This window comes from Klebsiella sp. CSG-1, from assembly GCF_056521145.1.
This window is the reverse complement of record NZ_JBWNLD010000002.1, coordinates 574841-631904: the sequence shown is the minus strand read 5'-3', so window position 1 is coordinate 631904 and position 57064 is coordinate 574841. Positions and strand designations below refer to the sequence as shown.

Below are 57064 nucleotides of genomic sequence, written 5' to 3'. Positions count from 1 at the left end.
CGGAAAAACTACTCACCACGTTGAGCGTTTTCGCCATCGCACCCTGCGTTGCGAGGCCTAGCGCCAGCGCCAGAATGACTGCGGTACGTTTCATCATATTTCCTTACCCCATTAATTTACGCCAGCTGACGACCAGTCGGCTGCGCGTGCCAAAGAACACCGAAATAAAAAAGAGCCCGCTGGCGGTCAACACGATGGACGGCCCGGCCGGTAAATTCGCCGTCCACGACAGGCTTAACCCCATCCAGGCGCAAAAGCCGCCCATCAGCGCCGCCAGCAGCAAGGTACCGGGCAAGGTTCGCGCCCAGCAGCACGCCGCTACCGCCGGCAGCATCATCACGCCAACCGCCATCAGCGTCCCCAGCACCTGGAATCCAGCGACCAGATTGAGCACCAGCAGCGCCAGGAACAGACCGTGCAGCAGGGCCGGGAGCCGCGGATGGTTCACCTGCAGCCAGGCGCTATCAAAGGCTTCGCTAACCAACCCACGATAAAGCAGCGCGATGCAGAGCAGCGTCAGGCTGGCGACCCCGCTGACAAACAGCGCCGCGTCGTTATCCACCGCCAGAATCGAGCCAAACAGCAGATGCAGCAGATCAACGCTGGAGCCGCGAAGCGACACCAGCGTCACTCCCAGCGCCAGCGACCCGAGGTAAAACCCGGCAAAGCTGGCATCCTCTTTCAGCGGCGTGCGTCGGCTGACCCAGCCCGCCACCAGCGCCACGGCAATTCCGGCGATAAAACCGCCGATAGTCATGGCCAGCAGCGACATGCCGCTCACCAGGTAGCCCACCGCCACGCCGGGTAAAATGGCGTGCGACAGCGCATCGCCCATCAGACTCATGCGTCGCAGCAGTAAGAAGACGCCAAGCATGGTCGTGCTCAGAGAGAGCGCGAGGCACACCAGCAGCGCGCGGCGCATAAAGCCGAATTCAATGAAGGGCTGGAAAAAGGTATGCCAGATCATGCCAGCCTCGCAGAGCCGAAAGCGGGCAGCACGTCGTCCGTATTACCCCAGCGGGCGCGCTGCGGTTCCAGCAGCAGCGTTTCCGGGAAGTATTCAGCGACGCGCTGGTTATCATGCAACACCGCCAGTACCGTCTGCCCCTGCTGATGCATCTCAAGGATCAGCCCCATCAGCTCGCGGCTGGTAGCTTCATCAATGCCGGTAAAGGGTTCATCCAGCATAACCAGCGGCGCCTGTTGCACGATGACTCTGGCAAACAGCATTCGCTGGAACTGCCCGCCGGAGAGCGCCTCAATCGGCGTTTTCGCCATCGATGTCAGCCCCACGCGCTCCAGCGCGGCGCCGATACGCCGCCGGAACTCGCTACGGATCCCCCCCAGCAAAGAGACATGCGGCCAGGCGCCCTGACTCACCACGTCCTGTACCGTCAGCGGAAACTGCGATTCGAGGGCATGGCGCTGCGCCAGCCAGCCAATCACCGGACGCGATACCGTCCAGCGCAACCTGCCGCTGACCGGAGGAATAAAGCCGGCCAGCGTTTTCAACAGCGTTGATTTACCGCAGCCGTTCAGGCCGACAATGGCCGTCATACTGCCTGTCGCTATTACGCCGCTGAGGGCCGGCGTAATAGCCAGCTCTTCGTAACCGGCTACCAGATGATCGAGTTCAATCATGGCAGGGTTACCGCCCACCAGGTCGCCAGCCACAGGAGCGCCAGCAGCACACAGGCGATTCCTGCGCGTACCGCTGCGGATGTCATAAAAAGAGAAGTCACAGTCTTACCCAATCAATATGTTATAACGTAACAATATTAGATTGACGGAAAAATGTAAATCAGCGTCAACGGCGGGAAATGCTGCAAAATGTAACGGAACTCCCCTCATGACGAGGGGAGTATCGGGGAAAAGTTACTGTCCGCGGGCCTGAGAAACGGCCAGACCGAGCTGCCAGACGGCCATCGCGTAGTGGGTACTGTGGTTATAGCGGGTAATGGTGTAGAAGTTCGGCAGACCATACCAGTACTGGTAACCGGTACCGATATCCAGACGCAGCAGGCTGGCCTGCTGATGGTTGCCCAGCGGTTGCGTCGGCGTCAAGCCTGCCGCCGTAAGCTGCGAAATGCTGTAGTTGGTTTTGAAGCCATTCTCCAGGCCCGGCGCCTGACCCAGCGCCTGTACCGCAACCTGATCGCCGCTCACCCAGCCGTGCTGTTTGAAATAGTTCGCCACGCTGCCGATCGCGTCCACCGGATCCCACAGGTTAATGTGCCCGTCGCCATTGAAGTCCACCGCATACTGTTTATAAGAAGATGGCATAAACTGACCGTAGCCCATTGCTCCGGCGAAAGAACCTTTCAGGTTTAACGGATCATCTTGCTCGCTGCGCGCCATCAGCAGGAAGGTTTCCAGCTCACCAGAAAAATAGTCGGCGCGACGCGGGTAGCTAAACGACAGCGTCGCCAGGGCGTCGAGAATGCGGGTTTTGCCCATCACGCGACCCCAGCGGGTTTCTACGCCAATAATCCCGACGATAATTTCCGGCGGCACGCCGTACACCTGCCAGGCGCGGTTCAGCGCATCCTGATACTGGTTCCAGAATACGACACCGTTCTGCACGTTATCCGGAGTAATAAACTGTTTTTTGTAACGCAGCCAGGCGCCGTTAGGCCCTGACGGCGGCAGTCCGCTCGGCGCCTGGCGGTCCATCAGGCGCAGGACGTAATCCAGGCGTTTCGCCTGCGAGAGGATCTCATGCAGCTGCTGTCTGTCGAAGCCATGCTTGCTCACCATTTTATCGATGAACTGCTCCGCCGCCGGGTTGTTAGCGAAATCGCCCCCCATCTCCATCACATTATGCTGCGGCTCCAGCAAAAAACCGCCGCCTCCCGCCGTCTGGGGTTCTGCGGTGGTTTTAGGTTTGCTGCTACAGGCAGCGAGGAGAACACACAGGGGAAGTAAAGCCAGATAGCGACGCTTCAACATGGGACATCCGTTTAACAAATTTGGCAAAGGATAATTATGGTAAAGCATGCGGCCGTCAACAAGGAAGCGGCAATGTATTTGCGGACAAAATAGTCCCGACAGCACCGCCCTTTCCGGTTCATTATCCGTCCGTTCATCTTCCCCTGGCCTCGGCTAACCTCCCTCTGAGCACGCATAAACTTTCAAAATAAAATATTTACCTTTCATTTTGCGATCAATTTAACACTTTTAAACCTTTCAAAGTGATTAAAATGAGCTGCCAGTTAGCAAGAAAAATAACACTCTGAAGGAGAGAACAATGATTGAAGTCATTACCCACGGCGCCGAATGGTTTATCGGCCTGTTTCAGAAGGGAGGCGAGGTGTTTACCGGTATGGTCACCGGGATCCTGCCCCTGCTGATCAGTCTGCTGGTGATCATGAACGCGCTGATCAACTTTATCGGTCAGCAGCGGATCGAAAAGCTGGCGCAACGCTGCGCCGGCAATCCGATCTCACGCTATCTGCTGCTGCCCTGCATCGGCACCTTTGTGTTCTGTAACCCCATGACCCTGAGCCTCGGGCGCTTTATGCCCGAGAAGTACAAGCCCAGCTACTACGCGGCAGCCTCTTACAGCTGTCACTCTATGAATGGCCTGTTTCCCCATATCAACCCCGGCGAGCTGTTTGTCTATCTCGGGATTGCCAGCGGCCTGACCACGCTTGGCCTGCCGTTAGGTCCGCTGGCAGTGAGCTATCTGCTGGTGGGCCTGGTCACCAACTTCTTCCGCGGTTGGATCACCGATCTGACCACCTCGATTTTTGAGAAAAAAATGGGCATCCAGCTTGAGCAAAAAGTCCATCTTTCCGGAGCAACCTCATGACCCGTATTCGTATTGAAAAAGGCGCCAGCGGCTGGGGCGGCCCTCTTGAGCTGGACGCCGTTGCCGGTAAAAAGATCGTCTACATTACCGCCGGTACCCGCCCGGCAATCGTCGACAAGATCGCCAGTCTGACCGGCTGGCAGGCCGTCGACGGGTTTAAAGAAGGCGAGCCGCCGGAAGAGGAGATCGGCGTTGCCATTATCGACTGCGGCGGCACCTTACGCTGCGGCCTTTACCCGAAACGTCGTATCCCGACCGTCAATATCCACGCCACCGGCAAATCCGGCCCGCTGGCGCAATATATCGTCGAAGATATTTACGTCTCCGGGGTGAAAGAAGAGAACATTCGCCTGTTGACCCGCGACGGCACAGCGGCGCCAGAAGCGAAGCCGGGCCAGTCAGCCCCGCGGGATTACGATACCAGCAAAAAAATTACCGAGCAGAGCGATGGCCTGCTGGCGAAGGTCGGCATGGGAATGGGCTCCGTGGTGGCCGTGCTGTTCCAGTCCGGGCGCGACACCATCGACACGGTACTGAAAACCATCCTGCCGTTTATGGCTTTCGTCTCGGCGCTGATCGGCATCATCATGGCCTCCGGCATCGGTGACTGGATTGCCCACGGTCTGGCCCCGCTCGCCAGCCATCCTCTTGGCCTGGTCACGCTGGCCCTGATCTGCTCCTTCCCGCTGCTGTCGCCGTTCCTCGGCCCAGGTGCGGTTATCGCTCAGGTCATTGGCGTGCTGATCGGCGTGCAGATTGGCCTCGGCAATATTCCCCCGCACCTTGCGCTCCCCGCGCTGTTCGCCATTAACGCCCAGGCCGCCTGCGATTTTATTCCGGTTGGCCTGTCGCTTGCCGAAGCCCGTCAGGACACGGTACGCGTCGGCGTTCCTTCGGTGCTGGTGGGACGTTTTCTGACCGGTGCGCCAACGGTGCTGATCGCCTGGTTTGTGTCCGGATTTATTTACCAATAAGAGGTTCCTGAAGATGACCGTGATTTACCAGACCACGATTACGCGCATCGGCGCCAGCGCTACGCTGGCACTGGATGAGGAGATGCTGATTACCTTTCGCGAAGGCGCGCCGGCGGATATCGAGGAATATTGCTTTATTCACAATCACGGCGAGCTGTCCGGCACGCTGATGCCGGGCGCGGAGCTTCAGCTTGGCGAACAACGCTATCCGGTGACCGCCGTCGGCGATGTCGCCGAACAGAATCTGCGTGAGCTTGGCCATATCACGCTGCGCTTTGATGGCCATAGCGAAGCAGAGTTTCCGGGGACGGTCCACGTGTCTGGCCCCGTGCCGGACGCGATCGCACCCGGCTGTATATTGAAATTTGTTGCATGAGTTGTCAGGAGAAGACTATGAATCAGGTTGCTGTTGTCATCGGCGGTGGACAAACCTTAGGCGAGTTTCTGAGCCGGGGCCTTGCCGCTCAGGGGTATCGGGTTGCCGTTGTGGATATCCAAAGCGATAAAGCCACGCGCGTCGCGCAGGCTATCAACGACGAATATGGAGAAGGAATGGCATACGGCTTTGGCGCCGATGCCACCAGCGAGGCCAGCGTGATGGCCCTCGCCCGCGGCGTGGATGAAATATTCGCGCGGGTGGATCTGTTGGTGTATAGCGCCGGAATCGCCAAAGCGGCCTTTATCAGCGATTTCGCGCTCGGTGATTTTGACCGCTCGCTGCAGGTGAATCTGGTGGGCTACTTCCTCTGCGCTCGCGAATTTTCACGGCTGATGATTCGCGATGGGATCAAGGGGCGTATTATTCAGATCAACTCCAAATCCGGCAAAGTCGGCAGCAAGCATAATTCCGGCTATAGCGCAGCGAAGTTTGGCGGCGTCGGGCTGACCCAGTCGCTGGCGCTGGATCTGGCGGAATACGGCATTACCGTTCATGCATTGATGCTGGGCAACCTGCTGAAATCGCCGATGTTCCAGTCGCTGCTGCCGCAATATGCCAGCAAACTGGGTATTGCCGAGGACGAAGTCGAGCAGTATTACATCGACAAGGTGCCGCTGAAACGCGGCTGCGACTATCAGGATGTCCTGAACGTACTGATGTTTTATGCCAGCCCGCAGGCGTCTTACTGCACCGGACAGTCGATTAACATCACCGGCGGTCAGGTCATGTTTTAAACCCGGCGCGACCGGACCGGATGCCGTTTGTTCCCCGGTAGCGCTGCGCTGACCGGGCTACACGCCCGCAGAGATCTGCAGGTCCGTAGCCCGGACAGGCGCAACGCGCCGCCTCCGGGAGAATTGACCCGAACCGCCCCCCCCCCTCAGGAGACTTTTATGGTTAGTGCACTGATTACCGTCGCCGCGATCGCCTGGCTGGCACAACTGGCGCTTGGCGGCTGGCAGATTCGCCAGTTTAATCGCGCCTTTGACCGACTTTGCCAGCAGGGGCGGGTCGGCGTCGGGCGTTCATCGGGCCGCTTCAAACCGCGCGCGATCGTCGCCATCGCCTTTGACGACCACGATCGCGTCAGCGATACGCTGCTGATGCGAGGAGTGACCGTCTTCGCCCGCCCGCAAAAAATCCCCGCGATAAAGGGGCAATATCGTGAGGAATTGCGACCAGATATGATCTTTCCCCAGGATCCGCTCTGTCAGAATGCACTATCATTAGCGCTTAAACCGAAACATGTATAATTTCGTTGTAAAAGTAAATATCTTGCGAAATTATCACTTCGAAACTTAACGCAGGATAGGATACTACCGCTATGAAACCACGTCAGCGCCAGGCAGCCATTGTTGAGCACCTGCAAGCGCAGGGTAAATGCTCGGTTGAAGAGCTGGCGCAACACTTCGACACCACCGGCACCACCATACGCAAGGATCTGGTGATCCTCGAAAATGCCGGCACCGTTATTCGCACCTACGGTGGCGTGGTCCTCAACAAAGATGAGCCCGACCCACCCATCGATCATAAGACGCTCATTAACACCCATAAAAAAGCGCTGATCGCCGAAACAGCGGTGCACTACATCCACGATGGCGATTCGATCATCCTCGATGCCGGCAGCACGGTGCTGCAGATGGTGCCGCTGCTCAGCCGCTTCAATAACATCACGGTCATGACCAACAGCCTGCATATCGTCAACGCCCTCTCCGAACTGGATAATGAACAAACGATCCTGATGCCCGGCGGCACCTTCCGTAAAAAATCGGCCTCCTTTCACGGACAGCTGGCGGAAAACGCCTTCGAGCAGTTCAGCTTCGACAAACTGTTTATGGGTACCGACGGCATCGACCTGAACGCCGGCGTGACGACCTTCAACGAGGTTTATACCGTCAGTAAAGCGATGTGCAATGCCGCCAGAGAAGTGATCCTGATGGCCGACTCATCAAAGTTTGGCCGTAAGAGCCCGAACATCGTCTGCGGCCTCGAGCGCGTGGATAAGCTGATTACCGATGCCGGTATTGACCCGACATTCCAGCGGGCGCTGGAAAAGAAAGGCATCGAAGTGATTATTACTGGAGAAGAACATGAGTAACTTTCTGTTAGAAGCCGGACGCCAGACCCTGATGCTGGAGCTACAGGAGGCCAGCCGCCTGCCAGAACGCCTGGGCGACGACTTCATCCGCGCGGCGGAAACCATCATCCACTGCGAAGGGAAACTGGTGGTCTCCGGTATCGGTAAATCAGGCCATATTGGCAAAAAACTGGCGGCCACTTTCGCCAGTACCGGCACCCCGGCCTTTTTCGTCCATCCGGCGGAAGCGCTGCACGGCGATCTCGGGATGCTTGATGGTCGTGACGTGATGCTATTTATCTCTTACTCCGGCAGCGCCAAAGAGCTGGATCTCATCGTTCCGCGTCTGGAAGAAAAAGGGATCCCGCTGCTGGCGATGACCGGAAAATCGCAATCCCCGCTGGCGCTGGCGGCAAAAGCGGTACTGGATATCGCCGTCGAACGCGAAGCCTGCCCGATGCATCTGGCCCCCACCTCCAGCACCGTCAACACCCTGATGCTCGGCGACGCGCTGGCGATGGCGGTCATGCAGGCCCGCGGTTTCAATGAAGAAGACTTCGCCCGTTCACACCCCGCCGGCGCCCTCGGCGCGCGGCTGCTGAACAAAGTTCACCATCTGATGCGCCGCGATGACGATGTCCCACGCGTCGACCTTGATACCCGCGTGATGGACGCGATGCTGGAGTTAAGTCGTACCGGGCTGGGTCTGGTCGCGGTCTGCGATGCGCAAAACCGCGTGCAGGGCGTCTTCACCGATGGCGACCTGCGCCGCTGGCTGGTCGGCGGCGGGACGCTCAACGATGCCGTTGCCCAGGCGATGACCCGCAACGGCGTCACCCTGCAGGCGGAAAGCCGCGCGGTCGAAGCCAAAGAGCGGCTGATGAAGCACAAAATCAGCGCCGCCCCGGTGGTCGACGAAAACGGCCTTCTGGTTGGAGCGATTAACCTGCAGAACTTCTATCAGGCCGGGATTCTTTAAGCCCCAGACGTTTCGCCAGCCGGTGCAGGTTGGCGACATCCAGCGCCAGCGCGCGGGCGGCAGCGGCCCAGTTGCGATGGTTGTCCGCTAACGCGCGGGAAATCGCCTCGCGCTGGAATGCCTCGGTCGCCGCGCGCAGATTGATCGCCTGCATCGGCACCGCCGGTGTCGCGGCGGGCAGTCCGGGCGCGTCGACGGCAAACTGAAAATGCGTCGGATCCAGCCGCACCTCGTCGCCAGCCTGCGTCGCCCGCGCCAGCACTACCGCGCGATGAATCGCATGTTCCAGCTCGCGCACGTTGCCAGGCCACGGCCAACTGCGCAGACTTGCCCGCGTGGCGTCGCTCAACACCACCTGCGCCAGCCCCATCCGCAAACGACACTGTTCGCAGAAATATCCAGCTAACAGCACCACGTCATCGTCACGATCGCGCAGCGCCGGCACCGAGAGCGGAAACACGCTCAGGCGATGATAGAGATCGGCGCGAAAACGGCCGGCAATCACCTCCTGGCGCAGATCGCGGTTGGTGGCCGCCAGTACCCGCACGTCAACCCTCAGGCTGCGATCGTCGCCCACGCGTTGGATATCGCCATACTGCAATACGCGCAGCAGCTTGGCCTGCAGCGCCAGCGACAGCTCGCCAATCTCATCAAGAAACAGGGTCCCGTTATCGGCCATTTCAAACTTGCCGCTGCGGTGGCTGATAGCCCCGGTAAACGCCCCTTTCACATGTCCGAACAGCTCGCTTTCGGCCACGCTCTCCGGCAGCGCCGCACAGTTCAGATAGATCAGCGGATTGGCCGCCCGCGGCGACCCCTGGTGGACCGCTTTCGCCACCAGCTCTTTGCCGGTGCCTGTTTCGCCGCTAATCAGCACGTTCAAATCCGACGCGGCGACGATATCAATCTCTTTTTTCAGCTGCTGTATCGGCGCCGACAGGCCGATAATCTCCTGGCGGTCGGGGGGCGTATAGCTCGCGCTCGCCTCCGGCAGCACGTTCTGATTTTCGAGGCGGGCAATGAGCAGCGCGTTATTCAGCGCTCCTGCCACCAGCGCGGCAATCAGCCGTAGCTCCTCATCGCTGAAGCTATCGAAACGGTCGGCGTCCATACCGTCGAGGGTCAATGCTCCTATCAGGGTTTGTCCGGCAAACAGCGGCAGCCCCACGCAGGCGTGGACCTTGAGGCTCTCCTGGCCGGGAATCAGCCCGTCATAAGGGTCGGGCAGATCGCTGTCCGCCGGGAAGCGGACGACATCCCCCGCGCGAGCAATCGCCTCCAGCCGCGGGTGCCCGGCCAGCGCAAAGCGTCGCCCCAGCACATCCTGCGCCAGTCCGTCGATAGCCAGCGGCACAAACTGATGAGCGTCGTAGCGCAGCAGCGCCGAGGCATCGCATCCCAGCACCTGCCGCAGGGTGGCTATCAGACGCGAGAATCGATCGGCGTGACCAATATCGCTTTGTAAATCAATGGCGATTTTCGCCAGTACCTCTACGGAAAAGCTCATTGCAGCCTCATTGTCGTTTTGACAGTGATTATTGTCATAACGACTATTTTAACCATTGTCATTTTGACAGCAATCAGTTTAAGCAAAAACACATAATATATTTAAAATCAATCAATTAAAAAGTTGGCACGTAACTTGATATAAGCAACTCATCTTATTTGAACACGCTGAATTAATTGAGGTTGCTATGTCTATTCTGGTTAAAAATAATATTCATTGGGTTGGCCAACGTGACTGGGAAGTGCGTGATTTTCACGGCACCGAATACAAAACGCTGCGCGGCAGCAGCTATAACAGCTATCTCATCCGTGAAGAGAAAAATGTGCTGATTGATACCGTCGATCATAAATTCAGCCGCGAGTTCGTGCAGAACCTGCGTAGCGAGATCGATCTTGCCGATATTGACTACATCGTGATTAACCACGCGGAAGAAGACCATGCCGGTGCGCTAACCGAGCTGATGAACAGTATCCCGGATACTCCGATTTACTGCACCGCCAACGCCATTGACTCCATAACCGGCCATCACCATCACCCGGAGTGGAACTTTAACGTGGTGAAAACCGGCGACAGCCTCGACATCGGCAATGGCAAGCAGCTGATCTTCGTCGAAACGCCAATGTTGCACTGGCCGGACAGCATGATGACCTACATGACCGGCGACGCGGTACTGTTCAGCAACGACGCCTTCGGCCAACACTACTGCGACGAGCACCTGTTTAATGACGAAGTCGATCAGACCGAGCTGTTCGAACAGTGCCAGCGCTACTACGCCAATATCCTGACGCCGTTCAGCCGCCTGGTGACGCCAAAAATCACCGAAATCCTCGGCTTCAACCTGCCGGTCGACATGATAGCCACCTCCCACGGCGTGGTCTGGCGCGACAATCCGACGCAAATCGTCGAGCTGTACCTGAAATGGGCGGCGGATTATCAGGAAGATCGCATCACTCTCTTCTACGACACCATGTCCAACAACACCCGCATGATGGCCGATGCCATCGCCCAGGGAATTACCGACGTGGACCCGCGCGTAGCGGTAAAAATCTTTAACGTCGCCCGCAGCGACAAAAACGAAATTCTGACCAACGTCTTCCGCTCAAAAGGAGTGTTAGTGGGCACCTCGACCATGAATAACGTGATGATGCCGAAAATCGCCGGCCTGGTGGAGGAGATGACCGGCCTGCGTTTTCGCAATAAGCGCGCCAGCGCCTTCGGCTCTCACGGCTGGAGCGGCGGTGCGGTCGATCGCCTGTCCACCCGTTTACAGGATGCCGGTTTTGAAATGTCGCTGAGCCTGAAGGCGAAATGGCGCCCGGACCTCGACGCGCTGGAACTGTGCCGCGAACATGGCCGTGAAATTGCCCGCCAGTGGGCGCTCTCGCCGCTGCCGGTCGCCGCAGCACAGAGCGCGCCGGAACAGGAAAACTGCGCTTGTGCCGCCGCTGCGGCAGCCGATCTCGGCCCGTCGATGCAGTGCAGCGTCTGCCAGTGGGTTTACGATCCGGCGACAGGCGAGCCGAACCAGGATGTCCAGCCGGGGACGCCGTGGAGCGAGGTCCCGGATAACTTCCTGTGCCCGGAATGCTCTCTCGGTAAAGAGGTATTTGATGTCCTGGCAACGGAGGCAAAATGAGTGATGGTATCGTGATCATCGGCTCGGGCTTCGCGGCCCGTCAACTGGTGAAAAATATTCGTAAGCAGGATACGCACATTCCGCTGACGCTGATCGCTGCCGACAGCATGGATGAGTATAACAAACCGGATCTCAGCCACGTCATCAGCCGCGGTCAGAATGCCGAGGATCTGACCCTGCAAACCGCCGGGGAGTTTGCCGAACAGTATAACCTGCGCCTGTTCCCCCACGTCCGGGTGAGCAATATCGACGCCGAGGCCAAAGTGGTCAAAAGCCAGGATCGCGAGTGGCGCTACGACAAGCTGGTGCTGGCGACCGGCGCCGCGCCGTTTATTCCGCCGGTACCCGGACATGAGCTGATGCTGACCCTCAACAGCCAACGCGACTACGGCGCCGCGCAGAGTCAGCTCCACGATGCGCAACGCGTGCTGATCGTCGGCGGCGGTCTGATTGGCTGCGAGCTGGCGATGGACTTCTGCCGCGCCGGGAAGGCGGTGACGGTAGTCGATAACTCCGCCAGCGTGCTCTCAGCGTTGATGCCGCCGGAGGTCAGCAGCCGCCTGCAGCATCGGTTAACCGATATAGGCGTGCACCTGATGCTGAAAACCCAGCTTGCAGGGCTGGAGCAAACCGCCGACGGCATTCGCGTCAGCCTCGACCGCCAGCGCAGCGTCACCGTCGATGCGGTGGTCGCCGCCGCCGGTCTACGCCCGGAAACGGCTCTGGCGCGCCATGCCGGGTTGCTGATTCGTCGTGGCGTGGTGGTGAACAGCCGGCTGCAAACCAGCGATCCGGCAATTTACGCCCTCGGCGACTGCGCGGAAATCAATGGCAGCGTCCTGCCATTTCTGCAGCCGATTTTACTGAGCGCGATGTGCCTCGCTAAAAACCTGCTGTCACAGGCGAGCGAACTGACGCTGCCGCCGATGCTGGTGAAGGTGAAAACCCCGGATCTGCCGCTGCATCTGGCCGGAGATACGCGGCGCGAAGACCTAACGTGGAATATCGTTGCCGCCAACGACGGCCTGGTGGCTAAAGGCGTGGATGCGGAGAACCAGCTGCGTGCTTTTGTGGTCAGCGAGGAGCGAATGAAGGAGGCCTTTGCATTACTCAAACAATTGGTACGTTAAGCTGCCCGAGCGGGCGTTATTCCCGGGTGGCGGCGTAAACGCCTTACCCGGGCTACAGAGTCTGCGCCGGTATTTCTCCGGGCGCCGCGACGCTTACCCGGCCTGCCGTTCGGCATTTGTCCCGTAGGCCCGCGCAAGCGCAGCGCCGCCGGGCAACATGCCAGCTGCGTGCTTTTGTGGTCAGCGAGGAGCGAATGAAGGAGGCCTTTGCATTGCTCAAACAATTGATACGTTAAGCTGCCCGAACGGGCGTTATTCCCGGGTGGCGGCGTAAACGCCTTACCCGGGCTACAGATTCTACGCCGGTATTTCGCCGGGTGCCGCGACGCTTACCCGGCCTGCCGTTCGGCATTCGTCCCGTAGGCCCGCGCAAGCGCAGCGCCGCCGGGCAACATGCCAGCTGCGTGCTTTTGTGGTCAGCAAGGAGCGAATGAAGGAGGCCTTTGCATTGCTCAAACAATTGGTACGTTAAGCTGCCCGAACGGGCGTTATTCCCGGGTGGCGGCGTAAACGCCTTACCCGGGCTACAGATTCTGCGCCGGTATTTCGCCGGACGCCGCGACGCTTACCCGGGCTACAGATTCTGCGTCGGTATTTTGCCGGGCGGCGCAACGCCTACCCGGGCTACAGATTCTGCGCCGGTATTTTGCCGGGCGCCGCGACGCTTACCCGACCTGCCGTCCGGCATTCGTCCCGTAGGCCCGCGCAAGCGCAGCGCCGCCGGGCAGCATGCCATCCGACCTCAGGTAGCCCAGCTAAGCGCAGCGCGAGCCGGGACGATATCCCCGACCTACTGCGCCAGATTATCGTATCCGCGCCAGCGGTAATTGAGCACCGACAGCACCCAGCAGGCGACAAACAGCCCGATAACCACAAAACCGGCGTCGCCGAGATTATCGTTCAGCGCGCCGACCCAGCGCCATAGCCCGCCGCTGAGCGAAAACTTGTCCATCAGCAGCCCCAGCGCTTCCAGACCACCGATAAATAACGCCACCACCACCGACGTACCGGTAATGGTCATATTGTAATAGAGCTTGCGCTGCGGTTTGCTAAACGCCCAGCCGTAGGCGCCGACCATCAGCACATTATCGAGGGTATCCACCAGCGCCATGCCGCTGGCAAACAGCGCCGGAAAGACCATGATCGACCAGATGGACATGCCGCTTGACGCGCTGGCGGCAGAAATCCCCAGTACGCCGATCTCTGTCGCGGTATCAAAACCGAGGCCGAACAAAAAGCCGACCAGGTACATCTGCCAGCTGCGACTAATCAGGCGGAAGGTTTTACCGAACAGCCAGCTCATCATGCCGCCGCCGGCCGCCACCTCATCGCTCACCTTGCCGCCTCTCTTCCACGCGCGAAAACTGCGCCAGACGCTGCGTAAAATCACCAGGTTGATAAACGCCATCAGCAATAAAAACAGCGCCGAGATCGCTGTGCCAATCACGCTGCCGGTATCGTGAAGCCAGTTCATCTGCTGGCCGAAAGCGGTGGCGGTCGCGGCAATCGCCGCCGAAGCCAGCACCACAATCGACGAGTGGCCAAACGAAAACCAGGCTCCGACGGCAAAAGGCCGCCGCCCCTGTTGCATCATTTTGCGGGTGACGCTGTCGATCGCCGCGATATGGTCGGCATCGACCGCATGGCGCAATCCGTACCCCCAGGCCAGCAGACTCGCCGCCATCAGCGCGCCGCTATCGCCAAACGCCTGCCAGGCCCAACCCCAGGCGAGCAGATTTGCCACAATCAGTCCCAGCACCAGCGCAGCGGCACGCGGCTGCTGGCGTAAAATTGTCACGATCATGATGATATCCTGTGAGCCTGCCGACGGGCCGCGGCCACGACCGCCTGACCAAACGCGATTGCCCCATCTCCGGCAGGTAGCTGCTGCGGAAACAGCAGAGTAAAATCCGCCAGATAAAAGGTCAATCGTGAGACCAGCAGCCGGTTATGCAACACGCCGCCGCTGAATGCCAACGTAGTCATCCCGCGCGACATTGCACAATCGCGCGCCATCTCTGCCACTCCGCGGGCCAGCGCATCGTGAAAAGCCCAGGCTTTTTGTTCACGGCTCGCCCGCCACCCCAGCCACTGCGGCCAGAACGCGGCCAGATCCAGCTCCCCCGCCTGCCACGGCAGGCGAACAGGATGCGCAACGCCATCGCAGGCGGTGGCCAACGCCTCCAGCCGGCAGGCCGCCTCCCCCTCATAGCTCAGGCTATCCGGCGCGCAGCCCAGCGCGCAGGCCACCGCATCGAACAGGCGCCCGCAGGATGACGCCTTCGGCGCATTCATTCCCCGCTCAATAGCCCGCGCCAGCAGCGGCCAGTTGTGCTGGCGCAGCGCCGCGGTTTGCGCATCGTTTTGCCAGTCGTCAACGTAGGCCAGGCAGTGGGCCAGCAAATTACGCCACGGTTGACGAGCCGCCAGATCGCCGCCGGGGAGCGCCACCGCTGGCAGTCCGCCCAGGCGTTCGCACTGCCGGTAATTCACCCGCAGGCACTCGCCGCCCCACAGCGCGCCGTTTTCCCCCATGCCGATACCGTCGAGGACCACGGCAATCACATCGCCGCCATCCAGCGGCCAGCCGTGTTCCGCCAGGCAGGCGGCGGCATGAGCATGGTGATGCAGGACGCGCTCAACCGGCAGCGCCAACGAGGCCGCCCACTGCGTCGAACGGTAGCCCGGATGCGCATCGCTGACCACCAGACTGGGGGTAAAGCCATAAACCGCCTGCATCAGACGCCGCGCCTGATGCCACTGCTGTTCTACGCCTTCATCGCCGAGGTCGCCGAAGTGCTGACTCACTACCGCCTGCTCTCCGCGCGCCAGACAAAAGGTATTTTTCATATCGGCGCCGAGGCACAGCAGCGGCGGCACGTCGTGAAACCCCGGCGGTAACGGCATTGCGTCAGGCACATAGCCCCGCGAACGCCGTAGCATTTCACCACTTTGCCGCATCACCGAGTCGTCCATCCGCTGCACGATATCGCGGTTGTGCAGCAGAAAGCCATCGGCAATCCCGGCCAAATCGCGCAGCGCATCGGCGTTGGCGATCGCCGGCGGCCGCCCGCTCAGGTTGCCGGAGGTCATCACCAGAGGGCGCGCCAACGCCTGCAAAACCAGATGCTGCAACGGATTAGATGGCAGCATCACCCCCACTTCACTCAGCGCTGGCGCAATGTCGTCACACAGGCCATCGACCTGCGATTTCTCTATCAATACGATGGGCGCCGCGGGTGAAGTCAGTAACGCCTGCGCCGCTTCCGCCAGGCCATCCGCCGCCGGCAGCATCACCGCCAGCGGCTTTGCCGGACGATGTTTGCGTGCGCGTAACGCCGCCACCGCGCGCGGATTGCCGGCATCGCACACCAGATGAAAACCGCCCACGCCCTTGATGGCGACAATCTGCCCGGCCTGTAGCTGATGAATCGCCGCCTGCAATGCCGCTTCTCCGACCAGCGACTCGCCTTGCGCGCGCCACTCCAGACGCGGGCCGCAGTCGGCGCAGGCTACCGGCTGAGCATGAAAACGTCGGTCGCCAGGGTGGCGGTACTCGGCCTCGCAGCGCGGACAGAGCGGAAAAGGAGCCATCGAGGTAAAGGGGCGGTCATAGGGCATCGCGCGAATAATGGTGAAACGCGGCCCACAGTGAGTACAGTTAATAAACGGGTAGCGATAGCGGCGCTCCTGCGGATTGTTCATCTCCGCCAGGCACGCCGGGCAGGTGGCCGCATCGGGCACAATCTGGGTACGCATACTTCCGCCGCCGCTTTCGCGGATGGCGAAATCCTGCGGCGGCGTACGCCAGTGAAACGGCCGGGTTTCCACGCTGTCGATACGCGCCAGCGGCGGGCAGCGGCGGGTCAGCGCGGCGAGAAACGCCGCCTCATCGCCCAACAGGCGCACCAGTACGCCGTCACCGTCGTTACATACGTCGCCGCAGCGAGCTGACTGCTGCGCCAGCTGCCAGACAAAGGGGCGGAAGCCCACCCCCTGCACTTTACCGCGAATGCGAATCTGCACCCCGTTCATCGTGCCGCCTTACCAGGCCAGCGCCGTACGACGACGTTTTTCGATATTCATCTGCTCAAGCTTATTGCGGTCCACGCAAATCAGCGCATGCGTCGGGCAGGCCTCTATACAGGCGGGGCCCTCCTCCCGGTGATGGCAAAGATCGCATTTATTGGCTTCCGCTTTTTCCGCCATCACGTTCAGCCCGGCACCGCTATGACGAATCACCGGACGCACCACCACCTCCATCGCGCCGTACGGACAGGCCACCACGCAGGTTTTGCAGCCGATGCAGCGCTCCTGCATCACGTGAATAAAGCCTTTATCCCTGGCGATCGCGCCGTTCGGACAGACGTTGGCGCACGGCGCGTCTTCACATTGGCGGCAGGCGGTCGCCGTCGAGACGTTGACGCCTTTGATCACATGGATACGCGGTAAGAAGGATTTTGGCGTCAGCGCGGCGCAGTCCTGATTTTCCTGATGAGAGACCACGCAGGCCACTTCACAGGTGCGGCAGCCGATGCATTTGCTCGCGTCGGCAATAATGAAACGGTTCATCCATTTCTCCAGCAGTAAGAAGGTTACGCGGCGGAGTATGCATAATACGTTCCAACTTTTATCGCACTGATAATAAAGGAAATGAATCACATATAGGCGGGGAACAGATTCTGTCATCGTCACATCTGACGATGACAGATGACGACGTCAGGCGAACGGTCCCGGGGCAATAGAGTCACGTTCAAGCAGCTCGCCGGGGAAGGTTTGCTGATATTTTAAATCACCGCCGTCGAGCATAAAGATCAGTCGGTTAATGCTCTCCTTGATCATCTCCGTCACCGGTATCTTGACGCTGGAGAGCGCCGGAACCATATACGGCGCCAACACGATATCATCGAAGCCGATGACCGAGACCTGTTGCGGAATCCGCACGCCCTGCTGATGTAGCTGCTTCATCGCGCCAATTGCCATGTCGTCATTGCTCGCCACCAGCGCACTGTAACGGGCATCGCGCTGACGCAGCGTCTCTACGCCAGCAGCGCCGCTTTCCGGGGTCCATTTGCCCTCAACGATCAGGTCATTATGCAGCGAAATCCCGTGTTTCGTCAGCGCATCTTTATAGCCGGAAAGGCGTTCAATCCCGGTAGGCGAATCCAGCGAGCCGGTGATAAACGCGATATCACGATGGCCGTGGGCAATCAGTTTTTCGACCGCCGTAAACGCCGAGGCTTTTTGATCGGACCAGACGCAGTGGCTGGCGTTGCGCCGCAGTCGGCGGTTGAGCACCATAATCGGCTGCGGCTGGTTTTCTACGATTTCATCCATTTCATCAACGCTGAGAAAACGCGGATAGATGATAATGGCATCGCAGCGCAGGTCGAGCAGGTACTGGATCGCCTCGCGCTCTTCTTCCGCGCTGTGCTTGCCGTCGGCCAGAATCAGCTGCCGTCCCTTGTCTTCCGTCATCCGCGCAACGTGAAACAACAACTCGCTAAAATAGACCCCGTGATAAAGGGTGTTGGTTACCACCAGCCCCAGCGTCTGGCTCTTTTTGGTAGCCAGATTACGCGCCAGCAGATTGGGCCGGTAGCCGCTTTCCGCTACGGCCTGAAATACGCGATCTTTCGTTTCCTGGCTGACATAGCCGTTGCCCGACAGTACCCGGGAAACGGTCGCCTTCGATACTCCCGCGCGTTTCGCCACCTCCAGCATCGTTGCCATGTTGTTCTTCCTGTTGCAAAAGATGCCCGCAGTGTACTGCACGCCTCGCCGTTTTACAGCTTTGACTCGCGCGCAGCGCAGATTCTTTTTCATTTCACATAGCGATCAAAATCACAAAACTTAAAAATGATTTTTTTAGATCTTGTTAGAACAAATGAAACTCATCATGATTTTGTGGAACCGGTTTCCTATATATCCCTGATAGCGCACGATCCTCAGGTGCGATAACCAGCCAGTACCCTATTGATTAAACAGGATAAAATCCGATGTCTAAAAATTACGCAGCCCTGGCAAAGCAAATTCTGACGGCAACAGGTGGGGCGGATAACATCACGGCAGTCACCCACTGTATGACCCGTCTGCGTTTTGTGGTCAAAGATGATGCGCGGGTGGACAGCGCCGCGCTGAAAAGCCTGAAAGGCGTTCTTGGCGTGGTGCGCAGCGACAATCAGTGTCAGGTGATCATCGGCAATACGGTATCGCAGGCGTTTCGCGAAGTGGTCAATCTGCTGCCGGACAATATGCGCCCCGCGGAACCTCAGGGAAAACCGCCGCTGACGTTAAAACGTATCGGCGCCGGGATCCTCGATGCGCTGATCGGCACCATGTCACCGCTGATCCCTGCCATCATCGGCGGATCGATGGTCAAACTGCTGGCGATGATCCTCGAGATGAGCGGCGTCCTGCCTAAAGGTTCGCCCACGCTGACCATTTTGACCGTTATCGGCGACGGCGCCTTTTTCTTCCTGCCGCTGATGGTCGCCGCCTCTGCGGCGGTAAAATTCAAAACCAATATGTCGCTGGCGATTGCCATTGCCGGGGTGCTGGTCCATCCGAGCTTTATTGAGCTGATGGCAAAAGCGGCCCAGGGTGAGCACGTCGAGTTCGCCTTTATTCCGGTGACAGCGGTGAAATACACCTATACCGTCATTCCGGCGCTGGTGATGACCTGGTGCCTGTCATATATCGAACGCTGGGTCGATCGCATTACTCCGGCGGTGACGAAAAACTTCCTCAAGCCGATGCTGATCGTGCTGATCGCCGCTCTGCTGGCGATCCTGCTGATAGGGCCGCTCGGGATCTGGATCGGCAGCGCCATCTCCGCGCTGGTGTACACCATTCATAGCTATCTGGGCTGGCTGTCGGTGGCCATTATGGGCGCCCTGTGGCCGCTGCTGGTGATGACCGGGATGCACCGCGTTTTCACCCCGACCATTATTCAGACCATTGCGGAAACCGGTAAAGAAGGGATGGTGATGCCGTCAGAAATCGGCGCCAACCTGTCGCTGGGCGGCTCATCGCTGGCGGTAGCCTGGAAAACTAAAAATCCGGAGCTGCGCCAGACTGCGCTGGCGGCCGCGGCCTCCGCCATTCTGGCCGGTATCTCCGAACCGGCGCTGTACGGTGTCGCGGTGCGGCTCAAACGTCCGCTCATCGCCAGCCTGATCAGCGGCTTCATCTGCGGTGCGGTGGCCGGTATTGCCGGGCTTGCCAGCCACTCGATGGCGGCGCCGGGCCTGTTCACCAGCGTCCAGTTCTTTGACCCGGCTAACCCGATGTCTATCGTCTGGGTCTTCGGCGTGATGGCGCTGGCGGTGGTGCTCTCATTCGTACTGACGCTGCTGCTCGGCTTTGAAGATATCCCGGTAGAAGAGGCCGCAGCCGATGCCAGAGCGCGCCAGACCACGACCCGACCATCACACGTCTGAACACTATTTTTTTGCAAGCGAGGTAACGCATGTCGACTTTTCCACACGGGTTTTTATGGGGCGGCGCGCTGGCCGCAAACCAGTCTGAAGGGGGGTATCTCGAGGGCGGCAAAGGGCTGACCACCGTGGATACGCTGCCCCACGGCGCGAACCGCATGCCGGTTAAGCTCGGGCTGGAGAAGCGTTTTCAGCTGCGTGACGATGAATTTTACCCGAGCCACGAGGCCATCGATTTTTATCATCGCTACAAAGAAGATATCGCCCTGATGGCTGAGATGGGCTTTAGCGTCTTTCGCACCTCAATTGCCTGGAGCCGCCTGTATCCCAACGGCGATGAGCTGGAGCCGAATCAAGAAGGGATCGCCTTTTATCGCTCGCTGTTTGAAGAGTGCAAAAAGTACGGGATTGAGCCGCTGGTAACCCTTTGCCACTTCGATGTGCCGATGCATCTGGTCATTGAATACGGTTCATGGCGCAATCGTAAAATGGTGGAGTTCTTTACCCGCTACGCCCGCACCTGCTTTGAAGCCTTCGACGGGCTGGTGAAATACTGGCTCACCTTCAACGAAATCAACATCATGCTCCATAGTCCCTACTCCGGCGCCGGATTGGTGTTTGAAGAGGGAGAGAACCAGGAGCAGGTGAAGTACCAGGCGGCTCACCACGAGCTGGTGGCCAGCGCGCTGGCCACCCAAATCGCCCACGAGGTTAACCCGCACAACCAGGTCGGCTGTATGCTGGCGGGCGGCAATTTTTATCCCTGGTCCTGTAAGCCGGAAGATGTGTGGATGGCGCTGGAAAAGGACCGGGAGAACCTGTTCTTTATCGATGTTCAGGCGCGCGGCGCCTACCCGGTATGGGCAGCGCGGGTATTCCGTGAAAAAGGGGTCGTGATCGCCAAAGAGCCGGGCGATGACGAGATTCTCAAGCATACCGTGGATTTTGTCTCTTTCAGCTATTACGCCTCGCGCTGTGCCTCAGCAGAGATGAATGCGCATAACACCAACGCTGCCAATATCGTTAAATCACTGAAGAACCCGCATATTCAGGCCAGTGAATGGGGCTGGGGCATTGACCCGCTCGGCCTGCGCATCACTATGAATATGATGTATGACCGCTATCAGAAGCCGCTGTTCCTGGTGGAAAACGGCCTCGGCGCCCGCGACGAGATTGATGGCAACGGCGAGATTCACGATGACTATCGCATCAGCTATTTGCGCGAGCATATCAAAGCGATGCGCGATGCTATCGAGGACGGGATCCCGGTAATGGGCTACACCAGCTGGGGCTGTATCGATCTGGTTTCTGCCTCAACCGGCGAGATGAGCAAGCGCTACGGCTTTGTCTATGTCGATCGCGATGATGCCGGCAACGGTACGCTTGAGCGCAAGCGTAAAAAATCGTTCTGGTGGTACAAGAAGGTGATTGCCAGCAACGGTGAAGACCTCGAGTAGCGCGTATTGCCGGGCGGCGCTGCGCTTGCTCCGGCCTACAAGACCGTAGGCCCGGTAAGCCAGGAGCCCGGCAGGTGCGCGGCGCCGCCTGCGGGAACTCGCCGGGGCCGCTGCGCTTGCAGCGGCCTACAAGACCGTAGGCCCGGTAAGCGCAGCGCCACCGGGCATGGCTCAGAGCGCGGAAAATCCGCCGTCGCCAGCCCACCCATCCAGCCGCGCATACACCGTCGCTACCGCATCCTTAATGGGCTGGGTCATCGGGTAATAAAAACCGACGATATCCGGCTGAATCCCAAGAAAAATCACCTCCCCCACGTCCTCTTGCAACTGATCAATCAGATAGTTAAGCGGCATATTGTGGGTGGTCATCATAAACATTTCGGCAATATCGTCCGGGTCAACGAGGCGGATTTCTCCGGGGTTGAGTCCCATATCGGTGGCATCGACGATCAGCAGGCGCTCGGGACGCAGTTCGCGAATGGCGACGATGTCGTTTTCCGGGGCGCTGCCGCCATCAATCACCACCCATTCACCGACCGGGTTGGCGGTGCACATCTCCGCCAACAGCGGGCCTGCGCCATCATCGCCCATCATGCTGTTGCCAACACAAAGTAAAACGTCAGTCACGGAGTCTCCTCACCATCAGATAGATGGCGCTTTCCTGGTGAATATCGTGCAGCATGCTGAGCATCGTTTTGCTCCACGCCTGCTGCTCGGGGGTCTGCCGGGCCTGCGCTTTATCGAAGGCGTTGGCGAGCATCGTGACATGATTGCTGTCGATCACTATCTCGCCGTACTTCGGCACGCCTTCCATTTTACGCCGCGCGGTGCTGCCCTCTTCGAGAGTGGCAATCCACGCCAGATATGCCTGCCACGGGCAGCTTAGCGCCGCCTCCAGACAGTCGATGACGCCGAGGTGGTGGCCAATCGCCAGGCTGTAATAGACCACCTGCTGCGCCTGATCGGGCGTCGCGTCGTTCTCATCAATAAATTTACGGCTCAGCTGACTGAACACCACCGTCTCGCTCATCGGATACGCGCCCCCTCGACCACCTGGTTCAGATGGGTGACTATCTCGGTCAGACGCGGATCTTTTTCCGCCTCCAGCCAGCGCACCACCTGACTATCGCCCTGCGCCAGCAGGCGCATATAGTCATCGGCAATCTGGCGGCCATAGCGATAGCCCGCCAGGCGACGCGCTTCGCGGTCGATACGCACGCGCAGCGGCTGCACCATGCCGGGGTGGAGAATTTCCGCCGCTTTGTCATCCTGCTCGCCCGGTAGACGGGCATGAATTTTCTGTTCCAGCAGACCCAGCGCCATCGCAAAGCCGTATAGCGTGGCGGCAGGAGTCGGCGGACAGCCCGGAATATAGACATCCACCGGAACAATTTTGTCGGTTCCGCCCCACACGCAGTAAAGGTCGTGGAAAATACCGCCGCTGTTGCCGCAGGCGCCGTAGGAGATGCAGATTTTCGGATCCGGCGCCGACTGCCAGGCACGCAGCGCCGGCGAACGCATGGCGCGAGTCACCGCGCCGGTAAACAGCAGAATATCGGCATGGCGCGGTGACGGCACCACTTTGATCCCGAAGCGTTCGGCATCAAACAGCGGTGACAGGGTGGCGAAAATCTCGATTTCGCAGCCGTTGCAGCCGCCGCAGTCCACGCGATAGACGTAGGCGGAACGCTTAATTTTCTTCAGCAGCGATGCCTTCATGCTGGCGATGGACTCCTCCACCGTCATCGGCAGCGGAATGCCGTTTTCATCGCGCGGGCCTAGTAAGTTGCTCATCAGCTGGCCTCTCTCATATGGCGAGTCAGTTCAATACGGTCGGACGGCACCAGGCACTTCTGGCGTTTACACTCCGGGCAGGTCTCGAAGCTTTCGCGATGGAGCTCGGCGCGGGTATCGCCGTTGTGCCCGAGCAGCGCAATGGCGTAGTCGATCTCTTTTTGTACGGCGAACGGGCGTTCGCACACCCGGCAATGGCAGATGGCAAAGCGCGACTGCTGGAGGAAATCCTCTTTCTTCCACACCGCCAGTTCATACTCCTGCGATAGCTTGATGGCCGCCGTCGGACACACCTCTTCGCAGCGGCCGCAGAAGATGCAGCGCCCGAGGTTGAACTGCCAGGCAAGCTCGCGCGTCACCAGGTCCGTTTCCACCGTCAGCGCGTTCGACGGGCAGGCGTTCACGCAGGCCGCGCAGCCGATACACTGCTGCGGCGTATGTTCCGGTTTGCCGCGAAAGTTTTTATCTACCGGCATCGGCTCCAGCGGATAAGCGTGCGTCGCGTTGCCGGTTTTGATCACTTTTTTGATAAAGGTAAACATGGCGATTCCTTATTTCAGCGGCGAGTTTTTACGCTCGATGCTGTAGCGCTCCAGCTCTTTGTACGGCACCACTTTGCTTTTTTTCTTCCGCACATCGACCACGGTCATGCGGTCGGTACAGGAGTAGCAAGGATCGAGGCTACCGATAATCAGCGGAGCGTCGGAGACGGTGTTGCCGCGCAGCATATAGCGCAGGGTCGGCCAGTTGGCGTAGGTGGCCGCCCGGCAGCGCCAGCGGTACAGTTTCTGATTGTCGCCGGTCATGCTCCAGTGGATATCATCCCCGCGCGGCGCTTCCGAGAAGCCCAGCGCAAAACGGTGCGGGATATAGGTAAAGCCTTCCACCGCCAGCGGGCCGCCCGGCAGATTATCGAGGCCGAAGTCGATCATATTCAGCGCAGTGTAGACTTCGTTGATACGTACCTTCAGACGCGAAATCACGTCGCAGCCCTGTTCGCTGTGCACTTCCATCGGCAGCAGGCCGTAACCGACAAACGGGTGGTCGGCGCGGGTGTCGCGGGCGTGGCCGCTGGCGCGCACCATCGGGCCGACGTTGCTGAAATCACGGGCGATTTGCGGGTCGAGGCGGCCAATCCCCACGGTACGCTGCTCCATATTCGGCGTGCTGAGCAGCATATCGACCAGCTCCTGCACGTCGCGGCGCATCTGCTGCGCCAGCGCTCTTGTCTGGATCATGTCCTCTTTCAGCAGGTCGCGACGGATGCCACCAATCAGGTTCATCCCGTAGGTTTTACGCGCCCCGGTGAGAATCTCCGCCATCTTCATTGACGTCTCACGCACGCGGAAGAACTGCATAAACCCGGAGTCAAAACCGGTGAAGTGGCAGGCGAGGCCGAGGTTCAGCAGGTGCGAGTGCAGGCGTTCCACTTCCAACAGGATGGCGCGGATCATCTGCGCACGTTCCGGGACGACGATCCCCATCGCATTCTCGACGGAGGTGGTATAGGCCGTACTGTGGGCAAAGCCGCAGATACCGCACACCCTGTCCGACAGGAAGGTCACTTCGTTATAACCCATGCGGGTTTCCGCCAGCTTTTCCATGCCCCGATGGACATAGAACAGGCGGTAATCGGCGTCGATAATATTCTCGCCGTCGACAAACAGGCGGAAATGGCCGGGTTCATCGGAGGTGACGTGCAGCGGGCCAATCGGCACCACGTTATTTTTCTTACTACCCAGCTCGTTGATGAACTCGTAGGTTTCCGCATCGGTGGTCGGCGCCGGACGCTGACGATAATCCATGCTGTCTTTACGCAGCGGATAAAGTTCATCAGGCCAGTCGTCCGGCAGCACCAGCCGGCGCTCATCCGGCAGTCCCACCGGTATCAGACCGTACATATCGCGCACTTCGCGCTCGCCCCAGACGGCGGCAGGCACCCGCGGCGTCACCGACGGATATTCCGGCTTGTCGGCATCCACTTCGACGCGCACGGTGATCCAGCACCGGGTCCCCTGCTCCATCGACAGCACGTAATACACGGCATAGTGGCCGTTAAGCTTACGTTCGTCGTTACCGAACAGCACCGACAGCCAGCCGCCCTGCTGGTAGTAGAGAAACTCCACGACTTCCGGGAGATAGTTGACCTTCACCGTCACGGTGAGCTGATCTTTGGTCTGCCAGGCTTCGTCGAGCACCACGCCCGGGAAGGCCTGATGCAGCGCGGCGAGATAGTGTTGACCGATTTTTTCTTCAGACATGCTCAAACTCTCTTAATCACGCCGCCAGCAAGGAGACGAAAGCTAAAAACGCAAAGCCAAAACCGGCCCAGGTAACGCGGGAAGTGGCACAAAAACGCAGACGCGCCATGCTGTTTTCAAACAGCGCGATAACCAGCACGCCTGCCACCAGCTTGACGATGGCAGCGACCAGCGCCAGCAGCAGGCCGCCGAGGCTAAAACTGGTCATCGCTCCCCACGGAATAAAGACGCCGACAAACATCTGCAGCACGACCAGCTGTTTGAGGCTGATGCCCCATTTCAGTACCGCAAAGCCGCTGCCGCTGTATTCGGTCAGCGGCCCTTCCTGCAGCTCCTGCTCCGCTTCCGCCAGGTCGAACGGCAGCTTGCCCATTTCGATAAAGGTGGCGAACGCGCAGGCGCACAGCGCCAGGACCAGCGGTACCGAGTGGGCTGCGGGCCAGTGATAAATGGTGGCGGCGATCTGGCTGATGTGCGTGGAGCCGGCAACCTGCGCCGCAACCCATAGGCCCAGCAGCAGAATCGGCTCCACCAGCACGCCGAGCATCGCTTCGCGGCTGGCGCCGATCGCGGTAAACGGGCTACCGGTATCCAGACCGGCAATCGCAAAGAAGAAACGGGCAATCGCGAACAGGTAGATCAGCGTAATCAGATCGCCCAGTCCCGCCAGCGGCGACGAGACGGTCACCACCGGCAGCGCGCTGGCAATGGTCAACATCACGCCGACCATCACGAAGGGGGTCAGGCGAAAGACCCAGCCGGAAACATCCGGCCCGACGCTCTGGCGGCCCAGCAGCTTGAAGATATCCCGGTACTCCTGCAGCACGCCCGGACCGCGGCGATTATGCAAGCGAGCGCGGGCTACGCGGGTGATGCCGGACAGCAGGGGCGCGGCGGCAAACAGCAGCAGCGCCTGTAATAGTGCAATTAAAACGCTCATTCTCAGGCTCCTCGCGAAATGACAATGACCACCAGCGCCGCCAGCTCGACTAACGCCACGCCGCGGAACAGCGCGGGCGCCGAGGCGGACTGCCAGCCGGGAACCAGACGTACCGGATTCAGCCAGTGACGCAATTTCAGCAGCGGCGCGAAGGCCTCTTTAACCGGCATGGCAAAACCATGAGCGGTGATGACCATCGATTTTTCATGGTCGTAGCCGCAGACCCATGCCGCACCGCGGGAGCGCGCAGGCAGACGGTCGCCTTTAAAGAAGATCATCAGCAGGAACGGCAGCAGCGGACAGGCCAGCAGCAGAATGGCGATCAGCGGCTGCGACACCACGCTTGAGACCTGCGCCTGAACCGGTAGTACCCCGCCGACCAGCGTCAACAGCCACGGCGCGGCGACCCCGCCCGCCACGCAGCAGAGCGCGGCGAGTACCACGCTGACCGTCATCAGCAGCGGGGCGCGGGTGGCGTTCTCCGCTTCCGGAGTCCGCGGTGCGCCGAGGAAGGTCACGCCGTACACTTTCGCCATACACATCACCGCCAGCGCGCCGGTAATCGCCAGGCCAACGGCAAGCAGCGGCCCAAGCAGACGGCCGATAAAGGCGTCGCTGGTGCTCAGTTTGAAGAAGGACTGGTAGATAACCCACTCGCCGGCAAAGCCGTTCAGCGGCGGCAGCGCAGCCATCGCCATCAGGCCGACCAACATAGAGAGCGAAATCAGCGGCATTCTTTTGCCCATCCCGCCCAGTTTTTCGATATCGCGGTGGCCGGTACGGAACCACACGGCGCCGGCGCCAAGGAACAGCGTCGTTTTGAACACACTGTGGTTGATCAGGTGGTACATGCCGCCGATGAAACCCAGCACCATCAGGCTACTGCTGTTGAGCGCCAGACCGGTGACGAAGGCGCCAAGCCCCAGCAAAATAATGCCGATATTTTCGAGGGTGTGATAAGCCAGCAGACGCTGAATATTGTGCTCCATCAGGGCATACAGTCCGCCGATAAACGCGGTTATCATCCCCACGACCAGCAGCAACACGCCCCACCACAGCGGCGGCGCGCTCCCGGCAAGCGAGACCGTTAAGATGCCAAACAGACCGACTTTCATCACCACTGTGGAGAACAGCGCGGCGGCCGGCGCGCTGGCCCCGGCGTGCGCCTGCGGCGCCCAGCCGTGCAGCGGGATAACGCCCGCCAGCAGCGCGAAACCGACGAGCGCCGGCAGCCACAGCAGCATATTTTGCGGGGCATGGGCGGCGAGCAGGCTAATCTGCCCCAGGTCGAGGGTGCCGTAGAACGACCACACCAGCCAGCAGCTCCACGCCATCAGCAGCGTTCCCAGACGTCCCAACGCAAACCACAGCTTTGCGGATTGCGCGCAGCCGGTCAGAAATGCCCCGCACAGGGCCATCATCTCCGCCATCACCACCAGCGTGCCGAAGTTGGTTGCCACCACGGCACAAGTTGCCGAAGCCAGCAGCAGATTGACCAACAGACCGTTGGCTTTCACCTGCGAATGACGGTGCCAGACGATATTAAACAGGGCGATGGGCAGTGCGCTGAGGCCAATGGCGAGCAGCCATAGCGCATTGATGCCGTTCACCCGAACCGGTAAAGAGAGCATCTGCAGCATGCCGTCGCTCACCTGCTCAGGGGTTATCAGCGTCGCGAGGGCGGCGACGATCAGCATCGCGCTGGCCACCGCGCCGCCGATCCCGGCAATCGCACCGCTTAACGGTTTTCTCAGGGTAAAGATAAATGCCAGCACGCCGCTGGCGGCATACCACAGCACCGCCTGATTCACTAAAGAGATCACGCTCATTTCACGCCCTCCTGTTGCGACTGAAACAGCGACAAATCGCCGAGGTCGGTATTAAAGGTCAGCTCACGCTTGCGCTTGCTGGCCTGGGCGATATCGCGGATATCCACCAGCAGCAGCGCTTTCGTCGGACAGGTACGCACGCAGGCGGGTCCCTGCTCATCGAAATGGCACAGGTCGCATTTCACGGCGATAGCGCGCACGCCGGGCACCCAGTCGAGCAGCGAACTGACGCGGGCTGGCGCCGGCGGCGCAGCGGGCGCCATAGGGGTATTGGCGTTGGCCGGAATATCCAGCGGACGACTGCCGGAAAATTCAATCGCCCCGAACGGGCAGGCAATGGCGCACAGCTTGCAGCTTACGCACAGGCTTTCATTCAGCTGAACCGCGCCATCGACGCGATTGATAGCATTAACCGGACACACCGCGGCGCAGGGGGCGTCTTCGCAGTGGTGGCACATTTGCGGCGCCGATTCTTTTTCATTACGCATGACCTGTAGTCGCGGCATGGCCTGCAGGCCGTACTGGCGATGCGTCTCTGAGCAGGCGGCTTCGCAGGTGCGGCAGCCGATACAGACGGTGGAGTCAGCAATTACAAAACGGTTCACCGGGCAATCCTCGGGTGAAAGTCATTTTTGACGAAATCAGGGAGTTCAGATGTCATTTTCGACACGTGTCGACACCTTACGATTAATGGGCCAGCGCCAGATGGCTTAAATCCACCGGCTGGTCGTGTTCCATGGCGTCATACAGACGGTCATAGACGCTGGCAATAATGGCCAGGTAATGTTCCAGCACCTGTTCGCGCGAACGGTTGCTGATCCGGCCGTCAACGGTACCGTCGGATGCCAGCGTTGCCTGAGCAATCAAGCGCTTATCATCACCATTGCGCGTTTCGACGTAGTACTCGATGGTGTGGTTGTTGAACCCTTCCGCCAGCGCGACATACACCTGAAAATGTTCAAACAGGACGAAGCACAGCTCTTTGTCCGGCGCGCAGCTCATCGCATGATGCAAACGCGCTTTTGACAGGGTGATGCCCTGAACCAGCGAATTGCAGTACTGGCGCCACTGATCCTGATAGCGGCGGTGACGGTCGGCGATGTAGTCCGCCTTTTCACTTATTTCCCAAATAGTCATCTCGGTCTCCCCGGTTGCATGAGATGCACCGTACAAGCATTTTCCATGCCAAATTTTAATTTGTTGATATTTAATGACTTTAATAAAAACACGGCGTGGTGCTGACATGTCGATGACATCCGTCAGCTGTCGTCATCGACAGTTGATCCGACAGTAGCGATGACCTGGCATCGTTATTGCATATATGGCCCATCGCGATACGGAGGCGACCATGCACGAAATCACTCTTAGCCAGCGGGCGCTGGAAATTATTGAACAGCAGGCGCAGCAGGCCGGCGCGCGTCGGGTTACCGGCGTGTGGCTGAAGGTCGGCGCATTTTCCTGCGTGGAAGCCAGCGCATTGACCTTCTGTTTTGAGCTGGTGTGCCGCGGCACGCTGGCGGAAGGCTGCGAACTGCATATTGCCGAACAACAGGCCGAATGCTGGTGCGAATCCTGCCAGCAGTACGTGCAACTCATCTCGCAGCACGTGCGGCGCTGTCCGCAGTGCCACAGCGACACGCTGCAGATTGTGGCGGACGACGGCCTACAGATTCAGCGAATAGAAGTGATCCCCGTTAATTCGGATTATCTCGCGGCGGCCAGCGAGCCAGCCGGCAAAGAGACAACGTGAGGATAACGGGACAGACCAGGAGTAAAACTATGTGTACAACTTGCGGCTGTGGGGAAGGCAACCTTTATATCGAAGGTGATGAGCATAACCCCCACTCGGCGTTTCGCAGCGCCCCCTTCGCGCCAGCCCCGCGCCAGACCATGACGATTACCGGCGTCAAAAGCGATAGCTTCTCCCCCACCCGTTCAGAGAGCGGCGACCTGCACTACGGCCACGGCGAAGCGGGTACCCATGCACCGGGTCAAAGCCAGCGCCGGATGCTGGAAGTCGAAATCGACGTGCTGGATAAAAACAATCGTCTGGCGGCCCGCAACCGCGCGCGCTTTGCCGCACGCGGCCAGCTGGTGCTGAACCTGGTCTCCAGCCCGGGCTCCGGCAAAACCACGTTGCTCAGTGAAACCTTGCTGCGTCTGAAAGGAAAAATCGCCTGCGCGGTCATCGAAGGCGACCAGCAGACGGTCAATGATGCGGCACGCATTCGCGCTACCGGCACGCCGGCCATTCAGGTCAATACCGGGAAGGGCTGCCACCTTGATGCGCAGATGATTGCCGATGCCGCCCCACGTCTGCCGTTGGCGGATAACGGTATGCTGTTTATTGAAAACGTCGGCAACCTGGTATGCCCGGCGAGCTTCGACCTCGGCGAACGTCACAAGGTGGCGGTGCTGTCGGTCACAGAAGGCGAAGATAAGCCGCTGAAGTATCCGCATATGTTCGCCGCCGCCAGCCTGATGCTGCTGAATAAAATCGACCTGCTGCCGTACCTCAACTTTGATGTAGAGAAGTGCCTCGCCTGCGCGCGGGAGGTCAATCCCCATATTGAAATCATTATGCTGTCCGCCACCAGCGGCGAAGGCATGGATAAGTGGCTCAGCTGGCTGGAGGCGCAGACATGTGCATAGGCATTCCGGGGCAAATCTGCGCCATTGACGGTAACCTGGCGAAGGTCGAAGTGTGCGGCATCCAACGCGAAGTCGATCTGACGCTGGTAGGAAGCGTTGATGAACAGGGGCAGCCGCGACTCGGCCAGTGGGTTCTGGTCCACGTGGGCTTCGCCATGAGCATTATTAATGAAGCGGAAGCCCGCGATACCCTTGAGGCGCTGCAAAATATGTTTGAAGTCGAGCCTGACGTGGGCGCGCTGCTGTACGGCGAGGAGCGATAATGCGTTTTGTTGATGAATATCGCGCGCCGGAGCAGGTGATGCAGCTGGTTGAACATCTTCAGGCGCGCGCGCATCTGCTGCCTCATACCGCCGGGCATCCGCTGCGTATTATGGAAGTGTGCGGCGGCCATACGCACGCCATCTTTAAATTCGGTCTCGACCAGCTGCTGCCGGAGAATATCGAATTTATTCACGGCCCCGGCTGCCCGGTCTGCGTCCTGCCGATGGGGCGCATCGACACCTGTATCGATATCGCCAGCCGCCCGGGGGTGATGTTCTGCACCTTCGGCGATGCCATGCGCGTCCCCGGTAAAAACGGCTCCCTGCTGCAGGCGAAATCCCGTGGCGCCGATGTGCGTATCGTCTATTCACCGATGGATGCGCTGAAGCTGGCGCAGCAGAACCCGCAGCGGGAGGTGGTCTTCTTTGGCCTCGGTTTTGAAACCACCATGCCCGCTACCGCGCTGACGCTGCGCCAGGCTCGCGAGCGCAACGTGGATAACTTCTTCTTTTTTTGCCAGCACATCACCCTGCTCCCGACCCTGCGCAGTCTGCTCGACCAGCCTGATAACAGCATCGATGCCTTTCTTGCCCCGGGTCATGTCAGTATGGTCATCGGTACCGAAGCCTACGGATTTATCGCCAGCGACTACCGGCGTCCTTTAGTGGTGGCTGGTTTCGAACCTCTTGATCTACTGCAAGGCGCGGTGATGCTGGTTGAGCAGACAATAGCGCAGTGCAGCCAGGTCGAAAATCAGTACCGCCGCGTGGTGCCTGATGAAGGCAACCCGCTGGCGCAAGCGGCGATTGCCGACGTTTTCTGCCTGTCCGGCGATAGCGAATGGCGCGGGCTGGGGGTCATCAACAACTCCGGCGTAGGCCTGACGCCCGCCTATCAGCGCTTTGACGCTGAAGCCCATTTTCAGCCGGCGCCGCAGCGCGTCTGCGACGATCCGCGCGCCCGCTGTGGCGATGTGCTGACCGGCCGCTGTAAGCCGCATCAGTGTCCGCTGTTCGGGCAAGTGTGTAACCCGCAAAGCGCGTTTGGCGCGCTGATGGTCTCATCAGAAGGCGCATGCGCCGCCTGGTATCAATATCGCAGTCAGGAAAATGAAGCATGAAAAGCGTCCAGTTAGCTCACGGTAGCGGGGGTCAGGCGATGCAGCAGCTGATCGCCTCCCTGTTTATGCAGGCGTTCGCCAACCCGTGGCTGGCAGAGCAAGAAGATCAGGCGCGTCTCGATCTGGCGCAGCTTACCGCTCAGGGCGATCGTCTCGCCTTTTCCACCGACAGCTACGTTATCGATCCGCTGTTTTTCCCCGGCGGCGACATCGGCAAGCTGGCAGTATGCGGCACCGCTAACGACGTGGCGGTCAGCGGTGCCCTGCCGCGCTATCTCTCCTGCGGATTTATTCTCGAAGAGGGGCTGGAGATGGCTACCCTGGAACGGGTGGTCAACAGCATGGCCCGTACCGCGCAGGCCGCTGAGATTGCCATCGTCACCGGCGATACCAAAGTCGTCCCGCGCGGCGCGGCGGATAAACTGTTTATCAATACCGCCGGGATCGGCGCCATTCCGGCGGATATTCGCTGGGGGGCACAACAGATCGCTCCCGGCGACGTCCTGCTGGTCAGCGGCACGCTGGGCGACCACGGCGCCACTATTCTCAACCTCCGCGAACAGCTGGGTCTGGACGGCGCGCTGGCCAGCGACTGTGCGGTGCTGACGCCGCTTATTCAGACGCTGCGCGCTGTTCCCGGCATCAAAGCGCTACGCGATGCGACCCGCGGCGGAGTGAACGCGGTGGCTCATGAGTTCGCCGCCGCCAGCGGCTGCGGCATTGAGCTACATGAACAGAAGCTGCCGGTGAACGAGACCGTGCGCGGGGTGTGCGAACTGTTAGGCCTGGAGGCGCTAAACTTCGCCAATGAAGGCAAGCTGGTGATAGCCGTCGCCCGGGAAGCGGCGGAGGCCGCGCTGGCGCAGCTGCAAAGCCACCCGCTTGGCCGCCACGCCGCGATTATCGGCGACGTGGTTGAGCGTACCGGCGTGCGCACGATCGGCCTGTATGGCGTGAAGCGGACGCTGGACCTTCCCCATGCCGAGCCGCTGCCGCGAATTTGTTAACGGAAAACGGCTCCCCGGATTGCGGCTAACGCCTTATCCGGGCTACCGGCTACACACGGACCTGTAGCCCGGCTAAACGCAGCGCGAGCCGGGAAAAACCAGCATCATTATCCGGCCCAAATCTGCGGGCGACCTCGGATGGGTTGGCGGCGGCAACAACCGCTTTATTAACATACTATTATTTGTGTCACCACTTTCTTACGTGCCGCTTTGCGGGTGCGTTTTGGACTTCAGTAATGTCGTATACACCATTGGGCGATTTCGGGCAGCAAGGGCTGTTCGATATCACCCGTATTTTATTACAGCAGCCTGACCTGGCGGCGCTGAGTGAAACGCTAACCCGTCTGGTTCAGCAATCCGCGCTGGCGGATCGTGCGGCGATTATTCTGTGGAACGCCGGGAACCATCGTGCGGCAAGGTACGGTTGTGACGAAGCGGGTCTGCCGGTCAGCTATGAAGATGAGACCGTACTGGCACACGGGCCGGTGCGTCGCCTGCTGTCGCGTCCCGATGCGCTGCACTGTGACATGGCGACCTTTGTCGAGGCCTGGCCTCAGCTGGCCAGTAGCGGACTCTATCCACCGTTTGGCTATTACGGCCTGCTGCCGCTGGCGGCGGAAGGCCGCATCTTTGGCGGCTGCGAGTTTATCCGCGACGACGCCCGACCGTGGACCGAGAAAGAGTTCCAGCGGCTGCATACCTTTACCCAGCTGGTTGCGGTGGTGACCGAGCAGATCCAGAGCCGGGTCAGCAACAACGTCGATTACGATCTGTTGTGCCACGAGCGCGACAACTTTCGCATTCTGGTTGCTATCACTAACGCCGTGCTCTCCCGGCTGGATATCGATGAGCTGGTTAGCGAAGTCGCCAAAGAGATTCACCACTATTTCCGTATCGACGCTATCAGCGTGGTGCTACGCAGCAACCGCAAAGGCAAACTGAATATCTACTCGACCCATTATCTCGACGCCAGCCATCCGGTTCACGATCAGAGCGAGGTGAATGAAGCCGGTACGCTGACCGAACGGGTGTTCAAAAGCAAAGAGATGCTGCTGCTCAATTTACACGAGCACGACTCGCTGGCCCCGTACGAGAAAATGCTTTTTGAGATGTGGGGCAACCAGATTCAGACGCTGTGCCTGCTGCCGCTGATGTCTGGCAATACGCTGCTGGGCGTGCTGAAACTGGCGCAGTGCGATGAGAAGGTGTTCACCACCACCAACCTCAAGCTGCTGCGACAAATTGCCGAACGGGTGTCGATCGCCGTCGATAATGCCCTCGCCTATCGCGAAATTCAGCGGCTTAAGGAGCGGCTGGTGGATGAAAATCTGGCGCTCACCGAACAGCTGAATAATGTCGAGAGCGAGTTTGGCGAAATCATCGGCCGCAGCGAAGCGATGCACAGCGTACTCAAGCAGGTCGAAATGGTGGCGCAGAGCGACAGCACCGTGCTGATCCTCGGCGAAACCGGCACCGGCAAAGAGCTGATTGCCCGCGCCATTCATAATCTCAGCGGCCGCAACGCGCGCCGAATGGTCAAGATGAACTGTGCCGCGATGCCCGCCGGGCTGCTGGAAAGCGATCTCTTCGGCCATGAGCGCGGCGCGTTTACCGGCGCCAGCGCTCAGCGCATCGGCCGTTTCGAACTGGCGGATAAAAGCTCATTATTTCTCGATGAAGTGGGCGACATGCCGCTGGAGCTGCAGCCGAAGCTGCTGCGGGTTCTGCAGGAACAGGAGTTTGAACGTCTCGGCAGCAACAAGCTGATCCGCACCGATGTCCGGCTGATCGCCGCCACCAACCGCGATCTCAGGCAGATGGTCGCCGATCGCGAATTCCGCAGCGATCTCTACTATCGTCTGAACGTCTTTCCGATCCATCTGCCGCCGCTGCGCGAGCGTCCGGACGATATCCCGCTGCTGGTCAAGGCGTTTACCTTTAAAATCGCCCGCCGCCTCGGGCGTAACATCGACAGCATTCCGGCAGAAACCCTGCGTACGCTGAGCCACATGGAGTGGCCGGGTAACGTTCGTGAGCTGGAAAACGTGATTGAACGCGCGGTGCTGTTAACCCGCGGCAGCGTGCTGCAGCTGTCGCTGCCGGAGATGAATATCGACGCGGAGACGATGACGGCCGAAGTGCTGCCGCAAGAGGGCGAGGATGAATATCAGCTGATCGTCCGGGTATTGAAAGAGAGCAACGGCGTGGTCGCCGGGCCGAAAGGAGCGGCGCAGCGGCTGGGATTAAAGCGTACAACGCTGCTTTCCCGCATGAAACGCCTGGGCATTAACAAAGATGAGCTAGTATAAGTCCTGTACTCACTTAATCAGCCACACAAGGAGATTTTATGGCGGTATCAGCACGTAACCAGCTGACCGGCACGGTCAGCGCAGTTGCCGCCGGCGCGGTCAACGATGAAGTGGAATTGACCCTCGCCGGCGGCGCAAAACTGGTGGCGATCGTCACCCACAGCAGCAAAGAGGCGCTGGGTCTGGTTGCCGGTAAAGAAGCCATCGCGCTGATTAAAGCGCCGTGGGTCACCCTGGCCACCGAGGATTGCGGCCTGAAGTTCTCCGCGCGTAATCAGTTTGCCGGGAGCGTCACCCGCATCACTGAAGGGGCGGTCAACGCGACGGTGCACATCAAAACCGACGCGGGCTTCGCTATCATCGCCGTCGTCACCAATGAAAGTCAGGAAGAGATGAAGATGGTCGAGGGCAGCCGCGTGATTGCGCTGATCAAAGCCTCGGCCATTCTCCTCGCCACCCGCGCGTAATCCGCACTCCAACGCCGCTTCACACGAAACGGCGTTCTTTGATACGTCTTGCCATTTTCCCCGCGACAGCCGGTTTGTACGGCTTTCCTCTCAGCATTTAAATAATAATCATTTTCATTTATAAATAGCCTGTGCTATATAACATAGCAATGGCTATAATAGATGATTAATTAACCACAATGATGTGAGGGATCCTATGCTGCACCTGCCGCCTCTGAAGCACCTGATCTTTACCGCTCTGCTCGGCCTGTTGGCGATCGCCCCGGCTCAGGCCAGCGAAAAATTCAAAGTGATCACCACCTTTACGGTGATTGCCGATATGGCGCAAAACGTCGCCGGAGAGGCGGCCCAGGTCAGCTCGATTACCAAACCCGGCGCCGAGATCCACGAATACCAGCCGACGCCCGGCGATATTAAACGCGCCCAGGGGGCACAGCTGATCCTCACCAACGGTCTGAACCTCGAACTGTGGTTCGCCCGCTTTTATCAGCACCTGAAAGGGGTCCCGGAAGTGGTCGTCAGCGAGGGGATTCAGCCAATGGGGATCAGCGAAGGTCCCTATAACGGTAAGCCCAACCCCCATGCGTGGATGTCGGCGGATAACGCGCTGATCTATGTCGATAACATCCGTGATGCGCTGAGCAAATACGACCCTGCGAATGCGCAGACCTATCGTCAGAATGCCGCCATCTATAAAGAGAAAATCCGCCAGACTATGGCGCCGCTGAAGGCGGAGCTGGCGAAACTGCCGGTAGAGAAGCGTTGGCTGGTGACCAGCGAAGGCGCGTTCTCCTATCTGGCCCGCGACAACGGGCTGAAAGAGCGCTACCTGTGGCCAATCAATGCCGACCAGCAGGGCACGCCGCAGCAGGTGCGTAAAACCATCGACACCATGAAGAAAGAGCATATCCCGACCATCTTCAGCGAAAGCACTATTTCAGATAAACCGGCGCGCCAGGTGGCGCGGGAAGCCGGCGCCCATTATGGCGGCGTGCTTTATGTTGACTCCCTGAGCGCCGCCGATGGCCCGGTTCCCACCTACCTGGATCTGCTGCGCGTTACGACGCAAACCATCGTCCAGGGCATCAACGATGGGATGAGGAAACAGCCATGACCGCCGATCTGCCTGGCCTCTCGGTCAACCGGGTCAGCGTAACCTATCGCAACGGCCACACCGCGCTGCGCGATGCCACCTTCAGCGTACCACGCGGCTCCATTGCCGCGCTGGTGGGCATCAATGGTTCGGGAAAATCGACGCTGTTTAAAGCGCTGATGGGCTTTGTTCGTCTGTCCCATGGCGAGATTGCCATACTTGGCCAGCCGGTTCATCGCGCGCTGCGCCAGAACCTGGTGGCCTATGTCCCGCAATCAGAGGACGTTGACTGGACCTTCCCGGTACTGGTGGAGGATGTCGTCATGATGGGCCGCTACGGACATATGGGCTGGCTGCGACGGGCCAAAGCCCATGACCGGGAAGTGGTTGATGCGGCGCTGGCCCGCGTCGGGATGAGCGACTATCGCCACCGGCAAATCGGCGAGCTGTCCGGCGGACAGAAAAAACGGGTGTTCCTTGCCCGCGCCATCGCTCAGCAGGGCAAGGTCATTCTGCTGGATGAGCCGTTTACCGGCGTTGACGTCCAGACCGAAACCCAGATCATCACCCTGCTGCGCGAGCTGCGCGACGACGGCTGTACCCTGCTGGTTTCGACCCACAATCTCGGTTCGGTCAGCGAGTTTTGCGATTACACGGTGATGGTCAAAGGCACCGTGTTGGCCAGCGGACCGACGGAAACAACCTTTACCGCTGCCAACCTCGAACTCGCTTTCAGCGGCGCGCTGCGCCACGTGGTGCTCAGCGGCGGAGAAGAGCAGATTATCACCGACGATGAACGGCCGTTTATCAGCCGTCGGACGACGGGAGGAGAAGGATGAACTGGCTAATCGAGCCCTTCGGCTATCAGTATATGCTGAATGCGATGTGGGTATCGGCGCTGGTGGGCGGCGTGTGCGCCTTTCTCTCCTGCTACCTGATGCTGAAAGGCTGGTCGCTGATTGGCGATGCCCTCTCCCACTCCATCGTACCGGGCGTGGCGGGAGCGTATATGCTCGGCCTGCCCTTCGCCGTCGGCGCTTTTCTCTCCGGAGGACTGGCGGCGGGCAGCATGCTGTTTCTCAACCAGCGTTCGAAGCTCAAAGAGGATGCCATTATCGGTCTGATTTTTTCGTCGTTCTTCGGTATCGGGCTGTTTATGGTGTCGCTCAACCCAACCTCGGTAAATATCCAGACCATTATTCTCGGCAATATCCTGGCGATCGCCCCGGAAGATATTATTCAGCTGGCGGCCATCGGCTCGATTTCAATGGTGATTCTGCTGCTGAAATGGAAAGACCTGATGGTGACCTTTTTCGATGAGAGCCACGCCCGATCCATTGGCCTGAACACCACCGGGCTCAAGCTGTTGTTCTTCACGCTGCTGGCCGCCTGTACCGTGGCGGCATTACAAACCGTGGGCGCCTTCCTGGTCATTTGCCTGGTAGTCACTCCGGGAGCGACCGCCTGGCTGCTGACCGACCGCTTTCCACGCCTGCTGGCGATTGCCGTCGCTATTGGCAGCCTGACCAGTTTTTTCGGCGCCTGGCTGAGCTACTATCTGGATGGCGCAACCGGCGGCATTATCGTCGTGGCCCAGACCTTGCTCTTTCTGGTGACCTTTGTCTTTGCTCCCAAACATGGCCTGCTGGCCAACCGCCGTCGCGCCAGGGAGGGATCATGCTGCTGACCACGCTTCTCGAACCGTTCCAGTTTTCGTTTATGGTCAACGCCATGCTGGTGGCAGCCATCGTCGCCATTCCCTGTGCGCTGCTGTCGGTTTTTCTGGTGCTGAAAGGCTGGGCGTTGATGGGGGATGCCATGAGCCATGCGGTCTTTCCCGGCGTGGTGGTGGCCTATATTGTCGGGATCCCGTTCGCCATTGGCGCCTTTGTTGCCGGGCTATTCTGCGCCATCGCGACCGGCTATCTCGACGATAACAGTCGCATCAAGCGCGATACCATTATGGGTATTGTCTTTTCCGGGATGTTTGGCGCCGGGCTGGTGCTGTATGTCGCTATTCAGTCCGAAGTCCATCTCGACCATATTCTGTTTGGCGATATGTTGGGGATTTCCGCCAGCGATATTGGGCAAACGTCGACGATTGCCCTGGTGATTGCGCTGATTATCGGGCTAAAGTGGCGCGACTTTCTGCTACACGCCTTCGATCCGCATCAGGCTAAAGCCAGCGGATTACGCTGCGGCCTGCTGCACTACGGACTGCTGTGCATGATTGCCCTGACCATCGTGGCGACGCTCAAAGCGGTGGGGATTATTTTGTCAATCTCGCTGCTGATTGCTCCCGGGGCCATTGCTCTGCTGCTGACCCGGCGTTTTATCAGCGCGCTGCTGCTGGCGGTGGCGATTGCCGTGAGCTGTTCGCTGGGCGGCGTGTGGCTATCGTTTTACCTTGATAGTGCCCCGGCGCCGACCATCGTGGTGTTGTTTACCGCGCTGTTTATTATCACCTTTGTCTGGACGTCGGTTCGCGACAATCAAACCCAGGCGACGTCCGCAGAGACCCCGGGTAGCGGCTGACGCCTTACCCGGGCGACCGAACCGCCAGACCGCACGCATTGTCGCCCGGCTAAGCGCTGCGCAAGCCGGGAAAGCCACCGCTACTTTTTAGGCCGGTATTTTTCCGGAAGCTCCGGCACGGGACGCCGGTCATCAATCAGGTGGCGAATCGTCAGAATCGGGTGACGCCAGAGCATTCGCGGCCCCGCCCAGCGCATGATCTGCTTCATTTCTTCGCGTTTTGCCGGCTGGTAGCAGTGGACCGGGCACTGCTTACAGGCCGGCTTCTCTTCGCCAAACACGCATTTATCCAGCCGCTTATCGGCATAGGCGTTCAGCGCCTGGTAATGCTCCACGTCAGCCTGCGCGTCCGGGCAGCGGCGCTGATAGAGCGAAATCATGCTGCGGATAGTCTTTTTTTCCCGGTCGATGCGTTGACCCGCCATTGCGCTTCCCCATCAATAAAGATGCAAAAATAATACACCTTTATGACCTCTGGCGCAGCCGTTTTCCCCTCTCGCTTACGCCGGGTCGGCAGACTTATCGAGGTGGCCCAGCGACTTCTCGGGGAAACAGACATCCCGTACCCGGCGCTTGAGTTCAGCCGCATCCGGGAAACCCTCATCCTGCTTGCGGTCCCAGATTTGTACGTCGTCGACGGTAATGGTGAAGATGCCGCCGGTGCCCGGGACCAGCGTGACCGAGCCGATATCGGTACTGAACGTATGCAGCAGCTCCTGAGCCATCCAGCTGGCGCGCAGCATCCAGTTGCATTGAGAGCAGTAGTTGATCGTAATCGCGGCTTTGTGACTCATGACTTTCTCGCTGTATCTAAAAGGGCTGATTGTAAACAAATTGCAGATTAAATGGGGAATACATGATTATTTTGTTGCAAACGATAATACCTATCATTACCATTCGCAATCAATAATCATGGAGAAACAGAGTCCGCTAACGGAAGCAACGGGACTCACCTGCAAATCTGGAAGTAACGCGTGAGCCGATACTAATAATTATCAAGGCGTGGCTACTATGTACAAATCCACTCAATCACCGGCCTGGTTTAAGAAAAGCCTGCTGGTGACTTCGTTGCTTGCAGCAATCTATCAGACGACCGCCGGGGCAGCTGATACCACCGCACACACCACCACCAGCGACACCTCATCGGATAGCTCCGAGCAGATGACCGTCACCGCACCCGCTCCCCTGCTCAAAGCCGGCAGCGAACATTCGGTCAGCGCGCAGGAGCTACAGGACAAAGGGGCCAAAGATTTTGGTTCCGTCATGCGTTACGAACCGCTGATCGGCGCGACCGGCGCCAGCGGCGGCTCGGGTAATGGTAAAAGCGGCTTCGACCGCGGCGGCTATACCGGTTATAACATTCGCGGGCTGGAAAGCAACCGCGTCGGGATTGATGTCGACGGCATCGCGCAGCCGGATGCGACAGGGCGCGGCTACGTCGGCCGTGCCGGCCTGAATACGTTTGGCATCGGTCGCGATTACATCGACCCGTATATGTACGGCAGCATCGATATTCAGTCCGGTGCCACCTCGACTGAAACCGCCAACACCTCTATCGGCGGCAACGTCTCCTTCCAGCCGAAATCTGCCGATGATTATCTGCGCCCGGGAAAAACCAGCGCCTTCGGCTACCGGAGCGGCTACGACTCTGCCGACCGCAGCTGGCATAACGGCGTGACGGTGGCCGGCGGAGATGAAACCCTACGCGGCATTTTCGTCTACAGCCGCCGCGACGGCCAGGAAACCCAAAATAACAGCGATAAGATTGACGCCTATCCGGCCAACTGGCACTCCGATGCCTTTATGGCCTCCGGCATCTGGCAGCCAAATGATGAACACAAGCTGACCAGCACGCTCGACTACTACCATAAAACCAACCACACCCACTTTGACAGCTGGGATAGCAGCGGCAACAGCATCATTGGCGATGCCAACCAGACCAGCCAGACTCGTCGCTGGGGCATCAGTCTGAAAGACGACTGGACGCCAATGAATGACTATCTCGACAGTATGTCGACCAAAGTCTACTACCAGCACACCGAGGCCCATGACTGGACCTGGATGCCGGACAGCACCACCGGATCGATGGAAACGGTCAACTCTGACTACGATACCGACACCTGGGGTATTCAGACCGCGCTGGCGAAATCCATTGGTCGCCACGACCTGAGCGCCGGGCTCAACGCCAGCACCACCAAAACCCAGCGCCCGTTCAGCCAGTCGCCGGTCCCGAGTATCTACAGCGAGATCATGCAGCCGGAAGCCGACAGCCGGGGCTACACCCTTGGCGGCTTCGTTCAGGATAAGATCAACTTCGATCTCGACAGCCACAACTTTGCGGTGATCCCGGGCGTGCGCGTGGTGCATCAATCCACCAAACCGGAGAATCTCGGCGATCTGACCACCAACAGCAGCGTGCTGACGGAGTCCTCCGTCGCCAGCCTGTACGGTAAAAACTCCGATACTCAGGTGCTGCCGTCCCTGACCTTCCAGTACGATATCACTCCGCGTACCATGACCTACCTGCAGTATAAACGCGGCGCCGAGTTCCCCAACGCCAGCCAGCTGTACGGCTCCTGGAACCTCGGCTCCAGCTACGCCGGACGAGCGCAGTATGCGCTGATTGGTAACACCGATCTGAACACGGAAACCAGCGACAATTTCGAATGGGGCTTAAAAGGCGAAGTGGTCGAAGGGATCACGATGCGTACCGCCCTGTTCTACAACAGCTATAAGAACTTCATCGCCTATAGCCGCTACACCCGTTCCGGCAATCCGGACCACTTCACCAACGTCCCGTCGAATATCTATACGATTTATCAGGCGGAAAACCGCGATAAAGCCTATATCTACGGCGGCGAAATCAGCGCCAAATTCAACTTTGGCACCTGGTTTGAAGAGGTTAACGGCCTGAGCGCGACGCTGGCCTACGGCTATAGTGAAGGGAAATCGAAATCCAGCTATCTCGGCGACAAATACATCGACCTCGACAGCGTGGCGCCGATGAAGGCTATCGTCGGCGTAGCCTGGGACGATCCGGCGAAACGCTACGGGACCGCGTTGACCGCCACCTTCGTGAAAGGTAAGCAGGCCAGCGCCACCAACCGCGAAAGCTATACCAACACGGGTTCCGCCATTACCGACTCCTCCAGCGAATACATGCGCGTGCCTGGCTACGGCATGCTGGACCTGACGGCCTGGTGGCAGGTGGCGAAAAACGTGCGTATTAACGGCGGCGTTTACAACATTACCGATCGACAATACTGGGATTACCTGAGCAGCCGCAATATTGAGACGTCGACGAATCAGGACGCCTACGATAAAGCGCTGGCGACAATGCCGGGCCGGACCTGGCAACTGGGCGTCAACGTCGATTTCTGATAGCCCGGAGAATAATAAACCCCATGGATTTCAGCATGCCAAGCGGCAGCAGCAGCGTGGGTCGCGATACGCAGACTCAGGCCGGCAGTGCAACGTCCCGTTCGCAACATGCTGAAAGACAGCGGGGATGAACCTGCTCCCCGGTCACGGCCGGGGATATTCATCGTAGAGAAGGATGTGAATCATGCAACACAACGCAAACGAACTGTGGCAGCGCTATCAGGCCGCCAAAGCGCAGGCTTCCGCTAAATATGCCCGTGATATCGCCGCTGAAATGGGCATTAGCGAAGCGGAATTAACCGCCGCTCGCGTTGGCCACGATGCCGTTCGCCTGCAGGACGACATGCGGGCAATCATCGCTGGACTGGAAAGCGTCGGCGAGACCAAATGCATCTGCCGTAATGAATATGCGGTGCATGAGCAGGTGGGCCAGTTTACCCACCAGCACCTTAGCGGCCATGCCGGGCTGGTGCTGAACCCGCGCGCACTCGATCTGCGCCTGTTCCTCAGCCAGTGGGCCTGCGCCTTCCACCTGAGTGATAACGGCCGCCAGAGCATTCAGTTCTTCGACCATCACGGCGACGCGCTGTTGAAAGTCTATGCGACGGCTCAAACCGATATGACGGCGTGGGAAGCGCTGATTGCGGGGCAGACCCATGCCGCCCCGACACCGTTGGCTATCCGCCCCGTTGATGCCCCCCGCTATGCCGCTTCCGCCGACGGCGCGGCGCTGGAAAATGAATGGCGCGCCATGACCGACGTCCATCAGTTCTTCGGGCTGTTGCGAAAATATAACCTCTCTCGCCAGCAGGCTTTCCGTCTGGTCAGCGATGACCTGGCCTGCCGCATTGACCACGATGCCCTGCCGCACCTGCTGGAAACCATTCGCGAAGAGGGCAATGAGATCATGATTTTTGTTGGCAACCGCGGCTGCGTGCAAATCTTTACCGGCGCCCTGGAAAAGCTGGCCCCGATGCGCGGCTGGCTCAACATCTTCAATACCACCTTCACCCTGCACCTGCGCGAAGACAGTGTTGATGAAGTCTGGGTAACGCGTAAGCCGACCTCGGATGGCCACGTCACCAGCGTGGAGCTGTTTGCCCATGACGGTACGCAAATCGCCCAGCTATACGGCCAGCGTAGCGAAGGCCATCCGGAGCAGGCGACATGGCGTAGCCAGGTTGACCGTCTGACGACGGAAGGACAGAGCGCATGAAACGCTGGCTGATGTTATTTGCCGCTCTTCCCCTGTTTGCGCATGCCGCCGCAGAACGCATCATCTCTCTGGGCGGCGATGTCACAGAAATCGTCTATGCCCTGGATGCACAGCAGCAGTTGGTCGCTAAGGACAGTACCAGCACCTGGCCTGCTGCCGCGCGATCGCTGCCGGACGTCGGCTATATACGCCAGCTGAACGCCGAGGGGATCCTGTCGTTACGCCCGACAATCGTCCTGGCGAGCGCGCAGGCCCAGCCTTCGCTGGTCCTGCAAAAGGTAGAGGACAGTCGGGTAAGAGTGGTTAATATCCCGGGCGGTAACGATCTGTCGGCGATTGATAAAAAAATCGTCGCGGTTGCCGACGCGCTGGGTAAGCAGGCTGAAGGTGACGCCCTGCGCCACACCGTTGCCGCACAGATAGCGCAGATCCCCACGCAACCAGTCGGCAAACGGGTGCTGTTTATTCTCAGCCACGGCGGAATGAACACGATGGTCGCCGGGCAAAAGACTGCTGCCGATGGTGCTATTCAGGCCGCCGGGCTGCAGAACGCGATGCAGGGATTCGACCATTATCGCAGCATGTCTCAGGAAGGCGTGATCGCCAGCCTGCCGGACCTGGTGGTGATCTCCGCCGACGGGCTTAAAGGTATGGGCGGTGAAGCCGGCTTATGGAAACTGCCGGGGCTGGCGCAAACGCCTGCCGGTCGCCATAAACAGGTGCTGGTGATTGACGATATGGCCCTGCTCGGCTTTGGACCGCGGACGCCGCAGGCGGTCAGCGAGCTGAGGAAAAAAGCGGAGCAGCTCCCCTGATGCGCTCCACTCTCTCTCGCCATCTGTGGTTAATGACGCTGCTGCTGGTGAGCCTGACGCTGTTCGCGACTACCCTCGGCGCAATGCCTCTGCCGCTCGCCAGTCTGTGGCCGCCGGGGGATGAGGTGCTGCGCCATATCTGGCTCACCATTCGTCTGCCGCGCGTCCTGCTGGCGCTGCTGGTCGGCGCCGCGCTGGCGCTCTCCGGCTGCGTCATGCAAGGGCTGTTCCGCAACCCATTAGCCGATCCCGGCCTGCTGGGGGTCAGCAGCGGTGCAGCGCTGGCGGTGGCCTGCTGGCTGGTTCTGCCGCTGTCCGTTCCGGCGCTGGTGGCGCTGTATGCTCCCATGCTGGCGGCGTTTATCGGCAGTATCGCAGTCATGGTGGTCATTTTTATCCTCAGCCAGGCGAATGAGGGTTCGCTATCGCGCCTGCTGCTGGTCGGGATCGCCATCAACGCGCTGTGCGGCGCGCTGGTGGGGGTGCTGGCCTGGATAAGTAACGACACCCAGCTGCGCCAGCTGTCGCTGTGGGGGATGGGCAGCCTCGGCCAGGCGGAGTGGTCCACGCTGCTGGTCGCGGCCACCTTAATCTTTCCTGCTTCGCTGATCATCTGGCTAATGGCTTCCCGCCTCAACCTGCTACAGCTTGGCGATGAAGAAGCCCACTACCTGGGGATTAACGTCCGGGCCGTGCAGCGTCTGCTGCTACTGTGCAGCGCGCTGCTGGTGGCCTCTTCGGTGGCAATCAGCGGCGTGATTGGCTTTATTGGCCTTGTGGTACCGCACCTGATACGAATGTGGCTGGGGCCGGACCACCGCGCGCTGGTGCCAGGATCGCTGCTGGCCGGGGCGATCTTACTGCTGCTGGCCGATACCCTTGCCCGCACCGTCGCCGCACCAGCCGAAATGCCGGTGGGTCTGCTGACCAGCATGCTCGGCGCACCGTGGTTTTTGTGGTTAATTTTCCGCCAGCAAAGGACGACATATGGATAATCGTGATAGCACCTGGCGCGCCACGTCACTCTCTCTGCTGCTGGGCAAACGCCGGATCATCGATGATGTGTCGGTCCGGCTGTCCGGTGGAGAGATGACCGCGCTGATTGGCCCAAACGGCGCCGGTAAATCAACGCTGCTGCGGCTGTTGACCGGTTTCTTATCCCCAAACGACGGCGAACGTCATGTAGAAGGACGTTCGCTGGAACACTGGTCGTCGGAAGCGCTCTCTCGCCGCCGGGCGGTGATGTTGCAACGTACGCAGCTCCATGCCGACTGGCCGGTGGAAACGGTCATCGCCATGGGACGCTCGCCATGGGGTAAAAATCCGGACCCACAGATGATTCAGCAGGTGATGGCGGAAACCGGTTGCGACCACCTGGCGGGCAGGCGCTATCCTTCGCTTTCCGGCGGCGAACAGCAGCGGGTGCAGTTGGCCCGTTGCCTCGCTCAGCTGTGGCATGACGACGCTCCACGGGGCTGGCTGTTTCTCGACGAACCGACCTCGGCGCTGGATCTTTACTATCAACAGCATCTGCTGCGTCTGCTAAAACGGCTGACCCGCAGCGGCCAGCTGCACGTCTGCGTCGTACTGCACGACCTCAATCTCGCCGCGCTTTGGGCAGACCGCATTCTGCTCCTCCATCAGGGAAAGCTGGTGGCCGAGGGAACCCCTCAGGAGGTCATTCGCCAGTCGGTTATCAGCCGCTGGTACGGGGCTGAAGTGCGAATGGCTGAGCATCCCGATATTGCCGTCCCGCAGGTATATCTGGCGCCGTGAGTTGATGACACTATTGTGCCTGTTTTCTGCCGGGCGGCGGCGAACGCCTGGCCCGGCCGACAAAAAACGGTCAATCGTCCGGCGCCAGCCAGCAACGCTTTCCCGGTTCGCGCTGCGCTTTGCCGGGCGGCAATGGTGCTGGTGGGTCAGGCAGAATACCCGGTATGTAGCCGGGTAAGCCGCTAGCCGCGACCCGGCGATGCCAGGGAGGGCGCACGTTGTCAGCCGGACATTGACGCCCTTTCCGTTGGTGATTAGCCTTTTACGGTCTTGAAGCCGTGCCATCCGGCGTCCGCGCCATCGTCCATGAAGGAATGCCGCCTTCGCACGGATACTTCGCCGCTTTGGCTTCATCAATATCAATTCCCAGACCTGGCTTGTCGTTCGGGTAGGCATAACCGTGATCTATCTCCGGGCATCCCGGGAAGACATCGCGTAGTGCATCATTCATCGGCGTGTACTCCTGAATACCAAAGTTAGGCGAGCTCAGATCAAGGTGCATGTTCGCGCAGACGCCGACCGGTGAGATATCGCCAGGCCCATGCCATGCAGTGCGCACGCCGTTAAGCTCGCTATACACCGCCAGTTTCTTCGCCGGCGTAATACCGCCGATAGTGCTGACGTGGCAGCGAATATAATCGATCAGCTTATTGTCAATTAAGGGTTTCCACTCATTCACATTCACAAACAGTTCCCCCATGGAGATCGGTGTGGAGGACTGCTGGCGGAGCATTTTAAGCCAGTCGATATTTTCCGGAGCGACCGGATCTTCAAGGTAGAAGAGCTGATATTGTTCAAGCGTTTTGGCAAGATGAATCGCGGTCACCGGCGTCACGCGCTCATGCACGTCATGAATAAACTCAATACCAAATCCCAGCTTGTTGCGCAGATGGTCAAACAGGCGAGGAACACTTTTAGCGTAAGCGTCCGGGTCAAAATAGATTCCCGGCGTTTTGCTGCGCGGGGAACGCTTCGGTTGGATATTTTTCGCCCGCGCCAGCTGGGTCGCAATCAGCTTGAGATCGTCGGTACCCGCGCCGCCATACATGCCCATCTGACAGCGTACATACTGGTATCCCTCTTCCATTCTGGCGCGGATATTGTCTTCGACTTCCACTTCGTCACCGCCATCGGTATGGCAATACAGCGGAATGCCGTCGCGGCATTTACCGCCTAACAAATCATAAACCGGCATGCCCGCGAGCTTACCTTTGATATCCCACAGCGCCATATCCACGCCCGATAGCGCGTTGTTCATAATCGGTCCGTTGCGCCAGTAACCGCTGACCGCGCCAGACTGCCAGATATCTTCAATTCGCGTTGGATCTTTGCCAATGAGAAAAGGCGCCATGTACTCATCGATAGCGCTTTTCACGGCGAAGATTCGCTGGGTAAACGTCGCGCAACCCAGACCATACAGGCCTGGCTCGTTGGTTTCGACCTTCACAACCGCCAGATCAATGCCACCGGGTGCCGTCAGAATCGTTTTCACGTTAGTGATTTTCAGGTTACTCACTTTAACTCCTCAGTTCAGAGAATTAACTGCCTGTCATGCTGCAAGAGAATGCCATCGCTAAACATGTAGGTTGTCCTACAACTTTGCGTTGTTATAACACACCAGCCAGGCGATCGTTCCCTGAACATTTAATTCTGTGATCGCGATCATGCCACAATCACAAATATAAATATAAATCAATCAGTTACGATAAAAAATCGCAATGGAGATGATGGTTAATGCGAGGTGTTTGTGATCCATATTGCAAATTTATTTTTAGCGTATTGCTTTTGCCTCGCCAAAAAACCAATCTTAAATAAGACAGTCGTCATACAAGTAAATTCAACGAGGAAATAAAATGAGCGCATTATTCGATTTAACGGGAAAAACGGCTCTGGTCACTGGATCGGCGCGCGGTCTGGGGTTTGCCTATGCGGAAGGACTCGCCGCTGCGGGCGCCAGAGTGATACTGAACGATATTCGCGAAACGCTGCTGGCGGAGTCGGTCGATGCGCTGGCAAGTAAAGGTTACAGCGCGCACGGCGCGGCGTTCGACGTCACCAGCGAAGAAGCGATTGAGAAAGCGTTTGCCGAACTGGATGCGCAGGACATCCACGTGGATATTTTGATAAACAACGCCGGGATTCAATACCGCAAACCGATGGTAGAGCTGGAGCTGGAAAACTGGCAAAAAGTGATTGATACCAACCTGACCAGCGCTTTCCTGGTCTCGCGCACCGCGGCAAAACGAATGATCGCCCGTCGTTCCGGCGGGAAAATTGTCAATATTGGTTCGCTGACCAGCCAGGCTGCACGGCCCACCGTCGCGCCCTATACGGCCGCGAAAGGTGGGATCAAAATGCTGACCTGCTCCATGGCTGCAGAGTGGGCGCAATTCAATATACAGAGCAACGCCATTGGCCCAGGCTATATTTTGACCGATATGAATACCGCCCTTATCGAAGATAAGCAGTTCGACAACTGGGTGAAAGACAGTAACCCATCGCAGCGCTGGGGTCGCCCGGAAGAATTGATTGGGACTGCGGTCTTCCTGTCCTCAAAAGCCTCTGACTATATCAACGGACAGATTATTTACGTCGACGGCGGCTGGTTGGCGGTACTGTAATCATTTCGCCAATCATCAACCTCCGTGCGTAAATCCTATTTTGGAATAGAGATCATGATAGATAAAATACAAACAAAACTAGCTCCTTTACGTTGGAAAAAGCTAATACCGCTGGCATTTATCACTTATAGCCTGGCCTATCTGGATCGTGCTAACTATGGATTTGGTGCCGCATCCGGTTTAGCGGAAGACCTCAATATCACTCCCGGAATATCATCATTATTAGGTGCTTTATTCTTTCTTGGGTATTTTTTCTTTCAGGTTCCCGGGGGGATTTACGCTGAAAAACGTAGTGCTAAAAAACTGATATTCTGGAGCCTTATTCTATGGGGAATCCTGGCAACCGCGACAGGGATGGTGCATGATGTAAAAGTCCTTGCGGTGATTCGCTTCCTTCTTGGCGTGGCAGAAAGTGTGGTGATGCCCGCGATGCTTGTTTTCTTAAGCCACTGGTTTACAAAGAAAGAGCGTTCAAAAGCTAATACTTTCCTTTTCCTTGGCAACCCTATTACCGTGCTGTGGATGTCCGTTCTTTCGGGCTATCTTGTTGATGCCTTTGGCTGGCGAGGAATGTTTATTATTGAAGGCGTTCCGGCAATTATTTGGGCGGCGATATGGTGGTTTATTTTTGTTGACCGTCCCGCGGATGCCAAATGGTTAACACAACAAGAAAAAAATGATATTGAAGCCGCGCTGGCCGCTGAGCAAACTAACATCAAAGAAATAAAAAACTACAGTGAAGCTTTTCGTTCAGGAAAAGTCCTTTCCCTTTCCTTCATTCATTTTTTCTGGAATATAGGAATGTATGGTTTCATTATGTGGCTTCCGTCTATACTGAAATCAGCATCAGGTTTGAGTATTGTCGCGACGGGTTGGTTATCGGCAGCCCCTTATCTGCTGGCCGTGCCTCTTATGCTAGCCGCCTCCTGGTATTCAGATAAATTTCTGAATCGCAAAATTATTGTTCTGCTCTTTTTAGGTCTGGGCGCAGTCTGCTTTATCGCTTCCTTCACCATCGGTGCCGCCAATTTTTGGTTATCCTATGTGCTGCTGATGATTGCGGGTGGGGCGATGTACACGCCATATGGTCCATTTTTTGCGGCAATACCTGACATGATCTCAAGGAATGTTATGGCTGGAGCGATGGCCTTCATCGTCAGTTTTGGGGCACTTGGCTCATTCGTTGGCTCATGGATTGTGGGCTATCTGAATGGTTTAACCGGTGGGCCAGGCGCTTCGTATATATTCATGGGGAGTTCGCTTGTCCTCGCCGTCTTACTGACTTCAATGACCGCTTTTACCAGTAAAGAGTCCAGCAGTACGAAAGTACAGACTTGTTAATATTCGGCGCCCTAACGGGCGCTTTGTTTTGAAAAATGATATATTACCCGACTGTTTATCACTCACACGGACAGCGATCTTGAGCATAAAATCCATTCAAAAACAGAATGTTGTAAATGAAATTTATGATCAGATAAGCGCAAAGCTGCTGGATGGTAGCTGGCCGCCGGGTAGCCGCCTCCCGTCTGAAGCGGAGCTTACCACTTCCTTTAACGTCAGCAGGGTCAGCGTGCGCAGCGCGGTCCAGCGCTTTCGCGATCTCGGCATCGTCGTCACTCGCCAGGGGAGCGGTAGCTTCGTGAGCGATCACTTTACGCCGCAGATGCTGAGCAACGATCCTCGTCCAATCATGCATCTCAGCCGCGAAGAGTTTCACGACATGATGATCTTCCGCCAGACCGTGGAGTTCAAATGCGTGGAGCTGGCCGTCACCCATGCCACCGAGGAAGATATTCTCCAGCTTGAGCAAGCGCTCAATAATATGCTGATCAACAAAGGCGACTACAAAAAGTATTCTGAGGCAGACTACGCTTTTCACCTGGCTATCGTCAGGGCTTCACACAACAGTGTCTTTTATAATGTGATGAATTCCATTAAAGACATCTATTATTACTACCTTGAAGAGCTTAATCGTGCGCTAGGTATCACCCTTGAGAGCGTTGAAGCCCATATCAAAGTCTATATGTCTATCAAAAATCGCGATGCCAGCACGGCGGTGAAAGTGCTTAACGAAGCCATGTCGGAAAACGTTACCGCGATCGATAAGATTAAGTCTTCGACGAACAGCAACGATTGAGTGACCGTCTTCCCCCCTTCCTGCATCATTTCGTTGCCGGTATGGTTACCGGCAACAGCGGATTTTTATTGCATTAGAAAATTTCCCGATACCGCGATTTAATCTCTTCCAGCTTCGTGTCGCGCGGGTTGCCGCCGGTCGCAGCCTTCAGGTTGGCTGGCATGCTGCTCACCATTTCAGCATCGATGATCGTCACTGCCGGGATACTTACAGTCCCACCGCCTCCTTCTTGTTTTCCTGATATAAAGACTCCGTTATCATGCTGTCTATATGTAAATGAGCAGAAATGCAGAATGTCACGGGAACCAATGAGCACAGTACGGCGTAACGAGAACAATAAACTCCGCTAACTCATTAAAACTTAAAAATGGACATCATAACCTGATGAGCACACTAGAGAATCTTGACGCCCATACCCCGATGATGCAGCAGTATCTGAAGCTGAAGGCTCAGCACCCGGAGATCCTGCTGTTCTATCGTATGGGGGACTTTTACGAGCTGTTTTATGACGATGCCAAACGGGCTTCACAGCTGCTCGATATCTCGCTAACCAAACGCGGCGCCTCGGCGGGCGAGCCCATTCCGATGGCCGGGATCCCGCACCATGCGGTGGAAAACTACCTCGCCAAACTGGTCAACCAGGGTGAATCGGTGGCCATTTGCGAACAGATTGGCGACCCGGCCACCACCAAAGGTCCGGTCGAACGCAAAGTGGTGCGTATCGTCACGCCTGGCACCATCAGCGATGAAGCGCTGCTGCAGGAGCGTCAGGATAACCTGCTGGCCGCTATCTGGCAGGACAGCAAAGGCTTTGGCTATGCGACGCTGGATATCAGCTCCGGTCGTTTTCGCCTGAGCGAACCCGCCGACCGCGAAACCATGGCCGCCGAGCTGCAGCGTACCAACCCGGCGGAACTGCTGTATGCCGAAGATTTTGCCGAATCGGCGTTGATTGAAGGACGCCGCGGCCTGCGCCGTCGTCCGCTGTGGGAGTTTGAAATCGACACCGCGCGCCAGCAGCTGAATTTACAGTTTGGCACCCGCGACCTGGTCGGTTTCGGCGTCGAAAATGCGCCGCGCGGTCTCTGTGCCGCAGGCTGCCTGTTGCAATATGTCAAAGATACCCAGCGCACCTCCCTGCCGCATATTCGCTCCATCACCATGGAGCGCCAGCAGGACAGTATTATTATGGATGCGGCAACCCGCCGTAACCTGGAGATTACCCAGAACCTGGCCGGTGGTTTCGACAATACGCTGGCGTCGGTGCTCGACTGCACCGTGACGCCGATGGGCAGCCGGATGCTCAAACGCTGGCTGCATATGCCGGTGCGCGACACGGCGGTGCTGGTCGAACGTCAGCAAACCATAGGCGCGCTGCAGGAGCGTTATACCGAACTGCAGCCGGTGCTGCGTCAGGTGGGCGATCTGGAACGTATTCTGGCGCGACTGGCGCTGCGCACCGCGCGTCCGCGCGACCTCGCCCGTATGCGTCATGCGTTCCAGCAGCTGCCGATCCTGCGCGAAATGCTGGCCGACGTCAGCTGCGCGCCGGTCCAGCAGCTGCGCGATAAAATGGGCGAGTTCAGCGAACTGCGTGAACTGCTCGAACGCGCAATTATCGACGCACCGCCGGTACTGGTGCGCGACGGCGGCGTTATTGCCCCGGGTTACCATGAGGAGCTCGATGAATGGCGCGCGCTGGCGGATGGCGCCACCGACTACCTCGATAAGCTGGAGATTCGCGAACGCGAGCGCCTGGGGCTGGACACGCTGAAAGTCGGTTACAATGCCGTGCACGGTTACTACATTCAGATCAGCCGCGGCCAGAGCCAACATGCCCCGATTCACTACGTCCGCCGCCAGACGCTGAAAAACGCCGAACGCTACATTATTCCGGAACTGAAGGAGTATGAGGATAAGGTACTGACGTCGAAAGGGAAAGCGCTGGCGCTGGAGAAACAGCTCTACGAGCAGCTGTTCGATATGCTGCTGCCGCACCTTGCCGACCTTCAGCAAAGCGCCAGCGCGCTGGCGGAGCTGGATGTGTTGGTTAACCTCGCCGAACGCGCGGAAACCCTGAACTACTGCTGCCCGACCTTTAGCGACAAACCGGGTATTCGCATCAGCGAAGGCCGTCACCCGGTGGTCGAACAGGTGCTGAAGGAGCCGTTCATCGCCAACCCGTTGAGCCTGGCGCCGCAGCGCCGGATGCTGATTATTACCGGCCCGAATATGGGCGGTAAAAGTACCTATATGCGGCAGACAGCGCTGATTGCCCTGCTGGCCTATATCGGCAGCTACGTCCCGGCAGAGAAGGTTGAAATCGGCCCTGTCGATCGCATCTTTACCCGCGTCGGCGCGGCAGATGACCTGGCAAGCGGCCGTTCCACCTTCATGGTAGAAATGACCGAAACCGCCAATATTCTGCATAATGCCACCGAACACAGCCTGGTGCTGATGGATGAAATCGGCCGCGGGACCTCCACCTACGACGGTCTGTCGCTGGCGTGGGCCTGTGCGGAAAGTCTGGCCAATAAGATTAAGGCGCTGACCCTTTTTGCCACCCACTACTTCGAACTGACCCAGTTGCCGGAGAAAATGGAAGGCGTGGCGAACGTCCATCTTGATGCGCTGGAGCATGGCGATACCATCGCCTTCATGCACAGCGTCCAGGATGGCGCCGCCAGCAAAAGCTACGGTCTGGCGGTTGCCGCACTGGCGGGCGTGCCTAAAGAGGTGATTAAGCGCGCGCGGCAGAAATTGCGCGAACTGGAGAGTATTGCCCCAGGCGTTGCCGCCACGCAGGTCGACGGTACGCAGATGTCACTGCTCTCCGCCCCGGAAGAGACCTCGCCAGCGGTAGAAGCGCTGGAAAATCTCGATCCGGATTCTCTGACCCCGCGTCAGGCGCTGGAGTGGATTTACCGGCTGAAAAGCCTGGTGTAACGCCTGCTTGTTCAGCTGAAGTGACAAAAGGGCAGCCCGTTAAGCGCTGCCCTTTTAGCAAAATAAATGGCTGCGAGAAGCCGTGACCTGACAAGCCATACGCGGGGTTCTCCCCGCGCCGTTGCTTCTTGTGCGATTGGTAAGCGAGAACAGCGTTCAACCCCATACTACGCGCGTTGATATTCAGCGCGCATAATGAGCCGCCTGCCATTAGCATAAATCCCGGCAGCGTAGTCCACGGTATAATGATTGCCGCAGGGGCATATCTTGCCTCCCTGCAAAGAACAGACTGGCATCTGAATTGTTCAGATTCATACGCCAGCCTCAGTGGATAGACATATCTCCTGGGACTTTCGCCTGTCCGGGCCCTGTCAATGCTCAAAGCCAGCCTCAAGCACCCGCCGCTATGCTCTCCCCACCGGCTGGCAAAAATTATCAGACGGAAATAAAACGGGATGGTTTTATTAGCGATTGCGAGAAGGCTCACAAATACTCAGATGCTATTAATCCTTCCCGTCATGTTAATGAAGAAATAGTTTTCATTGATGAGAAAATATAAAAACAGTCCGGTTGTGCGATAAAAAGCGCCATCCGCGTTCCCCCTTCATCCACAAGCTCATGACGCAAAAAAAGTTAGCCCTGGCGCTCGCGTAGAAAATCAATAAAGGCCCGGACCCGGGTCGGGATATGCTGCGCATCCGGATAAACCGCATACACGCCCTGCGGGGGAAAGGTAAACCCGGGCATCACCTGAATCAGTCTGTGCTCCGCCAGTGCCGGCGCCACCAGCCACTCGGGCAACAGCGCAACCCCGCAGCCCGCCAGCGCGAACGCCAGCAGCGCGCTGGCGCTATCCGCCGACAGTCGCGGCACCGCTTTAATGTCAAAAGCCACGCTCTCGTCGCGTGGTCCGGTGAGCTGCCAATGGCGTGGCGCGGACAACCGCTCATGAATAATCCATGCCGCCCGGGCCAAATCTTCAAGCGTCTCCAGAGGATGTTCCGCCAGCCATGACGGCGCGGCAACCGGGACAATTGCAAAACGGGAGATCAGCGCCGCGCGGTAGCGCGAATCCGCCAGCGTTCCGAGGCGGATCGCCACATCAAAACGCTCAGAGATTAAGTCCGCATGGTGCGAGGAGGAGACGTGGCGCACCCGCAGCGCCGGATGCCGCTGGCTGAACTCAGCCAGCGCCGGAATAATCACCTGGGTGCCGTACTCCGGTGTGGTGGTGATACGGAGTTCACCGCTCAATCCGCTATGGCTGGCCCGCACTTCATCCTGCAGGTTTTCCGCCGTTTTCAGTAACGCCAGGCCGCGATGATAGAACAGAGAACCGGCCTCAGTAAGCGTGAGTCGTCGCGTGGATCGTAACAACAGCGTGACGCCAAGTTCGCTCTCCAGCTGGCGCACGTTAAAACTGACCACCGCCTTGGTTTGCCCCAGGGCCGCCGCAGCCGCGGTAAAACTCCCGCTTTCCACCACCGCGACAAACATGGTCATACGTTGCAGATTCAGCATATTCACTTCACTTATTGTCAAAAACTTTCAGACAGTATATCCCCGGATGTCCTGTTTATCCGCCTGTCCCGGCGGCTTAGAGTAGCGGCCTTCTGATGAGGAATAAAAATGACAGTACGCAGCAAGGTCGCCACCGTTTTTTTACTGGGTTTCTTTCTCGATTTAATCAATATGTTTATCGCCAGCGTCGCCTTCCCCGGCATGAGCCGGGCGCTCAACGCCTCCGTCAGTGAACTGGCCTGGGTGAGTAACGGCTATATCGCCGGCCTGACGCTGGTCGTGCCATTCAGCGCCTGGTTGACGCAGCGCTGCGGGGCTCGCCGGCTCTTTATGCTTTCGCTCACGCTATTCAGTGCGGCAGCGCTGGCCTGCGGACTGAGCGACTCGCTGGGCAGCCTGATTTTCTGGCGCGCCCTGCAAGGGATGGGCGGGGGATTGCTTATCCCCGTCGGACAGTCTCTGACCTGGCAGCTTTTCCAGCCGCACGAGCGGGCGAAACTGTCGGCCGCCGTGATGCTGGTCGGTCTGCTGGCCCCCGCCTGTTCTCCGGCAGCAGGTGGACTGCTGGTTGAAACATTCAGCTGGCGCGGGGTCTTCTTTGCCAGCCTGCCCGTAGCGCTGATCACTCTGGCGTTAGCCGGCGTATGGCTAAAAAATGACGACGGCCCGGCACGGCCTTCCCGTTTCTTACATCTGCCGCTGCTGGCCGATCCGCTGTTGCGTTTCGCCATGTTGATTTATCTCTGCGTACCCGGGGTCTTTATTGGCATTAACGTGGTTGGCCTGTTTTACCTGCAGACAATAACCGGCATGTCGCCTTCGGCAACGGGCGCTCTGATGCTTCCCTGGTCGCTGGCGTCATTTGTGGCTATCTCTCTGAGCGGCCGTTTTTTCAATCGCCTCGGCCCTCGCCCCTTTATTCTCTCCGGCT

56 protein-coding genes and 2 pseudogenes (2 of these 58 cut by a window edge) are annotated in these 57064 nt (G+C 58.5%); 35 read left to right on the top strand and 23 right to left on the bottom strand.

Going from position 1 to position 57064, the window contains the following annotated elements:
• From AC007G_RS07555 to mltB, 4 genes are all read right to left on the bottom strand, one after another.
• Positions 1-94, bottom strand: the 5' portion of a protein-coding gene (locus AC007G_RS07555; RefSeq protein WP_032691011.1) for a metal ABC transporter substrate-binding protein. It extends 785 nt beyond the left edge of the window; 94 of the gene's 879 nt are visible here — the first part of the coding sequence; it begins with the start codon at positions 92-94; its stop codon lies beyond the left edge, outside the window.
• Positions 95-103: 9 nt separating this feature from the next.
• On the bottom strand, positions 104-967 hold the full coding sequence (locus AC007G_RS07550) for a metal ABC transporter permease (protein ID WP_032696784.1): 864 nt from the start codon (positions 965-967) through the stop codon (positions 104-106).
• Positions 964-1674 (bottom strand): metal ABC transporter ATP-binding protein, encoded by a 711-nt coding sequence (locus AC007G_RS07545; RefSeq protein ID WP_163922884.1) that lies wholly within the window; start codon positions 1672-1674, stop codon positions 964-966. The genes AC007G_RS07550 and AC007G_RS07545 overlap by 4 nt, the downstream gene beginning before the upstream one ends.
• A 201-nt stretch (positions 1675-1875) precedes the next feature.
• Complete coding sequence (mltB, locus tag AC007G_RS07540) at positions 1876-2949, bottom strand: lytic murein transglycosylase B (protein WP_004866842.1); 1074 nt, start codon at positions 2947-2949, stop codon at positions 1876-1878.
• Between the two features lie 298 nt (positions 2950-3247).
• Between mltB and srlA the strand changes: the two genes are divergently transcribed.
• The 7 genes from srlA (at position 3248) to gutQ (ending at position 8280) form a co-directional block, all read left to right on the top strand.
• Complete coding sequence (srlA, locus tag AC007G_RS07535) at positions 3248-3811, top strand: PTS glucitol/sorbitol transporter subunit IIC (RefSeq protein WP_032691008.1); 564 nt, start codon at positions 3248-3250, stop codon at positions 3809-3811.
• On the top strand, positions 3808-4785 hold the full coding sequence (gene srlE, locus AC007G_RS07530; RefSeq protein WP_032691007.1) for a PTS glucitol/sorbitol transporter subunit IIB: 978 nt from the start codon (positions 3808-3810) through the stop codon (positions 4783-4785). The genes srlA and srlE overlap by 4 nt, the downstream gene beginning before the upstream one ends.
• A gap of 13 nt (positions 4786-4798) precedes the next feature.
• Positions 4799-5161: a PTS glucitol/sorbitol transporter subunit IIA gene (gene srlB, locus AC007G_RS07525; protein ID WP_032691006.1), complete on the top strand. Its 363-nt coding sequence runs from the start codon at positions 4799-4801 to the stop codon at positions 5159-5161.
• 17 nt (positions 5162-5178) lie between these two features.
• Positions 5179-5958 (top strand): sorbitol-6-phosphate dehydrogenase, encoded by a 780-nt coding sequence (gene srlD / locus AC007G_RS07520; protein ID WP_032691005.1) that lies wholly within the window; start codon positions 5179-5181, stop codon positions 5956-5958.
• 159 nt (positions 5959-6117) lie between these two features.
• The gene (gutM, locus tag AC007G_RS07515; RefSeq protein ID WP_032691004.1) at positions 6118-6477 is read left to right on the top strand and encodes a transcriptional regulator GutM; all 360 of its coding nucleotides are present in this window, start codon (positions 6118-6120) and stop codon (positions 6475-6477) included.
• A 71-nt stretch (positions 6478-6548) separates the two neighbouring features.
• Entirely contained in the window at positions 6549-7322 is a 774-nt protein-coding gene (gene srlR / locus AC007G_RS07510) for a glucitol operon DNA-binding transcriptional repressor SrlR (protein WP_032691003.1), read from the top strand.
• A complete protein-coding gene (gutQ, locus tag AC007G_RS07505; RefSeq protein WP_015585883.1) occupies positions 7315-8280 on the top strand; it encodes an arabinose-5-phosphate isomerase GutQ in 966 nt (321 codons plus the stop codon). The genes srlR and gutQ overlap by 8 nt, the downstream gene beginning before the upstream one ends.
• Here the strand turns inward: gutQ and norR are convergent.
• A complete protein-coding gene (gene norR / locus AC007G_RS07500) occupies positions 8243-9787 on the bottom strand; it encodes a nitric oxide reductase transcriptional regulator NorR (protein ID WP_142631021.1) in 1545 nt (514 codons plus the stop codon). The genes gutQ and norR overlap by 38 nt on opposite strands.
• A 187-nt stretch (positions 9788-9974) precedes the next feature.
• Between norR and norV the strand changes: the two genes are divergently transcribed.
• The 4 genes and pseudogenes from norV to AC007G_RS07480 form a co-directional block, all read left to right on the top strand.
• Positions 9975-11423 carry an anaerobic nitric oxide reductase flavorubredoxin gene (norV, locus tag AC007G_RS07495; protein WP_032691000.1) on the top strand — a complete coding sequence of 483 codons (1449 nt, stop codon included), beginning with the start codon at positions 9975-9977 and terminating at the stop codon, positions 11421-11423.
• Positions 11420-12553 (top strand): NADH:flavorubredoxin reductase NorW, encoded by a 1134-nt coding sequence (gene norW / locus AC007G_RS07490; RefSeq protein WP_032696780.1) that lies wholly within the window; start codon positions 11420-11422, stop codon positions 12551-12553. Before norV ends, norW begins: the two co-directional genes overlap by 4 nt.
• Positions 12554-12714: 161 nt before the next feature.
• Positions 12715-12789, top strand: a pseudogene (locus AC007G_RS07485) (hypothetical protein); the annotation flags it as partial.
• Positions 12790-12950: 161 nt separating this feature from the next.
• Positions 12951-13025: pseudogene (locus AC007G_RS07480) on the top strand (hypothetical protein); the annotation flags it as partial.
• A gap of 318 nt (positions 13026-13343) precedes the next feature.
• On the opposite strand, the gene AC007G_RS07475 reads toward AC007G_RS07480, so the two are convergent.
• The 4 genes from AC007G_RS07475 to AC007G_RS07460 form a co-directional block, all read right to left on the bottom strand.
• Positions 13344-14357, bottom strand: coding sequence for a HoxN/HupN/NixA family nickel/cobalt transporter (locus tag AC007G_RS07475; protein WP_032690998.1), 1014 nt, complete (start codon positions 14355-14357; stop codon positions 13344-13346).
• Entirely contained in the window at positions 14354-16588 is a 2235-nt protein-coding gene (gene hypF, locus AC007G_RS07470; protein WP_142629819.1) for a carbamoyltransferase HypF, read from the bottom strand. Before hypF ends, AC007G_RS07475 begins: the two co-directional genes overlap by 4 nt.
• A 9-nt stretch (positions 16589-16597) precedes the next feature.
• Positions 16598-17125 carry an electron transport protein HydN gene (gene hydN / locus AC007G_RS07465; protein WP_032690996.1) on the bottom strand — a complete coding sequence of 176 codons (528 nt, stop codon included), beginning with the start codon at positions 17123-17125 and terminating at the stop codon, positions 16598-16600.
• 147 nt (positions 17126-17272) lie between these two features.
• Positions 17273-18286 carry a LacI family DNA-binding transcriptional regulator gene (locus AC007G_RS07460; protein WP_047663408.1) on the bottom strand — a complete coding sequence of 338 codons (1014 nt, stop codon included), beginning with the start codon at positions 18284-18286 and terminating at the stop codon, positions 17273-17275.
• Positions 18287-18552: 266 nt separating this feature from the next.
• Between AC007G_RS07460 and ascF the strand changes: the two genes are divergently transcribed.
• Both ascF and AC007G_RS07450 read left to right on the top strand, forming a co-directional pair.
• On the top strand, positions 18553-19995 hold the full coding sequence (gene ascF, locus AC007G_RS07455; RefSeq protein WP_479466577.1) for a PTS cellobiose/arbutin/salicin transporter subunit IIBC: 1443 nt from the start codon (positions 18553-18555) through the stop codon (positions 19993-19995).
• 29 nt (positions 19996-20024) lie between these two features.
• Complete coding sequence (locus AC007G_RS07450; protein WP_133960081.1) at positions 20025-21449, top strand: 6-phospho-beta-glucosidase; 1425 nt, start codon at positions 20025-20027, stop codon at positions 21447-21449.
• 171 nt (positions 21450-21620) lie between these two features.
• Here AC007G_RS07450 and hycI read toward each other — a convergent pair whose 3' ends face one another.
• The 9 genes from hycI to hycA form a co-directional block, all read right to left on the bottom strand.
• Positions 21621-22076, bottom strand: coding sequence for a hydrogenase maturation peptidase HycI (hycI, locus tag AC007G_RS07445; protein ID WP_132467371.1), 456 nt, complete (start codon positions 22074-22076; stop codon positions 21621-21623).
• Positions 22069-22479: a formate hydrogenlyase maturation HycH family protein gene (locus AC007G_RS07440; RefSeq protein ID WP_032690991.1), complete on the bottom strand. Its 411-nt coding sequence runs from the start codon at positions 22477-22479 to the stop codon at positions 22069-22071. Before AC007G_RS07440 ends, hycI begins: the two co-directional genes overlap by 8 nt.
• Positions 22476-23243, bottom strand: coding sequence for an NADH-quinone oxidoreductase subunit B family protein (locus AC007G_RS07435; RefSeq protein ID WP_032690990.1), 768 nt, complete (start codon positions 23241-23243; stop codon positions 22476-22478). The genes AC007G_RS07440 and AC007G_RS07435 overlap by 4 nt, the downstream gene beginning before the upstream one ends.
• Complete coding sequence (locus tag AC007G_RS07430; RefSeq protein WP_004866880.1) at positions 23243-23785, bottom strand: formate hydrogenlyase complex iron-sulfur subunit; 543 nt, start codon at positions 23783-23785, stop codon at positions 23243-23245. The genes AC007G_RS07435 and AC007G_RS07430 overlap by 1 nt, the downstream gene beginning before the upstream one ends.
• A gap of 9 nt (positions 23786-23794) precedes the next feature.
• The gene (gene hycE, locus AC007G_RS07425; protein WP_032690989.1) at positions 23795-25504 is read right to left on the bottom strand and encodes a formate hydrogenlyase subunit HycE; all 1710 of its coding nucleotides are present in this window, start codon (positions 25502-25504) and stop codon (positions 23795-23797) included.
• Positions 25505-25520: 16 nt separating this feature from the next.
• Positions 25521-26444: a respiratory chain complex I subunit 1 family protein gene (locus AC007G_RS07420; protein ID WP_032696776.1), complete on the bottom strand. Its 924-nt coding sequence runs from the start codon at positions 26442-26444 to the stop codon at positions 25521-25523.
• Positions 26445-26446: 2 nt separating this feature from the next.
• Complete coding sequence (hycC, locus tag AC007G_RS07415) at positions 26447-28273, bottom strand: formate hydrogenlyase subunit 3 (protein ID WP_046853525.1); 1827 nt, start codon at positions 28271-28273, stop codon at positions 26447-26449.
• Positions 28270-28878, bottom strand: a complete 609-nt coding sequence (locus tag AC007G_RS07410; protein ID WP_004866887.1) for a 4Fe-4S dicluster domain-containing protein — start codon at positions 28876-28878, stop codon at positions 28270-28272. The genes hycC and AC007G_RS07410 overlap by 4 nt, the downstream gene beginning before the upstream one ends.
• Before the next feature lie 82 nt (positions 28879-28960).
• Positions 28961-29410, bottom strand: a complete 450-nt coding sequence (hycA, locus tag AC007G_RS07405) for a formate hydrogenlyase regulator HycA (RefSeq protein ID WP_032691080.1) — start codon at positions 29408-29410, stop codon at positions 28961-28963.
• 211 nt (positions 29411-29621) lie between these two features.
• Between hycA and hypA the strand changes: the two genes are divergently transcribed.
• The 11 genes from hypA (at position 29622) to sitD (ending at position 39720) form a co-directional block, all read left to right on the top strand.
• On the top strand, positions 29622-30023 hold the full coding sequence (hypA, locus tag AC007G_RS07400; protein ID WP_046853524.1) for a hydrogenase maturation nickel metallochaperone HypA: 402 nt from the start codon (positions 29622-29624) through the stop codon (positions 30021-30023).
• 29 nt (positions 30024-30052) lie between these two features.
• Positions 30053-30925: a hydrogenase nickel incorporation protein HypB gene (gene hypB / locus AC007G_RS07395; protein WP_046853523.1), complete on the top strand. Its 873-nt coding sequence runs from the start codon at positions 30053-30055 to the stop codon at positions 30923-30925.
• Positions 30916-31188 carry a HypC/HybG/HupF family hydrogenase formation chaperone gene (locus AC007G_RS07390; protein WP_004866894.1) on the top strand — a complete coding sequence of 91 codons (273 nt, stop codon included), beginning with the start codon at positions 30916-30918 and terminating at the stop codon, positions 31186-31188. Before hypB ends, AC007G_RS07390 begins: the two co-directional genes overlap by 10 nt.
• Entirely contained in the window at positions 31188-32309 is a 1122-nt protein-coding gene (gene hypD / locus AC007G_RS07385) for a hydrogenase formation protein HypD (RefSeq protein WP_032696773.1), read from the top strand. The genes AC007G_RS07390 and hypD overlap by 1 nt, the downstream gene beginning before the upstream one ends.
• Positions 32306-33316, top strand: coding sequence for a hydrogenase expression/formation protein HypE (hypE, locus tag AC007G_RS07380; protein ID WP_032690984.1), 1011 nt, complete (start codon positions 32306-32308; stop codon positions 33314-33316). The genes hypD and hypE overlap by 4 nt, the downstream gene beginning before the upstream one ends.
• 236 nt (positions 33317-33552) lie before the next feature.
• A complete protein-coding gene (gene flhA, locus AC007G_RS07375) occupies positions 33553-35625 on the top strand; it encodes a formate hydrogenlyase transcriptional activator FlhA (RefSeq protein WP_142629821.1) in 2073 nt (690 codons plus the stop codon).
• A gap of 38 nt (positions 35626-35663) precedes the next feature.
• The gene (locus tag AC007G_RS07370; protein ID WP_142629823.1) at positions 35664-36092 is read left to right on the top strand and encodes a TOBE domain-containing protein; all 429 of its coding nucleotides are present in this window, start codon (positions 35664-35666) and stop codon (positions 36090-36092) included.
• A 196-nt stretch (positions 36093-36288) separates the two neighbouring features.
• On the top strand, positions 36289-37206 hold the full coding sequence (locus AC007G_RS07365; RefSeq protein ID WP_032690981.1) for a metal ABC transporter substrate-binding protein: 918 nt from the start codon (positions 36289-36291) through the stop codon (positions 37204-37206).
• Complete coding sequence (locus AC007G_RS07360; RefSeq protein ID WP_032690980.1) at positions 37203-38024, top strand: manganese/iron ABC transporter ATP-binding protein; 822 nt, start codon at positions 37203-37205, stop codon at positions 38022-38024. The genes AC007G_RS07365 and AC007G_RS07360 overlap by 4 nt, the downstream gene beginning before the upstream one ends.
• Positions 38021-38872, top strand: coding sequence for an iron/manganese ABC transporter permease subunit SitC (sitC, locus tag AC007G_RS07355; RefSeq protein ID WP_032690979.1), 852 nt, complete (start codon positions 38021-38023; stop codon positions 38870-38872). Before AC007G_RS07360 ends, sitC begins: the two co-directional genes overlap by 4 nt.
• A complete protein-coding gene (gene sitD, locus AC007G_RS07350) occupies positions 38863-39720 on the top strand; it encodes an iron/manganese ABC transporter permease subunit SitD (RefSeq protein WP_162180070.1) in 858 nt (285 codons plus the stop codon). Before sitC ends, sitD begins: the two co-directional genes overlap by 10 nt.
• An 80-nt stretch (positions 39721-39800) precedes the next feature.
• Here the strand turns inward: sitD and AC007G_RS07345 are convergent, their stop codons facing one another.
• Both AC007G_RS07345 and AC007G_RS07340 read right to left on the bottom strand, forming a co-directional pair.
• Positions 39801-40145, bottom strand: a complete 345-nt coding sequence (locus tag AC007G_RS07345) for a nitrous oxide-stimulated promoter family protein (protein ID WP_032690978.1) — start codon at positions 40143-40145, stop codon at positions 39801-39803.
• Positions 40146-40220: 75 nt separating this feature from the next.
• Positions 40221-40514 carry an Rdx family protein gene (locus AC007G_RS07340; protein WP_004866911.1) on the bottom strand — a complete coding sequence of 98 codons (294 nt, stop codon included), beginning with the start codon at positions 40512-40514 and terminating at the stop codon, positions 40221-40223.
• A gap of 217 nt (positions 40515-40731) precedes the next feature.
• Here AC007G_RS07340 and AC007G_RS07335 point away from each other — a divergent pair, with 217 nt between their 5' ends.
• The 6 genes from AC007G_RS07335 (at position 40732) to AC007G_RS07310 (ending at position 47094) form a co-directional block, all read left to right on the top strand.
• Positions 40732-43101, top strand: a complete 2370-nt coding sequence (locus AC007G_RS07335) for a TonB-dependent receptor domain-containing protein (RefSeq protein ID WP_032696770.1) — start codon at positions 40732-40734, stop codon at positions 43099-43101.
• A gap of 184 nt (positions 43102-43285) precedes the next feature.
• A complete protein-coding gene (locus tag AC007G_RS07330) occupies positions 43286-44317 on the top strand; it encodes a hemin-degrading factor (RefSeq protein WP_032690976.1) in 1032 nt (343 codons plus the stop codon).
• Positions 44314-45132 carry a heme/hemin ABC transporter substrate-binding protein gene (locus tag AC007G_RS07325; protein ID WP_032690975.1) on the top strand — a complete coding sequence of 273 codons (819 nt, stop codon included), beginning with the start codon at positions 44314-44316 and terminating at the stop codon, positions 45130-45132. Before AC007G_RS07330 ends, AC007G_RS07325 begins: the two co-directional genes overlap by 4 nt.
• Positions 45132-46127 (top strand): FecCD family ABC transporter permease, encoded by a 996-nt coding sequence (locus tag AC007G_RS07320; RefSeq protein WP_032690974.1) that lies wholly within the window; start codon positions 45132-45134, stop codon positions 46125-46127. Before AC007G_RS07325 ends, AC007G_RS07320 begins: the two co-directional genes overlap by 1 nt.
• Positions 46120-46908 carry a heme ABC transporter ATP-binding protein gene (locus AC007G_RS07315; protein ID WP_032696768.1) on the top strand — a complete coding sequence of 263 codons (789 nt, stop codon included), beginning with the start codon at positions 46120-46122 and terminating at the stop codon, positions 46906-46908. Before AC007G_RS07320 ends, AC007G_RS07315 begins: the two co-directional genes overlap by 8 nt.
• 15 nt (positions 46909-46923) lie before the next feature.
• The gene (locus tag AC007G_RS07310) at positions 46924-47094 is read left to right on the top strand and encodes a hypothetical protein (RefSeq protein ID WP_164673321.1); all 171 of its coding nucleotides are present in this window, start codon (positions 46924-46926) and stop codon (positions 47092-47094) included.
• Between the two features lie 76 nt (positions 47095-47170).
• Here AC007G_RS07310 and AC007G_RS07305 read toward each other — a convergent pair whose 3' ends face one another.
• Entirely contained in the window at positions 47171-48424 is a 1254-nt protein-coding gene (locus AC007G_RS07305) for an enolase C-terminal domain-like protein (protein WP_032696767.1), read from the bottom strand.
• A gap of 337 nt (positions 48425-48761) precedes the next feature.
• Between AC007G_RS07305 and AC007G_RS07300 the strand changes: the two genes are divergently transcribed.
• The 3 genes from AC007G_RS07300 (at position 48762) to AC007G_RS07290 (ending at position 51666) form a co-directional block, all read left to right on the top strand.
• A complete protein-coding gene (locus AC007G_RS07300; protein WP_032696766.1) occupies positions 48762-49529 on the top strand; it encodes an SDR family oxidoreductase in 768 nt (255 codons plus the stop codon).
• A gap of 54 nt (positions 49530-49583) precedes the next feature.
• Entirely contained in the window at positions 49584-50870 is a 1287-nt protein-coding gene (locus AC007G_RS07295; RefSeq protein WP_077267058.1) for an MFS transporter, read from the top strand.
• A gap of 79 nt (positions 50871-50949) precedes the next feature.
• On the top strand, positions 50950-51666 hold the full coding sequence (locus tag AC007G_RS07290; protein WP_032696765.1) for a FadR/GntR family transcriptional regulator: 717 nt from the start codon (positions 50950-50952) through the stop codon (positions 51664-51666).
• 73 nt (positions 51667-51739) lie between these two features.
• Here AC007G_RS07290 and AC007G_RS07285 read toward each other — a convergent pair whose 3' ends face one another.
• Positions 51740-51862 (bottom strand): hypothetical protein, encoded by a 123-nt coding sequence (locus AC007G_RS07285; RefSeq protein WP_257213423.1) that lies wholly within the window; start codon positions 51860-51862, stop codon positions 51740-51742.
• A gap of 188 nt (positions 51863-52050) precedes the next feature.
• Here AC007G_RS07285 and mutS point away from each other — a divergent pair, with 188 nt between their 5' ends.
• Positions 52051-54612 carry a DNA mismatch repair protein MutS gene (gene mutS / locus AC007G_RS07280; RefSeq protein ID WP_032696764.1) on the top strand — a complete coding sequence of 854 codons (2562 nt, stop codon included), beginning with the start codon at positions 52051-52053 and terminating at the stop codon, positions 54610-54612.
• A 633-nt stretch (positions 54613-55245) separates the two neighbouring features.
• Here the strand turns inward: mutS and AC007G_RS07275 are convergent.
• A complete protein-coding gene (locus AC007G_RS07275; RefSeq protein WP_047663419.1) occupies positions 55246-56133 on the bottom strand; it encodes a LysR family transcriptional regulator in 888 nt (295 codons plus the stop codon).
• Positions 56134-56241: 108 nt separating this feature from the next.
• Here AC007G_RS07275 and AC007G_RS07270 point away from each other — a divergent pair, with 108 nt between their 5' ends.
• On the top strand, positions 56242-57064 hold the 5' portion of the coding sequence (locus tag AC007G_RS07270) for an MFS transporter (protein WP_046853515.1). 392 nt of this gene lie beyond the right edge of the window; 823 of the gene's 1215 nt are visible here — the first part of the coding sequence; its start codon is at positions 56242-56244; the stop codon falls past the right edge of the window.

Bases quoted from the DNA above. Each gene is read 5' to 3' on its own strand.
- AC007G_RS07295 (WP_077267058.1), top strand. From the start codon at position 49,584: ATGATAGATAAAATACAAACAAAACTAGCTCCTTTACGTTGGAAAAAG.
- AC007G_RS07435 (WP_032690990.1), bottom strand. From the start codon at position 23,243: ATGAGCAACTTACTAGGCCCGCGCGATGAAAACGGCATTCCGCTGCCG.
- hycC (WP_046853525.1), bottom strand. From the start codon at position 28,273: ATGAGCGTGATCTCTTTAGTGAATCAGGCGGTGCTGTGGTATGCCGCC.
- AC007G_RS07475 (WP_032690998.1), bottom strand. From the start codon at position 14,357: ATGATCGTGACAATTTTACGCCAGCAGCCGCGTGCCGCTGCGCTGGTG.
- AC007G_RS07315 (WP_032696768.1), top strand. From the start codon at position 46,120: ATGGATAATCGTGATAGCACCTGGCGCGCCACGTCACTCTCTCTGCTG.
- norW (WP_032696780.1), top strand. From the start codon at position 11,420: ATGAGTGATGGTATCGTGATCATCGGCTCGGGCTTCGCGGCCCGTCAA.
- AC007G_RS07360 (WP_032690980.1), top strand. From the start codon at position 37,203: ATGACCGCCGATCTGCCTGGCCTCTCGGTCAACCGGGTCAGCGTAACC.
- hypE (WP_032690984.1), top strand. From the start codon at position 32,306: ATGAAAAGCGTCCAGTTAGCTCACGGTAGCGGGGGTCAGGCGATGCAG.
- srlA (WP_032691008.1), top strand. From the start codon at position 3,248: ATGATTGAAGTCATTACCCACGGCGCCGAATGGTTTATCGGCCTGTTT.
- AC007G_RS07335 (WP_032696770.1), top strand. From the start codon at position 40,732: ATGTACAAATCCACTCAATCACCGGCCTGGTTTAAGAAAAGCCTGCTG.
- AC007G_RS07330 (WP_032690976.1), top strand. From the start codon at position 43,286: ATGCAACACAACGCAAACGAACTGTGGCAGCGCTATCAGGCCGCCAAA.
- AC007G_RS07275 (WP_047663419.1), bottom strand. From the start codon at position 56,133: ATGCTGAATCTGCAACGTATGACCATGTTTGTCGCGGTGGTGGAAAGC.
- hycE (WP_032690989.1), bottom strand. From the start codon at position 25,504: ATGTCTGAAGAAAAAATCGGTCAACACTATCTCGCCGCGCTGCATCAG.
- hypD (WP_032696773.1), top strand. From the start codon at position 31,188: ATGCGTTTTGTTGATGAATATCGCGCGCCGGAGCAGGTGATGCAGCTG.
- AC007G_RS07460 (WP_047663408.1), bottom strand. From the start codon at position 18,286: ATGGCAACGATGCTGGAGGTGGCGAAACGCGCGGGAGTATCGAAGGCG.
- srlD (WP_032691005.1), top strand. From the start codon at position 5,179: ATGAATCAGGTTGCTGTTGTCATCGGCGGTGGACAAACCTTAGGCGAG.
- srlB (WP_032691006.1), top strand. From the start codon at position 4,799: ATGACCGTGATTTACCAGACCACGATTACGCGCATCGGCGCCAGCGCT.
- AC007G_RS07550 (WP_032696784.1), bottom strand. From the start codon at position 967: ATGATCTGGCATACCTTTTTCCAGCCCTTCATTGAATTCGGCTTTATG.
- AC007G_RS07345 (WP_032690978.1), bottom strand. From the start codon at position 40,145: ATGGCGGGTCAACGCATCGACCGGGAAAAAAAGACTATCCGCAGCATG.
- hypB (WP_046853523.1), top strand. From the start codon at position 30,053: ATGTGTACAACTTGCGGCTGTGGGGAAGGCAACCTTTATATCGAAGGT.
- mutS (WP_032696764.1), top strand. From the start codon at position 52,051: ATGAGCACACTAGAGAATCTTGACGCCCATACCCCGATGATGCAGCAG.
- norV (WP_032691000.1), top strand. From the start codon at position 9,975: ATGTCTATTCTGGTTAAAAATAATATTCATTGGGTTGGCCAACGTGAC.
- AC007G_RS07325 (WP_032690975.1), top strand. From the start codon at position 44,314: ATGAAACGCTGGCTGATGTTATTTGCCGCTCTTCCCCTGTTTGCGCAT.
- sitD (WP_162180070.1), top strand. From the start codon at position 38,863: ATGCTGCTGACCACGCTTCTCGAACCGTTCCAGTTTTCGTTTATGGTC.
- flhA (WP_142629821.1), top strand. From the start codon at position 33,553: ATGTCGTATACACCATTGGGCGATTTCGGGCAGCAAGGGCTGTTCGAT.
- srlE (WP_032691007.1), top strand. From the start codon at position 3,808: ATGACCCGTATTCGTATTGAAAAAGGCGCCAGCGGCTGGGGCGGCCCT.
- srlR (WP_032691003.1), top strand. From the start codon at position 6,549: ATGAAACCACGTCAGCGCCAGGCAGCCATTGTTGAGCACCTGCAAGCG.
- AC007G_RS07370 (WP_142629823.1), top strand. From the start codon at position 35,664: ATGGCGGTATCAGCACGTAACCAGCTGACCGGCACGGTCAGCGCAGTT.
- AC007G_RS07450 (WP_133960081.1), top strand. From the start codon at position 20,025: ATGTCGACTTTTCCACACGGGTTTTTATGGGGCGGCGCGCTGGCCGCA.
- hypF (WP_142629819.1), bottom strand. From the start codon at position 16,588: ATGAACGGGGTGCAGATTCGCATTCGCGGTAAAGTGCAGGGGGTGGGC.
- norR (WP_142631021.1), bottom strand. From the start codon at position 9,787: ATGAGCTTTTCCGTAGAGGTACTGGCGAAAATCGCCATTGATTTACAA.
- AC007G_RS07365 (WP_032690981.1), top strand. From the start codon at position 36,289: ATGCTGCACCTGCCGCCTCTGAAGCACCTGATCTTTACCGCTCTGCTC.
- ascF (WP_479466577.1), top strand. From the start codon at position 18,553: ATGTCTAAAAATTACGCAGCCCTGGCAAAGCAAATTCTGACGGCAACA.
- AC007G_RS07430 (WP_004866880.1), bottom strand. From the start codon at position 23,785: ATGTTTACCTTTATCAAAAAAGTGATCAAAACCGGCAACGCGACGCAC.
- mltB (WP_004866842.1), bottom strand. From the start codon at position 2,949: ATGTTGAAGCGTCGCTATCTGGCTTTACTTCCCCTGTGTGTTCTCCTC.
- AC007G_RS07440 (WP_032690991.1), bottom strand. From the start codon at position 22,479: ATGAGCGAGACGGTGGTGTTCAGTCAGCTGAGCCGTAAATTTATTGAT.
- AC007G_RS07390 (WP_004866894.1), top strand. From the start codon at position 30,916: ATGTGCATAGGCATTCCGGGGCAAATCTGCGCCATTGACGGTAACCTG.
- gutM (WP_032691004.1), top strand. From the start codon at position 6,118: ATGGTTAGTGCACTGATTACCGTCGCCGCGATCGCCTGGCTGGCACAA.
- AC007G_RS07300 (WP_032696766.1), top strand. From the start codon at position 48,762: ATGAGCGCATTATTCGATTTAACGGGAAAAACGGCTCTGGTCACTGGA.
- AC007G_RS07340 (WP_004866911.1), bottom strand. From the start codon at position 40,514: ATGAGTCACAAAGCCGCGATTACGATCAACTACTGCTCTCAATGCAAC.
- hycA (WP_032691080.1), bottom strand. From the start codon at position 29,410: ATGACTATTTGGGAAATAAGTGAAAAGGCGGACTACATCGCCGACCGT.
- sitC (WP_032690979.1), top strand. From the start codon at position 38,021: ATGAACTGGCTAATCGAGCCCTTCGGCTATCAGTATATGCTGAATGCG.
- AC007G_RS07420 (WP_032696776.1), bottom strand. From the start codon at position 26,444: ATGAGCGTTTTAATTGCACTATTACAGGCGCTGCTGCTGTTTGCCGCC.
- AC007G_RS07320 (WP_032690974.1), top strand. From the start codon at position 45,132: ATGCGCTCCACTCTCTCTCGCCATCTGTGGTTAATGACGCTGCTGCTG.
- hydN (WP_032690996.1), bottom strand. From the start codon at position 17,125: ATGAACCGTTTCATTATTGCCGACGCGAGCAAATGCATCGGCTGCCGC.
- hypA (WP_046853524.1), top strand. From the start codon at position 29,622: ATGCACGAAATCACTCTTAGCCAGCGGGCGCTGGAAATTATTGAACAG.
- gutQ (WP_015585883.1), top strand. From the start codon at position 7,315: ATGAGTAACTTTCTGTTAGAAGCCGGACGCCAGACCCTGATGCTGGAG.